The following is a 49877-nucleotide window of genomic DNA, read 5'->3' as shown; positions in this document are numbered from 1 at the left end:
TAGTAAATTCCCAATCACGGCCAACGGCCTCGTGCAAACGGCGGCGGCGGCCGTCGGCCGAGGCTGGCGTTTGCACATTGTTGCCCGAAGTTATTTTTTCTCTACTTGTACTGAAATCCCATCTATGATTTTGTCCAGAACGTTTTTATCCTCTTCACTGGCATTTGTATAAAGTACTATGATGCCTAAAAAGTCCTCCTCCCGCCAGAAAAGATTTGATTTTCTAACTTTTCCTCTTCTCTTTTTCCCATTAATGGAGGTAACAATGTATTGTTTTCCAGTGAGTGCGGGAATCACATGAAGGCCACCGCAAATAATTCTAAGTTCTGCACCATTTTCAAGAGTGTAACTTTGAATAAACCCCTCTCCATACCAAAATACATTCTCTTTTTTGGATCCTTTTGGGAGATTGAATCGGAGAGTATCCTTAATATAAAGGCAGGGCAGTTCTATTTTATCGCTTCTTCCTTCCTTAATGGCTTGCGCATATGATAATGTTGGCAATAACATAAGTACCAGTATGAATGTGAGAAGAGCTTTTTTCATGTTTATAATTACGGGCAACGGCTTGTATAAACGGCGGCGAGGCCGTCGGCCGTGGTTGACGTTTATACGTTGTTGTGTGTAGATATTATTAAATCTTTAGTAATCCACCGTCCACAACATAGGAACTTCCAGTAACATAACTCGATTCATCCGATAGCAAAAATGCAGCAACAGCACCAGCTTCATCAGGTTCCCCAATTCGTTTTAGCGGTATGGTTTTAGCTAATTCATCTTCAAACTGCTGTCTTAATTCATCAGGTAATCCTGAACGAAGATTACTTTTTATAGGTCCAGGAATAAGTGAGTTCACTCTTATATTTCTTGGTGCAAGTTCAGTCGCCCAACACCGTGCCGCTGCTAAAATAGCTGCTTTAGTTGCTGAATATAATGACACAGATGACTGTCCTTCATATACTGCACTTGAAGAAGTTACTAAAACAGCTCCTTTGTTTTTAATATAAGGAGATAACGCTCCCATTTGTAGCATAGGGGTTGTCACATTCACTTTAAACATTCGGTCAATCATTTCTCTATCCATAGAACTAATATCTCCTCCTACAGCATAGGCAGCGTTTAACCAAAGACCATCTATTTTACCATATTCTTTTACTATTGAAACAAGCCGTTCTGGAGAGTCATTATCTTCTGCATTATCATTGACAACTATTACATCTTTTCCTAGTTTTTCCGCTGCTGATTTCAAATGTGATTCGGTTCGTCCTGTAATTATAACCTTTGCACCTTCTTTTATCAATATTTCAGCCCCTGCTAAACCTATTCCACTAGTTCCACCTGTTATCAGAATTGTTTTGTTTTCAAATCTTTTCACTTGTTGAATTGTTTTTTTATTTGCACACAACTATTGGATATGCGTAAACCTACGCTTATCTGCACTATGTACGTAGTTGCTGGAATGTGCTTTTGCACTTGTTTGCTGGATCCTGTATAATTGAATGATACGTACATGTTTGTATATATTTAAGCTAATATAGGTGTTAGCTAGAGATTATCCAACGGGCTGACAATTTTATCCAGAGCATGGGTAGTGATGTGGGTGTAGACCTCGGTGGTCTTGCTGCTTCGGTGGCCCAGCAGCACCTGAATGTAGCGCAGATCCGTTCCCTGCTCCAGCAAGTGGGTAGCAAAGGAATGGCGGAGCGTATGGGGTGTAGCGGGTGCTTTCACGCCAGCTTTCTCTTTGCTGGCCCTGAACACGCTGCGAATGCTTTCCACTGTGTACTGCCCGCCTGTCTGCCCTTCAAAGAGCCATACCTTCGGTTTATAGACTTTGTAGTAGGCTCGCAAACTTCCCAGCAGCTTTTGCGATAGCAGGGTGGTGCGGTCTTTCTTGCCTTTTCCGCCACGGATCAGCAATAGGTTGCGCTCCGACTGTACATCCGTAAGCTTCAGGTTAATCACTTCGCCAATCCTCAGGCCACCGGCATACAACAGCTGAAGCATGCAGCGGTGTTTTAAGTTCTCGGTCACAGACAGGATTCTGAGCACATCCTGCTTGCTCAGCACCTGGGGCAGGCGCTCGGGCTTCTCGGGCCGCTCCACCTGGTTCAGCTGCACCTCGTGGCGCAACAGCACCCGCTGGAAGTAGAACTTCACGGCGTTGATGGATTGATTGATAAAGGACACGGAATAAGTACCCGCCTGCACCATGCTTCTATGGTAGTGGTTGATCTGTTCTTCTGAGAAAGCATTTATCACATCCAGTCCCTTGTCCCTGTGCGCATTCAGAAAGCGAAGCAGCAGGCTGTGGTAGGTGCGAATGGTGCTAAGCGAGTAGTTGAGCAGAAACAGCTTTTCCAGGTAGGCAAGCGGGCAAGGGATATAGCCCTGGCCTTTCTGGTAGCTTTGTTTGGACTTGCTACATTTGACTGGAGGCTTTTAATAGGCAGATTTATTTAAAGTTCTAAATTTGACTATTATGGAAAGACGAGTATTCGACGCCTCATTCAAGCGGATGGCCATCAANNNGCCCTGGCCTTTCTGGTAGCTTTGTTCCCAAAGCCTGGCCTGCAGGGCCATGTCCTTGACTTGCATCGTTTGCGCCAGCCACAACTGTGCTACAGGCTCCAGTTCTGAGAGCAGCAAGTGCATAGACTTGCTTTCAGTGTTGATCACAAAGCACTGCATGTCTGAAAGCCAACGGGCCACCTGGCTTTGCTTCAGGCAAGAGTAGATCTCCTTACTGTATTGGTAGCTTAGTTGCACATAGGCCTTGCCTTGGTGCTCCAGGGGCTGCAGGCGTACCACAGGCCGTGCAGGCACCTTTTCCAGTGGTTCGGTTAACGCAGCACTTTCTTGCTGCAAAATGACCGTTCCTTGTGCTGGGCGCAGGCGCCTGGGTTTATATAAATAGCGGGTATCCACTTTGGCCAGCCCCTGGAAGTGCTGGTGCATCATCTCGATAGGCTGATTGCTATGGTGCATCACAAAGCACCTGTAGGTCTTGCTGTACTTGATCCAAGTAGCTTCTTTCAAGCGCCTGGAGATAAAGGGGTTCGGCTTGTGCCAGATGCGGATAAACGCTTTGCCCTCGTGCTCCAGCGGATTTAAGAACAAAACAGGTAGTTGATGAAGATAAGCCATGGCAAATAAGGAAGATACTGCCTGTAAAAGTAAAATCTTTCAAAGCCTTAGCCGCGTTTATACGCGAGTATACACGGATATACGCGCTTATAAACGCAGCTAAGGTATGAGCCACTCCAGAACATGCATCCAGTGCGGAACAGCCATTGTGGGCAGAAGCGATAAGCGCTACTGTTCTGATTCCTGCCGCCACCTGGCCAACAACGCGGTCAAGCAGCAAAACCAGCACGAGCGCAGGATTCTCCACATCAACGCCGCGCTCCGAAAGAACCGCAGCATCTTAAGGCAGCTCAGCCCGCAGGGCAAGACTACCATCCCCCGACAGTACCTGGAGCTGGCAGGCTTCGACTTCCGCTACCTGACCCAGGTCTACCGCACCCAGAAAGGAAACACTTACCACCTGTGCTATGATTATGGCTACCTGCTCCTGCCCGAGGAGAAGGTGTTGATCGTCAACTGGCAGCCCTACATGGACGGGCCTGGCAAAGGGTAGCTGTTCTGAAAATACATTCTTGCTTTTCTACAGAATAATGGCCTCTAAAATAGAGAGATCCCTGTGAAAAATCGAACCCCTGTATCTCCTCCTGCTACTAAGCAGAAAGCACTTTTAGCAAGCCCCCTTAAATCATGCCATAGGTAAGTAAGTACAGCACCTCCCTTCTTTATGTCATTGCATATTATACATTTCTATTAATGAGGAAGATGTCTACTGAAGATTACAAATTAGCCGATCATGAGAGATAAAGTAGGATTTGTAAAAACAACAGGTTGGTTTTCTCTGGTTGGCTTGTTTATACCTAGATTCATGGCAATTGAAATAATAGGATTACAATCACTGATTAGCTTGTTTGGGGTTGAGTGTGTGAATTCATTGAGTTTGCTCTGGAGTATTACAATTGCTGGAAGTGTAATATTGCCTGGGGTATTTTTCCGCTTTATTCAGAGGACATCTTTAGAAAGTGAGGCGCTAAGGAAGTGGCTAATTTTCTTCAACATAGTAGAGCCTTGCCTCACTCTTTACAAATGGTCAGGCACTATGAGAATGGATTGGAGTTTGTATTTACAGCTTGGTTTGCTATACCTATTTTGCTTTTTAAGCATTATCTATCAACAGGTACACAAAGCGAAGCTGGAAAAAGTGGATTCTGAACAAGAATAAGCGAGTAAGAGGAGGCGGAAGCGAACCTTAAACAAGCAAAGCTATAAAAATCATAGAGAACTTTTGCCAAGTACACGATTTCTGGAAAGGGTTCAAGCTGAATGGGAGAAGGATTTGCTCTTTGCTAAGCGAGGTAACGGCCCCATTGTGATCCTGTTCCACTTCACGTGTTACCGCAACTTAAGGAACTATTATCAGCAGCAGTTGTCGTGTATTACCGCTCCTACTTTCAGCACCTGCTCTCCTGAAAAAAGAGCCCGAAAACATCGTTCCCGAGCTTTTAGAAAAAAAGGTTAAAGAAGTTATTCTGCTCTTGTAAACTTATAGGTAGAAACACCTTTGTAAGTACCACGGGTAGATTCTCCCATTTTTTCGATCACCCACTCCATTTCTTCAGTGGTTAACTTTGTGATCTCGAAGGTGCCTTTGTCTTTGCCTTCTTCAGTAATAACGATGTAATCTTTACCATCAACTTCTGTTAGAACGTAGTCGGCAGTAGTTTCTCCCGGTGACATGAGCTTTCCGTTTGCCATGGTAACAGGGGCATTAGGGGTTTCATGTTCTCCATTGCCTGTATCTAGCTGGCCATCGTAATACTCCTCATAAATCAAGTCGGTGAGTATCCAATTACCTTCTACAAAATTAGCGGTAACAAGCTCAGAGAGCTCATCATCTTCCATGTCGCAACTTGTAAAGGAGGTGAGCAGACATAGGCATAAAAAGTAGGCTAGAATCCTTCTCATGTTCATGAAAGGAATTTTGAATTAGGGTTGAAAGAGGGTTGTTATAAATAAAATTCAATTACAAAAGTAATAGATGTTTTGCTGATGTGATTGAACTAAATTTGGATTATATAAAGTATTTGATTTGTTAATTAAGGCTTTTTAACGGGAGTTGGGTATAAGCAGCAAAAACAAGACTTTGCGAGCAAGAAAAGGCGGAAGCCAACCTTAAACAGGCAAAGAGCAAGTGCTAGAGATTGCCGCTCCTTTTCCCCGCACTGGTCTCCTGCAACAGGTTTGTGGAGCTGATATAAAATAGAGTGCTAACGAGTACTGTTTTGATCTTTAACTCTTGCAACGGAGGTTGTACAAACGGAACTGGACTATGGCATATACGACCTAATCCTGTCAAGAGAAAACAGCCTGCAGATAATTCCCGCACTCCGCGAAGTACCAAGAGTGTCCCCCTTCAGTTGCATTTAACCTCAGTAGCTTCGTTTACCAACCTATATTAAACTTTTGTTGAGCCTTACAACAAAGTAAACTTTATGTGGGTTTTGAGAACCTTTCTCATTTTCCCTATACAGCTAAAGAACGTAACTTGGGAATATAAATAGTTTAGAACAATATTGCATGAGCAGTGGGTGTCATATCTAACCTATATCAAGACCTGAGATGGCTTTACCTGACTACAGGACTTGGCGAACGGAAAAGTGGTGGGTTAGCGCATAGGCGGAGTTGAGTAGTGTAGCCGCTAGGTGAGTGCCTGTTGTTGTTACATTTTTTCCGTGGCGTGCCTGGTGGAGTTCAGAGAGCAACTGAAAAGTTTACCTGTACTACAAAGCATGGCAGGAAAGGTAAATTAGGCCATATTAGTTTACTTGGGGGGCGTTTACAGGAGAGAATATATTCAGCGCTAGGTACCTGTGCCAGTATGAGGAAAGACTTCCTCCAACAAAGCTCATCTGTCTAAGAAAAGTCCTACAGTAAATTGTTGCAATTCCAGTTTAAGCAGTTAAGAAGCTTGGAGTCAAAATGGACCTGTTAGCTTCCTGCTGTTAAGATAAACTGCAGTATCTGATTTGGTAGTAGCTGTAATTAGAAAGCCTCCTGCTTAAGAAGCAGATTTATCTGCACTTCTTACAGGAGGCTTTACTTCTATGTTATCCCTATATTGAGAGATACGTTATGCTATCAGTTAATCCCGCATCGATTATTTTCCGTTAGCTTCAAGCCACTTTCTTGCATTTACGAAAGCTTCCATCCAAGGAGATACTTCATCCTGGCGGCCTTTTGGATAATGTGCCCACTGCCATTGTAATAATGAGCGCTCGATGTGCGGCATCATTACCAGGTGGCGACCAGTTTCATCGCAGATCATGGCCGTGTTATAGTCAGATCCGTTCGGACATGCTGGATAAGTATCGTAAGCATATTTTGAAACGATCTGGTATTGATCCTCCGTGTGTGGCAAGCTAAAGCGCCCTTCACCGTGCGACACCCAAACACCAAGTGTACATCCGGCCAGGCTGGAAAGCATAACTGATTTGTTCTCATGGATTTTTAAAGAAGTAAAGATGCTTTCATGCTTTTGGCTCGCATTATGAAGCATTTCCGCCTTTTTATTATGCCCCATCGTGATGAAGCCTAACTCCACAAACAACTGACAACCGTTACAGATGCCTACCGATAAAGTGTCTTCACGGTTAAAGAAGTTTTCAATGGCTGTTTTGGCTTTCTCGTTAAACATAAAGGCTCCAGCCCATCCTTTGGCAGATCCCAAAACGTCTGAGTTAGAAAAGCCACCCACCGCGCCAATAAACTGAATATCTTCCAGGGTTTCCCTTCCGGAGATCAGGTCCGTCATGTGTACGTCTTTCACGTCGAAGCCTGCCATGTACATAGCGTTTGCCATTTCGCGCTCGGAGTTACTTCCTTTCTCACGAATAATGGCGGCTTTGATTCTTGGCTTAGAGTTATCAATCGCTGGCTTTTTGCCATCAAATCCTTCCGGGAATTTGTAGATCAGATCCTGCTTTTTATAGTTATCAAAACGCTCTTTTGCACTTTTCGGCCCGCTTTGTTTGATATCCAGCAGATAAGATGTTTTAAACCAGGTATCACGTAGTTGGGCAATGTCAAAGCTATATGCATCTGCACCGTTTTTTAACTCAAGAGTAGCCGAAGAAGTGCTTGTACCAATTCTGCGGAAAGGAACATTGTTCGTCTCTAAAACAGCTTCCACGTCTGCAGAAGCTTGAAACACCACTCCTATGTTTTCAGCAAAAAGCACTTTAATACTGTCTTCTTCGCCCAGAGAACTTAAGTCAATAGAAGCACCCAGGTTATTATCGGCAAAGCACATCTCCAGCAGGGTAGTAATCAAACCGCCACTGCCAATATCATGTCCTGCCTCAATTTTACCTTCTTTGATCAAGCCTTGCAATGTGTTGAAGGTGTTCTTGAACAGTTCAGCGTTTGTAACATCCGGAGTTTCGTTTCCGATTTTGTTTACTACCTGCGCAAAAGACGAACCGCCTAACTTAAAGGCATCATTGGAAAGATTAATATAGTAGATGTTACCACCGTCGCGCTGCAACACTGGCTCCACTACCGCACGTACATTGCTGCAATTGCCACCAGCTGAGATAATGACAGTACCAGGAGCAATAACTTCCTCGTCTTTATACTTCTGCTTCATCGAAAGCGAGTCTTTGCCAGTCGGGATGTTGATGCCCAAGGCAATGGCGAAATCTGAACAGGCTTCCACCGCTTTGTATAAACGAGCGTCTTCTCCTTCGTTTTTAGAAGCCCACATCCAGTTGGCAGAAAGCGAAACGCTTTGTAATCCATCTTTCAAAGGAGCCCAAATAATGTTCGATAAAGACTCACCAATAGCGTTGCGGCTACCAGCTGCGGGGTCAATCAGTGCTGAAATTGGAGCATGACCAACGGAAGTAGCAACACCCTCTTTGCCCTGGAAGTCTAAGGCCATTACACCACAATTGTTCAGCGGCAATTGCAACGGACCGGCGCATTGCTGTTTTGCCACGCGACCACCCACGCAACGGTCTACTTTATTCGTAAGCCAATCTTTACAGGCTACGGCTTCTAACTGTAAAACCTGCTCCAGGTAAGTATAAAGCTGGTTCTTATCATAAGTTACTGGCTGATATGATCTGTTGACTGTCTTGTCGTTCATCACCACTTTTGGCGAGCTACCAAACATGTCGCTCAACTCCAGGTCCATCGGTTTCTGGCCAGTAGTAGCTGATTCAAAAGTGAAGCGATGATCTCCGGTAACATCACCCACGGTATACATCGGAGAACGTTCACGATCCGCTATTTTTTGCAGGGTAGCGATGTCTTTTTCTCCTATCACCAATCCCATACGCTCCTGCGACTCGTTTCCGATTATCTCTTTGGCAGAAAGGGTAGGGTCACCTACAGGCAACTTATCAAGATCAATTTTACCGCCAGTTTCTTCCACTAATTCAGAAAGGCAGTTAAGGTGGCCACCGGCACCATGGTCGTGAATGGAGACAATGGCATTATGCTCGCTCTCTACCATGCCGCGAATAGCATTTGCCGCACGCTTCTGCATCTCAGGGTTGGAGCGCTGGATAGCATTCAACTCAATACCTGAACTGTGTTGGCCTGTGTCAGCAGAAGATACTGCTGCACCGCCCATACCAATGCGGTAATTCTCACCGCCAAGTATAACAATCTTATCGCCGGTTTTCGGGTGCTGTTTCTGCGCCTGACTTGCTTTGCCGTAGCCAACGCCACCGGCCAGCATAATCACTTTGTCGTAGCCCAGTTTTCTTGGGGCCTCCACCGCGTCAGCTTTTTCGTCGTGCTCGAAGGTTAAAACAGATCCAGTAATCAGAGGCTGTCCGAACTTGTTGCCAAAATCAGTTGCGCCGTTTGAGGCCTTGATCAGGATATCTATTGGCGTTTGGTACAGCCAGTTTCTTTCCTGCGTTACCTTCTCCCAAGGGCGGTCTTTTTCCAGGCGCGAAAAAGCGGTCATGTAAACAGCTGTTCCTGCAAGCGGAAGCGCTCCCTGGCCACCAGCCAGTCGGTCTCTGATTTCTCCACCAGAACCGGTAGCTGCACCGTTAAATGGTTCTACTGTAGTCGGGAAGTTATGTGTTTCTGCTTTGATGGATATGACTGATTCAAAATCGCTTGTCTGGTAGAAGTCAGGCACATCGGCACGTTTAGGGGCAAACTGCTGCACCACTGGCCCTTTAATAAAGGCAACGTTATCTTTATAAGCCGAAACAATGTCGTTCGGGTTTGCTTCAGATGTTTTACGGATAAGTTTGAACAGCGAACTTGGTTTTTCTTCGCCATCAATCACAAACTTGCCATTGAAGATCTTATGGCGGCAATGCTCCGAATTTACCTGCGAGAATCCAAATACTTCGGAATCAGTCAGCGGTCTGCCTAGTCTCTCGGAAAGCTGGTTTAAGTACTCAACCTCTTCCTCGCTAAGCGAGAGCCCTTCCTGCTTATTGTATGCTGCAATATCCGTAATTGGCAGCACAGGCTCCGGCTGAATATTGATCGTGTAAAGCTCCTGGTTCAGGCCATCATATTTTTGAGAAAGCATGGGGTCGTAACCCGTAAAATCTTCTGCAACTACTTTAAACTCTTCGATGCGGATAATCCCCTGGATGTCCATGTTCTGCGTAATCTCCACGGCATTGGTACTCCAGGGCGTGATCATGGCAGCGCGAGGACCAACAAAGAATCCACTTAGCGTAGTTTCCTGCTTTAGTTTGGCATCGCCGAAGAGCCATTCAAGTTTAGAAATATCGGTTGAACTTAGTTCCTGCTCGGTTTGTAGAGCGTAAACTGTATCAGGCTGGCTAAAAAAGAAGTGAAGCATGCTTAGTTTTTTTCAGGCCACAAAGTTACTGTTTAAATTTTAAAAATTGGCTATATGTGCTTTACGCATCAAGACATTTCTACTTGCCTCGTCCTGAAAAATACTGACAAAAATGTCTCACAAAATGGGGCACAAAGCATTGGGAGTCTTGTAAAGGAGTGAAAACAACTTTTTACCAACATGAACAGGTCATGCTACTACTGCGGCAATGCGAATATAGTCAAAAATGGAAAAAACTACAACGGCAGAGCAAGTGCAAAGATTGCTCCCGGCAGTTTGCCTTTGAGCGGCAGAACCGAAGCCTGAGCCCAAAGCAGAAAAGCCCCCCTAGCTGCTCCTGCAGGAGGGGAGCTGCAGGCTCATGAAAACTGCTGCCTACCACCTCCCCCGCTACGATGATATGAGTGTGAGAGTGATGAGTTGTGGAGCTAATAAGCAGGTGATATCTGCTTCTAGGCAATACTGGCTGAGAGGCACAGAGCCTCAGGCAAGAAGAAAGACACCAATCATACCGAAAGGTTCTTCTGCACACTCAGGCAGGGATAATCAAGACTAGTGAAAAAGGTACTGTCTTTCTTAAAAAAGCTCGACAGGCACCTAATGACTATCAAATTCTTTGTTCCTAAGTACAACTTTTCATTACTTTTATAGGAGGAGTACCAAAAGTCATTTAAATCAAAAACACATAATACAATAGAAATATAATATAATTCTTATATTGGCTTTAATTTACTTTTTCCCATTTTAATTAATCAAGGATGAGGCTACGTTTACTGCTATTATTCCTATTCCTGATTTCATGTGCCCGTGTCAGCGCATCACATTTAGCGGGAGGTGACTTTGAGTTACAGCATCAGCAAGGCTACAATTACAGACTGATCCTTAACCTATATTTTGATGAAATAAATGGAAATCCAAATGCAAGAGACCCCAGCATAACTGTTAAAATATTTGAGAAGGGCACTAACAAAGTGGTAAGAACCGCTTTTCTGCCGCTGCGGTCCCTCACAAGCCTAAACTATGCTAATATAGCATGTACTACCGGTGAGTTAAAAACATCCAAGTTGATTTATTATCAGGACATCATGCTTGAACCCGAGACATTCAATCACCCTGACGGGTACTATGTCGTATGGGAGCGCTGCTGCCGTAATGGCTCTATAAGTAACATCGCATCACCAAGCACTGCCGGGCAGACATTTTACATGGAGTTTCCGGCAGTGGCCCAAAATGGGAAGTTCTTCCAAAACTCCTCCCCTGTTCTTTCTGCTCCTATAAGCGACTATGCCTGCGTGGGAGAGGAATTTTCATACAACTTTGCCTCCACGGACCCAGATGGCGATGAGGTGGTATATGATTTAGTGACACCACTCAATGGTAATTCCTCATCCAGTAATCCTTTAATTGACCCACTCCCGGGGCCTTACCCTGAGGTACCCTGGCTTCCTGGGTACAGCACCAACAATCAGATCATAGGTACGCCTCCCCTAGCTATCGACCGCAGTACCGGTAGGCTCACTGTGACACCTAGTTTTAAAGGCTTGTTTATTTTCGGTATACGTTACCAGGAGTTCCGTGACGGGGTGAAAATCGGGGAGGTAAGAAGAGACTTTCAGCTGCTGGTGAAAGACTGTCCGAAGAACAACTTACCAATCATTTCTGCTCAAGGAATCGGGGGCACCGGCATGTATAAGGAGGGGGAGGTACTGCACGTAAAGCCTGAAGGCCCTCGATGCTTTCAGCTTTTTCTCACGGATCCTGATAAAAACGAGAATCTTTCCCTGAAGGTCGAGCCTGTTAATTTTACGCAGCAAGGGTACAGCCTCTCGGGCCAGACCAGCGGAACTATCAACACAGGAGTTCTACAGGACACTTTGACTGCTTCCATCTGTTTCGATGAATGTTTCGATTCAGATGGTAAAACCTATTTGATGAATATGATTGTGAGCGACTTTGGCGACAACGGGTGCGGACTACCAAAAAGGGATACAGTCAGCATTGGGTTTATAGTGGAGCCTGCCCCTGACCAACCGCCGGCACTCTCTTTTTCAAACCAGCAAAGGGTCTTTGAGCTATATGATGGAGATGATCTAACCTTTGACGTGACTGGAACAGACCCTGACAATGATCAAGTTACTATTTCGCTCCAAGGTGATGGCTTTGATATGAACACCCAGAACGTTCAATTTCAGCAGGCAAGCGACAAGGGACGGGTAACAGCTCCATTCAACTGGCCAATAGACTGCAGGGCAAATCAGGCGCCGACATACCGACTTAAGTTTACAGCCACCTCTGTAGTCTGTGGGAAAACCGTTAGCCGCTCTGAAACTATCGAAGTCAGGATAAAAAAAAGAACTTTGGCTAACAACATTATTTCATCTGAGCAGGTTATTTGCTATGGTAAGGTACCCGCCACACTGGTTGGAAGCCTGCCTGCAGGCGGAAACGGCTCATATAAGTATGTGTGGGAAGTAAGCACGACCAACAGCCAGACAGGATTTAACGCTGCCCCTGGCGACAATACCAGCCAGTCATTCTCGCCTCCTGCTCTTATGCAGACCTCCTGGTTCAGGCGGGTTAGCATTTCTGGCTCCTGTGATGAACTGGAGCATACAAGCACCCCGGTTAAAATCACCGTTAACCCACTGCCCGACTTACCCATGTTAAAGGGGGCATCCATATGCCCAGATGCAACAGCTTCCCTACAGGCTACCTCATCCGCAACAGGTGTAGCTTTTGAATGGTATGACCATCCGGCCGGAGGAAATCTGTTGCATAGAGGTCCTACTTTCCAAACGCCACCACTAGTTGCTAACACCTTATATTATGTCCAGACAATTAACAGCAGTGGTTGTGTAAGTGGCTCCAGAGCAGAAGTAACAGTGGAGGTTCAACCATCTACGGCTGATGCGGGTAAGGACTCCACTATTATACAAGGTAAGCATGTGGTGCTTAGGGCTAAAGGCGGTATTACCTACCAGTGGTCCCCCACAACAGGCTTATCCGATCCTTCCATTCCCAATCCCATTGCTACCCCTCAGAAGACCACTACATATAGGCTAACGGTCTCCTCAGCCACCGGCTGTGTCTATACAGATGAGGTAACCATTACGGTGCTGCCCCGCATACGTCCAGCCGATGCCATTACCTTTAACGGCGATGGCATAAATGATACCTGGTACATCAAGAATATTGAGTACTACCCCCAATGCACTATTCAGGTCTTTACCCGCTGGGGAGCCAAGGTGTTTGAGTCAGTGGGATACGGCATACCGTGGGACGGCACCGACCATGGCAAAGAACTGCCTATGGCTGCCTACTACTACATCATTAAACTGGATAGCAGGGAAAAGCCGGTTGCTGGTAGCATTACTTTAATCAAATAAGGTATGAAAGCACTCCTACTGCTACCGTTCCTCTTCTTTCTGTGCTGTAAGGTGTCTGCCCAGCAGCATCCTCAGCTCACACAGTACATGCAGAACAATTATCTTGCTAACCCGGCTGTGGCGGGTGTAGAAGATTACGGGGACGTGCGAGCGGGGTTCCGTAGCCAATGGGTGGGCCTGGAGCGGGCACCAACTACCTTTTACATGAGCATACATGCTGCCCTCAATAAAAATGACAGAAATGTAACGCCGTTGAGGTTACAGCATAGGCGTGTTCACTCGAATAGCACTGTAAACAGGAATAACCGTTTTTACAGAAAGCCGCACCACGGGGCAGGGGCCATCGCGCAGGTGGACATGGCAGGTATGATCCGTGCTTCAACCCTCAACCTAAGCTATGCCTATCATCTGCCCCTTACCCAGAGAGCAACGCTGTCTGGCGGGGTATCTGCAGGCTTTACCCAACTGGCGGTTAACCATAGCTTTTTTTTACAGACACCAAACGACCCTTTACTTTTTGGGGATACAGGAAACCTGCTGCGAACAAACCTTGGTCTGGGCCTGTGGCTATACGGGCAGGACTACTATATAGGCATTTCCGGTACTCAATTACTGGGCGGCGGCATCAAGAAACCTGATGCCGCTCAGCAGGGGCCACGAGCCTTGCTACAGCCACATTATTATTTCACGGGAGGCTACCGTTTGCAGGTTTCCCCCGGTTTAACTCTGACACCGTCTGTCATGGCCAAAGCCGCGGCAAACGGGCAAACAGCGGTTGATTTAAACTTGAAAGCACTGTATGCCCAGCGCTTTTGGGCCGGAATATCTTATCGCCATAAAGATGCCATGGCAGGGATGGTGGGAGTTTACCTAAATCACCTGCTGGACGTAAGCTATTCCTATGACTTTGCTATCTCTGAAATGAGCAGCATAAATAGCTCTAGTCACGAAGTAGTGGTAGGTCTCAAGTTCAACAACCCTAGTAAGATAGTGTGCCCTAAGTACATGTGGTAAAACTCCATATGCCTTGTCATATCTACTTCAGGAGGGTTTAAACTACAAACTCTTGCGGATATTTATAAAGCAGATTTGCCCGAAAAACTACCTGAAAACATTTAGTGGACAACAAAAATCAAATTCTTTTTTAAAATCTATAAATAATAAGTTAACATTAAGAAACTTATCAGGAGAATTCGGCTACCATGTTGTGGAAACACAGGATCTCGGTATCAAAACACTTACCGCAGCACCTCCTTTATCTGTCATATTATTTCATACATGAAAATCACTCATTGGCGGCTTTATCTGCCTGCTGCTGTCTTAAGAGTATTACCCTTTAGTTTTCTGACAGTGCTATTCATACTAGCTGCTACCTTAGAGACTTATGCGCAGCAAAAGTTCACTATAAGTGGCACAATTGAAGATGCAGCAAGTGGAGAAGAGCTTATAGGCGCCTCCGTATCCATAAAAGAGTTAGCAACTGGCGGAGTCACGAATGAGTATGGGTTCTATTCACTCACAGTTCCGCAAGGCTCCTATACGCTGGTGGTAAGCTATGTAGGCTATCAATCACAAAGCAGAGTAATTCTGTTAGAGAATGACACTTCCCTCCTGTTTCCTTTGGAACGCGCATCTGCAACCCTGAAAGAGGTGGTAATAAGCTCGGCACAGAAAGACCAAAATGTGCAGTCCACTCAAATGAGTGTGAACAGGCTTGAGATGCGGGAAATAGAAACCATCCCGGTAGTTTTCGGTGAAAGGGACGTCGTGAAAACCATACAACTTCTTCCAGGAATCAAATCAAGCGAGGGAGGCGGTGGCTTTTTTGTGCGGGGAGGCAGTGCAGACCAGAACCTTATTTTGTTAGATGAGGCTCCCGTATACAACGCCTCCCATTTGCTAGGTTTTTTTTCGGTTTTTAATTCCGATGCTATCAAAGACTTACAAATTTATAAAGGATATATACCTTCCGAGTATGGCGGACGGGCATCTTCGGTTTTGGATATCAGGATGAACGACGGCAACAACAAGAAGTTTAACCTAGGAGGCGGCATCGGCCTAATTTCTTCCCGCCTGACGGCTGAGGCTCCTATTGTAAAAGATAAAGGTTCTGTAATCATCTCCGGACGCAGAACCTATCTGGACCTGTTTTTGAAACTTTCAAGTGATGAGGACCTGAACAAGTCGATCTTATATTTTTATGACCTGAATGCCAAGGCTAACTACCGCTTTGGGGAAAAAGACCGTTTGTTTGTATCTGCTTATCTCGGACGCGATAAGTTTGGCTTTGGCGATGACTTTGGCTTTGATTGGGGAAATACCACCTCCACCCTTCGCTGGAACCACCTATTCAGTAGCCGTCTATTCTCAAATTCAACCTTTTTATTCAGCGACTACAATTATGATGTGGAAATTGGTGGAGATGAAAATAAATCAGATGGTTTAACTATATCGTCGGCCATACAGGATATCAGCCTGAAGCAAGACTTTGAGTACTATTTAAGTACGGCAAACACATTAAAGTTTGGTGTAAGTGGCATTTATCATACTTTTCTTCCCGGTCAAATCAACCCGGAGGAAAACTCCAACATCAACGCCATAGAGCTACAGGAGAAGTATGCCTGGGAAGCTGCGGCTTATGGTTCCAGTGACATGACGCTGACAGATAAACTAAAGCTAAACTTAGGCCTGCGCTACTCCTGGTTTGCACAGGTAGGCCCTGGCACTATTTATACTTACGATTCGGAAGGTGATGTTTCCGGAACAGACACTTACGATGCGGGAGAAATTGTTGAAACCTACGGTGGGCTTGAACCCCGGACAGGACTGACTTACCTGTTAAACGAAGTAAGCTCCTTGAAAGCGTCTTATGGTCGCAACAGGCAATACCTGCACTTAGTGTCTAATTCGACTTCAGGAACTCCTATTGATCTTTGGATTCCCAGCAGCAATAATGTGAAGCCGCAAATAGCAGACCAGTACGCACTAGGCTATTTCCGCAATTTCAATGACAACGCATATGAGGGATCTGTGGAGATTTACTATAAAGATATGCAAAATCAGGTCGACTACAGAACTGGTGCTGATCTGATATTCAATGAAAATGTGGAGTCCCAACTACTGTTTGGGAAAGGATGGTCTTACGGAGCAGAGTTTTACCTAAAGAAGAACATCGGTAATTTTAGTGGATGGATAAGCTATACGTGGTCCAAAACAGAACGCAGGTTTGACGATATTGACTATGGGAATGCCTATCCTGCCAACTGGGACAGAACCCACGACCTTTCTATAGTGGGTGTATACAAAATGAACCCCAAATGGACTCTTTCCAGCACTTTTGTCTATCGGACCGGAGATGCTACAACCTATCCCATAGGAAAGTATCATGTAGACGGTGAAGTAATAAGCAGGTACGGCCAGCGCAATGAAAACAGACTACCCGATTACCACAGACTTGACCTCGGTGCAACCCTTCAACTCCGAAACGATAATAAGTTTGAGTCCAGCCTGAACTTCTCTGTATACAATGTTTATGGTCGCAAGAATGCTTTTGCCATAAATTTTCAAGAGGCTAAGGATGACCCTTCAAGAACAGAGGCAGTCAAAATATCCTTATTTAGTATTCTTCCTTCGGTTACGTACAACTTTAAGTTTAAATAAATGAAACCGTTTATTCTTTTACTATACTTTTTAACCATACTTCTAGTGTTCTGTTCCTGCGAGGAAGTAATAGAGCTTGATCTTAAGGAGGTAGAACCAGAGGTTGTTATCGAAGGAGTTATAACTGACCAACCAGGGCCTTATACTGTTGAAATAAGCAAGTCAGCAGGTTTTTATGAACCTAACACCTTTCCAGCTATCAGCGGCGCAAGTGTCGTGATTTCAGATGGCTTGGGAAACGAGGAACTACTTACTGAAGTAAGCCCTGGCATATACCAACCCTCCACTCTGCAAGGCCAGCGAGGTGTTACGTATACCCTTAAAGTTGAAATTGAAGGCAAAGCTTATACAGCACAGAGCAAAATTCCTGATCAACAGATTCCGCTCGACTCACTCACCTTCAGCTACGAAGAAAAGTCTTTGTTTCTGGATGAAGGGTATTATGCCACCGCCTATTTTCATGACCCTGCCGGTGCTGAGAACTTTTACAGACTGAAGGTGCTTGTTAATGATGAAGTGTATGTGTTTGAAGATGATGATGAAACCACAGAGGACACCAATCTCTGGCTCACCAGGGATAAGTTCACGAATGGGAATGTTGTGGAATATGATTTTCCCCATACCCTCAAGCCCGGCGATACAGTGTACGTAGAATTGCACCACCTTAACCAGGATACTTATGATTATTACCGCACCTTTGCAGATGTGATCGATGGAAGTGCGGTTGCTCCATCCAACCCTATCTCTAATTTTGGTGATCAAGCGTTGGGGCACTTTGCCGCGTTTTCTGTTTCATATAAAACAGCAATTGTCAAGTAGATGGTTTAAAAACCACCGTAGGCCTTATGTATTTCCCATGATTGCAGCTGCCAAATACTCCTCTATAATTTTCTCTTCGATACCTTAACCCAGGAGGAAGAAGATGCCTGGCTTCGTTAGAGTAATCTTGGCAAGCCTGCGTAATATGTTAAAAGTTGTGCTTGAGCTCATGCGCTGAGAGCGAGAATAGAAACTCCTTTTCATTTTCAAAAGCCCTTCTTACCTGCATCAGCAGCCTGGAGACCTTCAACCTGTTGTGTAACCACCTCTATTATATAAAAAAGTACAGTTGAACCAATGATAGATAACCTTAATCAATTAAAAAGTTAGCTTTAAGGTTATCTATCATACCTCTCTTGACATATGCCCACGAGGATCAGGTACTGGTTTTATCAGGTATAAACTAATAAGCATTTGATTCTGATATTGTCAATCAGGCACTTGTTTGTGTTATATCTTAGGTAGATAAATAAAGAACTCAGTGCCTTGCCCAACCTGGCTTTTCACTTCTATTCGACCTCCCATAGCCTCTAAGTGGGTTTTAACCAGGAACAAGCCGATGCCTTTGCCTTTTCTGTCTGTATGGAAGCGCTTGTAGAGTTTGAAAACATTGTCTTTTGCCTTTTCCAAATCAAAGCCTGATCCGTTGTCAGAGAAGGATACCAGCACTTCATCCTCACTATTATCCAAAACCTTTATATGCACCTCAAGAGTCCTTTCCTGTGCTCTGTACTTGATGGCATTGGAAAGCAGGTTATAGAATATGCTGTACAGGTACGCCTTGCTGGCCTTTACTTTAAAACCATTGGGAATAATACTATATACAACGCCATCGCATTGTTGTAAGGGTTCTTTTAACGACGACTGGGCCTGTTGTATAGCATCGTTTATTTCTACCCGTTCCAACTCTAAAGTACCTTTACTATCCCTGATACTCAGAATCCTGTTCATATCCTTTAGTACCGTGTCCAGCTGAAGTATACTTTCTTTCAGATACTTCAATGATGTATCATACATTTCAGACTCACTATTGATGCTAGGCAGTAAATCTGCTATACCCAAGGCATTGGCAACAGGAGACCTTAAATTGTGAGAGACAATGTAGGTGAACTGCTGCAGATCATTGTTCTGTCTATAAAGATCTTTAGTTAACTTAGATAATTCGATTTCAGACCTTTTTAGTGCAGTAATGTCCGTTTGAACTCCAACGAACCTTTCAGGTTCTCCATGCTCATCTAAAATAGGGCTTATATCTACCGAGAGCCACACTTCTTGTCTATTTTTTGTATAGTTAAGTATTTCAAAAGAAATAGGATGCCCCTGATTAAGTTTTCCCTCTAACAACCTGAAGGTGGTTTCGTCGGTGTTCTGGTTGTGCAGCAATTCAGATGGTTTCTTCCCGATAGCTTCCTCCATACTGTATCCGAATAGCCTGATAAAGCTCTCATTTACCCATTCTATTCTGAAGTCTCGGTCGACTATAAGTACGCTATTATTTGTTTTGCTCGCCACCAACGAAAGCTTCTCCAGTTCCTTTCTGGAATTTACCCTCTCCGTTACATCTGCTTGCAGGTTAACATACTTTGTCACATTCCCACCTTCATCATAAATAGGGTTTACCTGCACCCTAACCCACACATCTTGGCCATCTTTTTTACTGTAAAGGATCTCCACATCAACAGGCTTCCCTTGCATCATCTTGCTTCTCAGCAACTGGTAACTCTTAGTGTCTGCTTTCGAATTGCACAGCAACTCAAAAGGAACTCTACCCAGAGCTTCCTCAAACTCGTATCCTGTCAGTTTGGTGAAGCCCTCGTTCACCCATTCAATCTTTAGCGCTTTGTCAATAATAAGCACGCCACTATTTACCTTACTGGCCACCAGGGAAAGCTTTTCAAGTTCCCGTTGTGCCTGAATTCTTCCCGTGATGTCTGTATGGATGGCAATACGCCTGACCATGTCACTTGCTTCATTAAAAACAGGCGTTACTTCTACTTCAAACCACCGCTTCTCCCCTGACTTTCTGTAGACCAACAATTCCTCTTTGAATGGCTCGGCATTCTTTATTTTCTCTAAGACCCGCTCAACGGTAGCCTGGTCGGTTTCCTCTCCTAGTAACAGAGTGTATGGTGCTTTGCCTACTGCCTCAGAGGGTGTGTAACCTGTGAGCCTTGTAAAGCTCTCATTTACCCACTCAATCTGACCGTCCTTATCCGTGATTACGACTGAGTTGATTGTCTTGCTTGCCACCAGGGAAAGCTTTTCAAGTTCCTCTCTTGACCTGACCTGTTCAGAGACATCGTCAAAGTAAATGGATAAACCTTCTGCTGAGGGAAATGCCTTCACCTGTAGCCATTTATCCACCTCATGAAGGTAGCCTGTGAAATGAACAGCTTTTCCTGTTTCCAAAGCATAGAGATACTGCGTCTGAAATTTCCCTCCCACCTGTTCCGGAAAAATTCTCCAGATGTTTTTCCCGATATGATACCTCTTGTCTAAATGTACTAACCTTTCAGCCTCACTGTTGATGTAGGTGATATTCGAACTGTTATCTAAAGTGATGAAAGCATCAGTGATGCTCTCAAAAATGGTATTGAGCTTCTTTTTCTGTTGCTGTATTGTTTCAAACGAATGTATGATCGGTGTGATATCCTTTGCAATCGTCTGCACGCCAACGACCGCTCCATTAACCATGACAGGAAACTTGATAGTATCAAATACCCTATGCTCTGTGTTAGCTGTCATTAGTTCCAGGTCAAATCGTAACGTATTTCCCAACAGTGCTTCCTTAAAATACATTTCCGATACAGCAACCATTTCAGCAGGAAGAAAAGAGGAAGCAGGAAGTCCGACTACTTCTTCAGAGGAAAGCCCTAAGGTATTGCAGAAGCTATAGTTTACTTCCGTTACCAGCCCCTCTTTACTTTCAACGAAGAGGATGTCCGGGTTATACTCAAATAGGCCCTTATAGCGCTGCTCACTCTCCTCCAGCTTTGACCGGCTGATCTTTCGTTCCGTAATATCACGTCCCACGCAAAAAACAGACTGCTCTTCTTCTGACCACACAGCAGACCAGAGCATAGGAACGCTGCTGCCGTTCTTATGGATAAAGCAGTTCTCAAAGTTGTTTGCCTTAGAACCGGTCAATATATCCTCAAAAGCTTTCTGGGTAGCGGAAAGGTAATCAGTATTCAGGAATTCTGTATAGTGACGCCCTTTCAGTTCTTCTTCATGGTAGCCTAATATGTTGCTGCTCGCACTACTGGCATAGGTAAACTTTCCGTTCCGGTTAAAGGTGCAGAACAGATCCGGGGAAGCCTGTACCATCTTCTCCCACACATTTGGACTCAGTCTGCTTTCCATTAATCTAGAATTATTATCAGATAAATAATGAGGTCTTGTTAAAGATACAAAAATAGGGGTATAATATATTGCATTGCTTATAAACGTCGTCTTACTATATGTGTTACAGCCTGCAAAACAGGAATAATAGGTTTTGCTGCGCCTGCCCTGTAGGGTATTCAGAACTTTAAACTATTGGGCACTGAAAAAGTTTTAAATTATTACTTATGTGCCCACCACAGTACTATGGCTAATGTTACAAGAGGAAATTTTTCCTCAGTCAAAGCACGAAGCAGGAACACTGAAGGTTACAACTGATCTGAATGTTGCAGCCACTCCACGGCCTTTGGTTTACTGGTAAAGTTTTGCAGCTGAAATGGCAGTGACAGCGTGGTCTGTATATGCTGGATGTTTCCCTGTGCCCTTGTCTCTACGGTGAAGTTTAGGGAATGTAACCTGGCCACTTTCTCCACCCGTGAGGTCTGAAGCCCGGTAGCCAGATATATAGAGATTTCCCTGCCCTCTTCCTCCCTTACAGAAATAACGGTTCTGCTAGAGTCCAGTAATAGCCTCTTTACATCATAATGTTTCACGTTATCCACTAAGATATCGATGTTGTGCTTTATTTCAGAAAGCATAAAATCATGCAGATCAGGGTAGGCCACATCTAAGATGTCAGAGGCAGGATCATAGTCTAATGTCAGAATGCTGTTCTCAAACAGAATCATCTAAAGTGAAGTTGATGGTATCAGTAAAGATAATAAAAACTAATTCATCTAGAGTAAAAAAAGCTTTGGTCATTCAATGCAATCCTGAATATAAAGACTTTTTGATTCTCATCTTTGCTGAATAATGAATTAAGGTAGTGGGTACTGTTATAACAGAAACTTCAGAGCTTGTTACTTATCTTGTTCTCTTCCAAAGAGGAAATAAAATTCATACCATCTACAAAACTCTGGAGAAAAATGGAGCCGTGGGTTTCATCCAGATATTGCTTATATGCAATGGTTACATGGTCTTGTTTTGAAAGATAAGCTACCAGCTCTTTTACTTTTCCCACGTTGTATGCCGGCCGTGACTGGTAGGAAACATATACATTGATTCCTGCGCTTTTCCTTAGGGCTTCCGCATTAGATTTTAAGTGTTCCAAGGCTTCTCCCCTGTTATACCATATACTCGGATCAATAAGCAGATAGGTGGTAAAGGTTTGCTGCAGCGGAAGTATGTAACTGGCGAAATATCCCGAGAAAGAGTGGCCAACCAGTACATTCTGATTGCTCGTCGGATAAAGGGAATTTATATGAGGGACAAGTTCTTCGTTAATAAAATGAGAGAAATCCATGCCGCCCCCCGTGTTTGTAGAGTCGAAGCGCAGTACATCTAATGGCTTCCCGTGATAATCGTATAAGGAGGTGCTAAAAGTGAGGTCGTTGCTTCGTTTATCTGGTGTACCCATATTCGGAACGCCTACGATAATATATGGAACAGCCTTTTTATACCGTGCCCTGTCGTGCGCAACTACCCTTGCCACATCAAAGCGGCTTTCCGCGTCCAGCACATACATAACAGGGTACTTTTTTGTGGCATCATAACCAGCAGGCAACGAGACCCAAAATGTGCGCTGCTCATGTAAATAATTAGAATACAGTTGATGCGTTTCAGCCGAATTGCTGTTCTGCGAACTGGCGGTGAACGTCTGAAACAGCAACATAAACGTTGATACATAAACAGGATAAGAGACCTTGAATTTAATTAAGCACTTCATCTTCATAAGGTTATAATAAATACTAAGAACTGTTAGAACTAAAAACAGCCCTGAAATGCAGAGCCGTCTTAGAGTATATTTTATAAACTGTAACTCCTGTTAGTATGATAATTTCCCTATTCCACTTATTCCTTCTGCAATAACTTCTATTCCTTGTGTCATGGTTGCCGTGGCAGGGTCTATAATGTACAGGTGAGGGTATGTATCGGTAGTAGTAATGCCAAAAACAATCTCGTTATTATCCTGGTCCACGTACGGTGTGCTGACTTCGGTTATTCCTGAAGGAACATTTGTTACCCAATTGAAAGTTTTAGCGGCGACATCAACTATGGCAAAGCTGTTTGTTGTAGAGCCCGTAATATCCAAGCCAGCAGTTTCGTACATCTGCAGGCAGAAAGTAGTGCCTCCAATATAATAAACGCGGTACAGCTTGTTTCCTCCAGAGGCCTCGCTGATGTTGAAGAAATAATCATCGTCAAACTCCAGTTCACCGCTGTTGATTTTCAATACTCCTGAAGGAGCCGAGGTAGAGTTCATAGCGGAAGAGAACACGTATAGGTCTCCGTTTTCTACCTGCTCAATTCCTGTTTCTCCCTGAGAACGGGATTGCCCGGCTACCTGACCTGTTCTGCCACCATCGCGGATAATTTTTTGCAGGTTAAAGTTCTCGTCATACACGGCAACAAAGGTGCTGTCGGCATATTTGGTACCAAAGGTGCCTAAAGCTGCATCTGCACCACCTGAAATGGTCCTGACGCCAAGCAGGATGTAATCACCGTATTCTGCTATATCTGTAAAATAAGCCATTTCACCGTTGCCTGTAAAGTTCTCGGTGCTTACACTTATTTCTGGAGAGATTTCTTCTGTAACTGCGTTGATTTTATAAAATGTCGCGACAGGATCGGCATAAGAGCGGGAGGAGTATTCAACGATCAGGTTGTCTTTATAAGTCCCGCGGCTTTGCATAGAAACCTCCAGGCCAAGTTCTTGCCTTTGCGTCAACATCCCTTCCTCATCCAGCACAAACGAAGAAGTAACTCCCGGAAGATTCTGGGCATAAATGAAGCTGTAGGCAGCCAGGTCTTCGTAAAAAAACCAGCTTCTGTCGCCGAGTACTTGTATCGCGTTACCTCCCTGGGCACTGACAGACCCCGATTCGATACTATTGGTTTGCAAGAGATAAGAATTTTCGCCAGAACTGGCGGCAATAACATACTGATGAGCTTCTGTAACCTCTGTAACTGGTGTAGCTGCTTCGTCGTCCTCGCAGGAAGCCAAAGACAGAAGCGAAAAACCTAGAAGTATAGCTAGCGGAAAGCGTCTGTTTAATTTCATAATTTGTTTTTAGAAAGGTTTGGTTAAAATTTATTTACTGATAAAGTATCTGACTTTTGCCGAAAAACTTCTACCTGGCCGCTGTAAGCTGTAGTTGTCGTAGAGGTCCTCGTTCAGGATGTTTTTGCATTCCAGCGATAAATTGTAGCGCCCCTGTTTCAGGCCATAGGTAAAGTACAGATCGTGTGAAAGCTGTGTAGGAATGGTTATACCGCCATAGCTTGGCCAATCGTAATAGAACTGGTGCACATACAGGAGGTTATAGCTAAGGCTAAGTGTGTTTCCTTTCCTGAAGGCATCATTCAGGAAAAAGGTAAAGTCTCCGTTACCGTACAGATAAGGCACGTTAGGCACACGGTCGTTATAAGTAGTGCTGACAACAGTGCGGTTGTTCTGGTACTTGAGCTTATTTCGTATATCCTGGAAAGCAACGGTGCCTCCTATCGTAAAGAGCTTTCCGTAGGAGTAGCGCACCTCTGCATCAACACCCATGTTACGAACAAGCCCTTCATTTATCGATTGAGCCGTTCCCCTAGTTTGGCTTATCTCTCGCCTGATATAGTCTTTTATATTGCGATAAATAAAGCTGCCGTCCACCGTAAAGGCATGCTTATCGTTTATTATAAAGCTATAGTTAAGACCCAAGTTAAAATTATCGCTGTTTTCTGGGCTCAGGCTTACGTTCCCTACTTCTACTCCGTCTCCTGACCCGAATAACTCACGGCCCGTGGGTAAGCGGTATGTTTTTTCGTAAGAAGCCTTTAGCTGAAGGTTCTCTCTGAGAAAGTAAGTACTTGCCACGCCGTATCCGTCATTTTCGGTAGTGAGCTTGAAGTTCTGATAGTCGCTTCCTCCGTCTGGATCTGCGTAAGTATTAACCGTATTCTTATAGTGTTTCAGGAAAAAAGAAGTGCTCCACTTCTCACTATAGTCGAATTTGTATCCAACTCCCAGCACATTTTTGATCGTTTCCCGCGGATAATCATCTATCGGGGATGGTTCTGCCTCGTTGTGGCCTGTCCTTGAAAAGGTGGAAAGAACGTTATTAAGGGTAAAGGCGTGCTTGCCTAAGAAAGTATAAGTTAAATTCGCGTTTGCTGCCCCATTGCGGTTATGGTATTTATAAAGCGAGTAAGCCAGTTCCCCCCTGTTTTTGCGCTCTATGTGTTCTCCCAGCCAATTGTACCTCACCCTGGCCGTATCCACATTCATGGCACCTCCAAAATTATAGTTGGCACTTAAGGAAACATTCAGGTTTTTGGCAAAGAGGTTACTTTTGGTGTAGAGCAAGGAAGGCATAAGCGTTTCCGCAGTTTTGAACCGCTCTCCGTAGGCAAAACTCATATCTGCAGGATGCTGGATCTCATCATACTCATTCCCCCAGGTAAAGCCAAGCAATAATCGGTCTGCGAAAGGCTTATTAACCACACCAAATTTGGCTATTACAGTTTCGTTGTGGTATTTATCATGAAAGCGCCTTACCCGTTGCTTTTCCGGTAAGAAGAGGTTACCCTCCAGGTCCAATATTTTAGCACTCACCCAATAGTTGTTATCAGAGTAGTTCTGGAAAGCGTTAATGTTGGCCGTAAAGCCAGACTTGGAAGTATAGCCTGCGTTAACATATGACTTATGCGTGTTGAATGATCCGAAAGAGTAGGAAGCATCCAAGAAGCTGTTGGTACGGTCGTTGGTAACAATATTGATCGCTCCGCCCAGTGCATCAGAGCCAAAGCTAATGGGCACCACTCCTTTATAAACTTCAATACGCTCGGCCATGTTAACGGGCAGGTTGTTAATCTGGAAAGCAGACCCGAAACCCTCCATCGGAACTCCGTCTATAAAAAACTTGACATGGCGCCCGCTGAACCCGTTCAAAGAAAGGTTTACCTCTGATCCTACCCCGCCTGTTTGCCTCACCCTTACGCCTGAAACCCTCTCAAGAGCCTGCGAAACATCCATGGTAGTGTTATGCAGCGCCTTTGCATCAACAGCCACTACATTGTAAGCCGATTCCTTCACATCCTGAAGAGCTGATTTTCCAACAATCTCTACCTCTTCAAAGACCATGTCAGGCTCCAAAGCCAGCGTAAAATCATACTCTAACTTTTGTCCTGGTTTCAAAGTAACAGGAACTATTTTCTTTTCATATCCCAGGCCAGAGCATATGATATAGTATTCACCAGCGGGAACAGACAGTTTATAGCTGCCATCCACAGCTGTTTCGGTAAAATAAGAAGAGTTTTGCAGGTAAACATAAAGCTGGTGCAGTGCCTTTCCCTCCTGAGACCTGACAATGCCTGAAATGGAACAGTCATTCTTCTGGGCTTTTAGCCCTAAAGGAAGAAGAAATAAAATGAAGCTATAGAGTATATGTCTTTTCAAGGTTAATCAGATATATCTTTTCAAATTCAAGGCTGAAAAACAGCTGTTGAGCCTCTCAGCTAGGGTTAAATCGCTTTTGCCAGATTAGAATTTTGCACTTAATTTTTCATGAATCTCATAATTATTTATAATTATTCTAAACAGCAGCAAAGGTAGAAGCTGATGCTACGGCTGTCAATCGCTGCTGCTAGCCAATCTTGCATAGCTATTAGTAGGGACTGCGACTACTTAATAGTAGGGGTTGAAGTAGCGAATAGTAGTGAATTCAGGGTCTGATTCCGCTCCACCTGAATTAGAAAGGAAGTTCAACTGCAACTTTCCAGCAGGAGGTAAAAAAGCCATGTCATCTCCGTGTTACACCTTATTAATACTGGCTCCCGACATAAGGTGACTATATGTTAAAGTTGTACTGCACAGGTGGAGTCCTGCCTAGGAATGTACTCGTAGCTGTAGTTATTGCTCTTCTTAAAAAATCTCACATCAGGCCTTTGATTAGTTCAGGGCCATGAACAGGTAAGAAACCCAATGCCCAATAAATATGTGAACCATGTTTATTGGGCATTGTAGCTACTTATCTCTTTATTAAACTATATTTTACACATACCAGAACATCTTTTATAAAAAAATAATAAAAGTGTTTTGAATTAAAGAAAATATTAAGTTTCTTTAAACATACTAAAGATTGAAACGATGAGTTCGCTGCTAGCGCTGGAAGAAACGTATTTAGAGAATCTTAATAACGTAGAGCGAAAAAAGCATCTGCAGAAGATTAAGATTATCAAGCACCTCTATGTAAAGGGCTCCAAAACCAACGCTGATATATGCAGTCGCTTTAGTATCAGTTCCCCTACCTCTATGTCTCTGCTAAACGAGCTTGTTTCTGAAGGTCTTGTAGAAAAACAAGGAAGAGGAAAATCTATAGGCGGAAGAAAGCCGGATTTATATGGCCTTCGCAACAACTCACTGTTTGTCCTGAGCATCCACATGGAACGGTTTAAGACCAGGATGGCCATTTTTGATAACAACAATAATAACATAACAGAGGTACAGACTTACTCACTTGAAATCACTAAAGATTTAAGTGCAGTAGATCACCTCTATACCTGTGCTCATCAATTAATATTGTCTTCAGGAATAGACCCGAAAAAATTAATGGGTATAGGCATTAGTATGCCAGGTCTGGTAGCTTCAAAAGAAGGTAATAACTACACATACCTACTTACTTCCCAAGAATCTGAAACCCTGCAACACCTACTAGAGAGAAAGTTTAACAAGCCTGTCTATATACAAAACGATGTTAAAAGTGCAACATTAGCAGAGTACCGTTTTGGTCTGGCGAATGGCAGAAGAGATGTACTGGTGCTTTCCATGGATTGGGGTATAGGTATGGGTGTCATCATGGATGGGAAGCTCCGTAGCGGCACATCCGGGTTTGCAGGAGAATTCGGACATATCCCCCTTGTAGATGAAGGAGCTCTCTGCCATTGCGGAAAGCGGGGTTGCCTGGAAACAGTAGCTTCTGGAATTGCACTTGCAAAAAAAGCAAAAGAAGGAATAAAGTCAGGTCAGAATTCACTGTTAAACAAGTTGTCAGACCAGGAAATAGATCAAATTGAACCACAACTTGTGATTGATGCAGCAAATAACGGAGATCAGTACGCCATTAATATTCTATCAGAGATAGGCATTAGTTTAGGAAAAGGCATTGCTATTCTTATTCAGTTATTTAATCCAGAACTAATTATACTTGGTGGTAAAATTGCCGAGGCAAAGCAGTATATAACTACTCCCATACAGCATTCCATTAATACTTATTGCATGACACAGCTAAGAGAGAAAACAACCATAGCCGTATCAGAACTAGGTAAGGATGCAGGTATAATGGGATCTGTAGCTACTGTTATGGAGAATATATTTGAAAGTCACATGGAGTTATCAAGGTGGTAAAGTGACTACCTATTCATTAATAAATTGCATAAACATATTACAGTTTTTTGGCTGCAGCTTTAAAAGCTGCACAACCTAAAGTCAATACATTAGATAACAACTTGTTATAGGATAATAGTCTAAGCAATGGCTTTGTTTGACAATCAATTGCCATCATACGCATAACACACTACCAATTATTTATACTGAATAATTACATCAACTTTTTATGGCACGATTAAACTTACTGGAAGAGACGCGTTTTGAGAAGCTGCCCGTTACGGTGTACCCGGACCAGCAGATTGCCTCAGTTCGGGTTGCCGAACGCATCGCCCGGTTGATCAGAGAAAAACAGCAAAACAAGGAGCAGGTGGTGCTGGGGCTTGCCACCGGCGCCACCCCAGTGGGCGTGTACGACGAGCTGGTACGCCTGCACCGGGAGGAAGGCCTGAGCTTTCGCAATGTAATCACCTTCAACCTGGATGAGTATTACCCCATGCAGCCTACCGCTGCCCAGAGCTATGTCACCTTCATGAACGAGAACCTCTTTAATCATATCGACATAGACAGGGAGAATATCCACATCCCCGACGGCACTCTTCCGAAAGAGCAGGTACACAGCTTTTGCTTGGACTATGAACGAAAGATTGAGGCACTGGGAGGACTGGACCTGCAGATTTTAGGCATCGGACGCACCGGCCACATCGGCTTTAACGAGCCTGGCTCTGCCCCTAACTCCGGCACCCGCCTGGTAACCCTCGACGAACTGACCCGCAGCGATGCCTCCCGTGACTTCGGGGGCAAAGAGAATGTGCCGACCAAAGCCATCACTATGGGCATCGGCACCATCTTTAAGGCCCGAGAGATTATCCTGATGGCCTGGAGCGGAAAGAAAGCCCCTATCATACGTAAAGCTGTGGAGGGAGAAATGTCTGGGGAGGTGCCGGCAACATACCTGCAACTATCCGATAATGTGGAGTTTGTACTTGATGAGGCGGCAGCCTCCGAACTTACCCGCTTCGATACGCCCTGGCTGGTTAAGGACTGCGCCTGGGATGAGAAACTAACCAAAAAGGCTGTCATATGGCTATCATGTAAACTTGAGAAACCTATCCTTAAGCTCACCGAAGAAGACTACAATAACAACGGCATGGCCCAACTGGTTACCGAACGGGGACCAGCCTATAACATCAATATCAATATTTTCAATCAGCTTCAGCACACCATCACCGGCTGGCCAGGAGGCAAACCGGGAGCAGACGACTCCCAACGCCCTGAACGGGCTGAGCCAGCGCAGAAGCGGGTACTTATCTTCTCTCCTCACCCAGACGACGATGTGATCTCCATGGGGGGTACTTTTATTCGTTTAGTTGACCAGGGGCACCAAGTACATGTAGCTTATCAGACTTCGGGCAACACAGCTGTATGGGACGATGATGTGCTACGCTATATGGAATTTGCCATCGACTTCAACAGGAGCATAGGCCAGGACGGCTCTAAGCTGCAGTCTGTTTACGAACAGACACGCCAGTTCCTGGAACAAAAGGAACCTAACCAGCTGGACACGCAGGAAGTACGACAGGTAAAAGCTTTTATTCGTAAGAGTGAAGCTATCGCCGGTGCCCGATATGCCGGCTTGCCTGATGAGCACATTCATTTTATGGCCCTACCCTTCTACGAATCTGGAAAAACGAAGAAGAACCCTGTCACTAACAAAGACATTGAGCAGACAATGGCACTGTTGCAACAAGTAAAACCTCACCAGGTATTTGCTGCAGGTGATTTTGCTGACCCTCATGGCACCCATGTTGTCTGCTTCAGAATTATCATAGAGGCAATGAACCGCCTGCGCCAAACTGAGGAGTGGGCCCAAAACTGCTGGCTGTGGATGTATAGAGGAGCCTGGCATGAATTTGAGACCCACGAGATTGAGATGGCCGTGCCACTCTCTCCACAGGAGGTAGTGCGTAAGCGCAATGCCATCTTTAAGCATCAGTCACAGAAAGACACACCAGTATTTCCGGGCGATGATGCGAGGGAATTCTGGGTCAGGGCGGAGGAACGTAACCGAGAGACAGCAAGTCGCTATGACCAATTAGGATTGGCTGATTATGAGGCCATGGAGGCTTTTGTCAGATGGAGGTTTGAATAAACATTCTTTCAACGACAGCCCGGTATCGTACCGTTTGCCGGTTTTCTTTACCGGCAAACGGTAAACCATCAACAGCAAACCGGCTGAGATCATTGTCACCATTTTAATAGAGAAATGCAGCAAAGTCAAAAAATCGTAGGCATTGACATCGGTGCCACAAAAACACACATCGGCATCGTTCAGGAGGGTGATGTTATTAGTGAAATCAAACTTACAACTTCTGCTTATGCTCCCAAAGAACAGATTGTAGGCGAAATAATCAGTGGTATCGAGCAACTGTTCGATACAGATACTTTAGGGATAGGCATAGGTGTACCAGGGTTGGTTGATGAAAAGAATGGAGTTGTATGCGGTGTACAGAATATCCCCTCCTGGAAAGAAGTGCACCTCAAAAAGTACCTGGAGGAGCATTTCCAAAAGCCTGTCTACATCACCAACGATGCCAACTCTTTTGTGTTAGGAGAAAAAATATATGGCAAAGCCAAAGATCTGAAAAATATTGTTGGTATAACATTAGGTACCGGCTTTGGAACAGGTATCATTATCAACAATAGCCTGTACTCAGGCACCCTTTCCTGTGCAGGTGAGTTTGGAGGTGTACCCTACTTAGACCAGACCATTGAGGATTACTGCAGCGGTAAGTTCTTTTTGAATAAGTGTGGTATGCCAGGGAAGAAAGTGCAGTTATTAGCAAAAGATGGCAATCAGCAAGCTTTAGAAGTACTTCATCAGTTTGGCTATCATTTAGGAAACGCCATAAAGGTTATTTTATATGCCCTGTCTCCGGAGGCTATATTCTTAGGTGGATCTGTCAGTAAGTGTTATCCTTTCTTTGAAAAGACTATGCGAGAAAGTATAGCGACTTTCCCTTTTAAACTTGTCACAGATCAGCTTATAGTAGAGCCCTCAGGGATAGATAAGGCAGCAATTTTGGGTGCCGCTGCTCTTTTCAAAATGAAAAGTGAAAATAACAGTAAACTTCAAAAGACATTGTTATGAGTATAAAAGGCAAAATAGCGGCACTAGCTACTTTAGTATGCACCTGGGGAGCAGTAGTGGCACCAATACCTTCCGTATATGCACAGACAGAAACGGCTGCGCTACAAACAATAGCTATTATACCACAGCCGCTGAAGTTAACCCTGAAAAGCGGTAGTTTTTCTCTTAACGCAGGTACTACTATATATGTCGACCCTGAAAATGATGAGCTAAAGAACATCGGACAGGCTTTAGCGCAATACATACAGCAGATTTCAGGAAACCAGTTAAAAGTCACTCAAGCTGTACCTAATAAAGATAGTGAACATGCTATTTACCTTACACTTGCACAACCTATAGATTCTCTTGGAGCTGAAGGCTATAAACTACAGGTTACTTCTTCTCAGGTGACGTTAGCCGCTAACAAGCCGCAGGGGCTATTTTTAGGCACTCAGACAATACGGCAGTTACTGCCATCAACCACCACTACAGCTCCGGTAAGCATTCCGGCGTTAGAGGTAGTAGACAAACCCCGCTACGCCTGGCGTGGCATGCACCTTGATGTGGCACGCCATTTTTTCTCGGTGGAGTTTGTAAAAAAGTACATCGACTACCTGGCGATGCATAAAATGAACACTTTCCACTGGCACCTCACCGAAGATCAGGGCTGGCGCATAGAAATAAAGAAATATCCTAAGTTAACAGAAGTAGGTGCCTGGCGCGACGGCACCTTAATTGGTCATTACAGCGACCAACCCCATCAGTTTGATGACAAACGTTACGGTGGCTACTATACTCAGGAACAAATTAAAGAAGTAGTTAAATATGCACAGGACCGCTACATTACAGTAATACCAGAAATCGAGATGCCGGGGCACTCTATAGCAGCACTGACAGCTTATCCTGAGCTATCTTGTACAGGAGGCCCTTTTAAAGTTGAACAGCTTTGGGGGGTTTTTGATGATGTGTATTGTGCCGGTAACGAACAGACTTTTGAGTTTCTGGAGGATGTTCTGACAGAAGTAATGGATTTATTCCCTAGCAAAATCATCCATATTGGAGGAGACGAATCACCAAAGAGCCGTTGGGAAAAGTGCCCCAAGTGCCAGGCCCGAATAGCCGCGGAAAACCTGAAGAATGAACATGAACTGCAAAGCTACTTCATACAGCGGATGGAAAAGTTTGTGAACTCAAAAGGCAGAACAATAATTGGATGGGATGAGATACTGGAAGGAGGCCTTGCTCCTAATGCGTATGTCATGTCGTGGCGTGGTACTGAGGGAGGCATTGCCGCAGCAAAGCAGCACCATTATGTGGTTATGACACCGGGCTCTCATGTGTATTTTGACCATTACCAGGGCGAACCAAATCTGGAGCCTGTTGCCATAGGCGGGTATACAACACTTGAGAAAGTATACTCCTTTGAACCTACACCAGCTGAACTTTCTGAAGATGAAAAGAAATACATTTTAGGCGCACAGGCAAACGTGTGGACGGAATATATTCCTACATCAGAGCAAGTAGAATACATGGTGCTGCCACGTATGTCAGCCTTATCGGAAGTACTCTGGACTCCAGCCAAACAAAAAGATTGGGAAAACTTTAAAGCCCGCATGCAACAGCAGTACCAGCGGTTCGATGCCCTTGGTGCGAACTATGCCAGAAGCACATTTAACGTAAGGCAACAGATAGCAATAGATACAACGCAAAGAGTGGCTACGGTAAATTTCTTGATGGATGCCGCAGGTCCGCAGGTTTTTTACACGCTGAATGGTTCTGAACCTACTCCTTCCGCACTTGCTTATACAAGTCCTTTTCCGGTATCTAATTCTGCCACAATAAAAGCTGCCTCTTTTTCTGGCGGCAAAATGATGGGTAAAGTAACTTCTAAGGATATTAAAGTGCATAAAGCCTTTGCACATCCTATTCAGCTAACCACCCCGGCACACCCTAGTTATACCGCTTCAGGAGCTGTAACTCTGGTAAATGGCCTCGGAGGAACTACTAACCACACCGACGGACAATGGCTTGGCTTTTTCGGAAGCGACATGGAAGCTCTTATAGACCTGGATGAGATAACCAAAGTATCCACTATCAGCAGCTCTTTCCTTCAGAATACAGGAGCTGAAATACTGTTGCCGACACAAATAGAAATTGCAGTTTCTAAGAATGGCAAGAAGTTTAAAACAGTAAAGGTCATTTCTGACATACCGGAAGGTAGACAGCAAGGAACTTTCAAAAAAGAACTACTAACATATCTGCCAAAAACCAAAGCTCGATTTATTAAGGTAACAGCCAGAAATGCACAGGCAAACCTTAACACAAATGGCACTGCCGGTAAAAAGACATGGGTATTTGTTGATGAAATTGTAGTGAAATAAAATTGTCCTGAAAGAGTTCTGCTTCTTCTCTCGGAACATTAAAATACACTGGTTCCTTTTAGAGTGCAGTTAAAAGCATACCAGCAAACTAACTAAAGCCAATAGATTACTCCATATCATCCATATCAACCTTTTAAAAATGACAAGAGTAGCACCAACCGTACAGACCAAGGCTCTACAGGCAACTGGCCCGAATCAACAGATAAAGTCGATTATTATTATCGGCGCTCTATTTTTCATATTTGGCTTTGTTACATGGCTGAATTCAGTTCTGATTCCTTATTTAAGAATAGCCTGCGAACTGAATAACTTTGAATCATATCTGGTTGCTTTTGCCTTTTACATCTCTTACTTGGTAATGGCCATTCCATCTGCCTGGGTACTTAAAGCTACAGGTTTCAAACATGGTATGTCTGCAGGGTTAGTTGTGATGGCCATTGGAGCACTTATTTTTGTTCCTGCAGCAATTACCCGTACCTATAGCTTGTTTCTACTGGGTCTGTTTATACAAGGTACTGGTTTAGCAGTGTTACAGACAGCAGCTAACCCTTACATTACTATTCTGGGTCCACGCGAAAGTGCAGCAAAAAGAATCAGCGTAATGGGTATCTGCAACAAAATTGCCGGAGCACTTGCCCCTATTATTTTAGGCGCCATTGCTTTAAGCGATGCTGATGCGCTTGTTGACAGGCTAGCTACAATGGATCCGGCACAGAAGGCAGTAGAGCTGGATGCCCTGGCTTCCCGAGTGATCACTCCTTACCTGATCATAGTTGGGGTGTTGTTGTTGTTAGCAGTACTGATTTACTTTTCATCTCTGCCAGAAATTGATACCGACCACGAAGACGAAACAGTTGCAGCGGCTAATACAAATAAAACGAGCGTCTTCCAATTCCCGCAGCTACTGTTAGGCACCTTGGCTATGTTCTTATATGTAGGTGTCGAAGTAATAGCCGGAGATACTATTATAAGTTATGGCGCATCGCAGGGCATTGCCTTAACTACCGCTAAATTCTTTACCTCGTTCACACTTGGTGCTATGATAGTGGGTTATTTTGTTGGTATAGTTGCGATCCCGAAATATATTAGCCAGGAAAAAGCACTGCAGGTATCAGCTATACTAGGTGCGTTATTCGCCCTAACTGCAATTTTTACTGATGGGTATACTTCTGTTCTTTTCATCTCGCTACTTGGTTTAGCTAACTCATTGGTGTTTCCGGCTATCTGGCCTCTGGCTATTGCGGGTTTAGGTCGTTTCACCAAAATTGGCTCCTCTTTTCTGATCATGGCTATTGCCGGCGGAGCAGTGTTGCCACTCCTATATGGGGCGCTGGCAGATATGCTTAATCCGCAACAGGCTTATTGGCTTGTTATACCTTGTTACCTGTTTTTATGGTTTTATGGCACCTCAGGGCATAAGGCCAGAAGATAATAGTTGCCACTACCTCTCTTAAAGTAGTTAACAGCAACTACAGTGAGCTTTGGTAAGCATTGGTTACTGCCAAAGCTCAACATTGAGTTTTCTACATTTGTTGGAATATGGGCAGAAGCAGGTATTGCCTGCCATGCCCCCTTTTCTCCTTTTACTTTTCTACTAAACTACTCTAAGTCTACGCCAAACCCTTACCACCATGATGCCTAAAGTTCTTGTTCTTCTATTTTTGATTCTTTCCCCTGTTTACTCTCTTTTTGCTCTGGACAAATATGAGCTAAACTCCGGTTGGAAGTGCATACCCATAACCAAAGTCGATAAGAACGGGCAAGCTATCTCTCAACCAACTTATAGCCTATCTGGCTGGGCACCAGCTGTTGTTCCGGGCACCGTGCTGACGACTCAGCTAGAAAACAAACAAATTCCGGATCCTTTTTATGGAATGAACAACAAGAAAATCCCGGATATATATCATACAGGCAGCGACTACTATACTTATTGGTTTGCAAAAGATTTTAAAGAAACCTTACCTCAGGAGGATGAACAAGTGTGGCTGCATTTAAGAGGGGTTAACTATAGTTGTGAGGTTTTTCTGAATGGTCAGAAGCTCAATAAAGAAACACACTATGGCATGTTTCTTCGCCAAACCTATAACATTACTCCTTACTTGGCTAAAGATGGTGATAACCGCTTAGCTGTTATAGTTTATCCGCCTGACCCGGTAGGCAACCCCAACGGCGGCCAAGCCGGAGACGGTACCATTGCAAAAAATGTGTCGCACCAGTATGTAGCTGGCTGGGACTGGATACAACCAATCCGGGATAGGAACACCGGCATCTGGGACAAAGTAATCATTGAAAAGACCAAGCAGGTTAACCTGAAGAATCCGCATGTAGTTACCCTCGTACCTGGGGTGCGCAAGCCGGAAGGTCCACAACAGCCAGCCATCATCAAAGTATCAGCAGAGCTGGAAAACCCTACTTCTAAAAAAGTAAATGGTGTACTCCGATACACGCTGGATGGTCACGCAGTATCGCAAAAAGTTAGCATTCCAGCTCATTCCACACAGCAGATCAGCTTAAAAAATTTAACACTGCAAAACCCAAAGCTATGGTGGCCAAACGGTTATGGGCCTCAGCATCTTTACCAGCTAAAGCTACAGTTCCTGGTAAATGGCAACGCTGTATCTGACGAAGAAAATGTGCAGGTTGGCATTCGGGAAATACAAACTGAATGGAATGAAAGGACGCAAAGCAAACAAGTAAACGTTAACGGGCAGAAGATATTCATCAAAGGTGGCAACTGGATTATATCTGATGCCATGCTTCGGTTTACGGATGCACGTTACGATGCCGAAGTACGTTTCCACCGCGACATGAACCTGAACCTGATCAGAGTATGGGGTGGTGCTTTAGTAGAGCGCCCGGAATTCTATCAGGCTTGCGACAAATATGGTTTACTGGTTATACAGGACTTCTGGATGTCTGGAGACGCCAATGGACGCTGGGTAGACCCAATGAAACTGGAAGACCAATGGACCCGCCGAAAGTACCCGGATGATCATCAGCTATTCATTAAATCAGCCGCAGACCAGGTAAAAATGATTCGTAATTATGCTTCGCTGGCCATGTGGTGCGGAGGCAACGAAATCACTCCTCCTAAAGACATTATAACTGCCCTTCAAGATTCTATTCTGCCTGAGCTGGATGGCACCCGTTGGTTCATCCCCTACTCCAATGCCGATAGTATGTCTTATAACACGATAGGCGGTAACGGCGATGGGCCTTACACCATACAGCCTTTCAGTAAATTCTGGTCATTCAAAACCTATCCGTTCAATTCTGAAGTAGGTTCAGTAGGTGTTGGTGATTATGAATCGCTGGAACGTTTTATACCGGAAGAAAATATGGTTGCACCGCAATATATGGGATCAGAAAGCAACCCCTCAGAAAAGGTAGATTCCGTTTGGACCTATCATACTTACACAGGCGTAGGTTACGAACAGCACATACTCCCCTACGGAGCTCCAACCGATGTAAAAGATTTTGCGACAAAAGCGCAGCTTGTAAATTACAACCAATATAGAGCCTTGATAGAAGGGTTTAGCTCTCACATGTGGGACTGGTACACCGGAACTATTATCTGGAAAACCCAGAACCCCTGGACTGCTATGCGTGGCCAGATGTACGATTACTACCTTGACCCAAATGCCAGCCTCTATGGTTTGCGCACCGGAAGCAAGCCTCTACACATTATGTATAACCCGGTAGACAGCATGGTGATGATGACGAATAATACCTTTGATGTAAAGCGCGACATGATGATGGTAGTAGATGCGTATGACATGTCGGGCAAGAAAACAGCATTAGGTCAGGTAATAGTAGAAATCAACCCTTCTATGTCTAAGAAATATCTGCCGATTAACGCTTCTGTACAAGAGCTTGCTAAAGATAAAGGCGCATTCCTCTCTCTCAGGTTACTCGACCTTAATAAACAAGTTATTGATGACAACTTCTATTGGTTGCCAAATGCCCAGGGAGAATACAATGGATTAAAAGAACTGGCCAAGGTAAGCCCGAAAGTAGAAGCACAGCAGGTAGCCAAAGGGAAAATTGAAGTAACTGTGACTAACCCGGCAACTAATACTGTCGCTTTCTTTAACAGGCTTTCTTTGGTTAATTCTCAAACACAGGAACGTTTGCTGCCCGTGTTTTACAGCGACAATTATGTATCTGTACTTCCGGGAGAGCATAAAACCATTACGATGGAATATACTCCGGGTTCTGATGACAGTTTGCCAGCAGTTACGATAGAAGGATGGAATGTTGAGAAACAAACTATGACCATTAAATAACTAACTGCTACTAAAACTATCAAATGGAATATCATCGCCTATACTATTCGCACTTAATCTATCAAATACAGTCAAGCCTATGGTAAAAATCTTTTCAGGAAATCGTGAAACTCAATTATTGCGACCACAATTTTTCCTGAAAAAACTAAATCTATTCTCTTCACTTCTAATCTAATCTTAACACTTATCATGAAAAAGAAATTACTGTTGCTCACCTTTTTCCTGCTGCACTTTATAGCAGGTTACTCACAGGAGCTGAAACCAATATTGGGAACTGTTAAAGACGGATCCGGCTCTCCTCTTATTGGCGTTAGTGTAACGGAGGCAGGCACTCAAAAGGGTGCCATTACTGACGTAAACGGGAGCTTCCAATTAAATAATGTTGCTCCACAAAGCAAGCTAATTTTTACATATATCGGCTATCTTACAAAAGAAGTAACAGTTGGTGACCAGGCAACTTTTAACATTACACTGGAAGAGGATGCAAAAGCCCTGGAAGAAGTAGTGGTTGTAGGATACGGCACTCAAAAGAAAGTAAATGTAACAGGAGCTGTATCTGCTGTTAAAGGAGATGACCTAAACTGGAAACCAGTTGGACAGACATCTGCCGCACTACAAGGTGTAGCCTCCGGTGTTACAGTCACTCAAAGCACAGGGCAGCCAGGATCTGACCAGGGTAATATAAACATAAGAGGTATCGGTACACTTAATAACAACGATCCACTGGTATTGGTTGATGGTGTTCAATACAATATTAACGATATTGATCCGAATGACATAGAATCTATTTCAGTACTTAAAGATGCCGCTGCTGCTTCTATCTATGGTGTTAGAGCAGCTAATGGAGTTATTCTGATTACGACAAAACGTGGCGGAAGCGGAAAGCCCAGAGTTACCTACAATAACTATTTCGGCTGGCAGGAACCTACACGCCTTTCAAAGTTTGTCGGAGCGCAGAGCTTTATGGAGTTAGCCAATTTAATGTACCAGAATTCTGGTTCAGGAGCCATTTATAGCGATGAACAAATTGCTGCTTATAATGACCCTAACAGAGATGTAAACCAATATCCTGACAACTACTGGCTGGACAAAATATTAACAGGCAGCGGTTTCCAGCAAAGCCATAGCCTTTCTGTTGGTGGTGGTACAGACAACGCCAAGTATCGCTTTTCAACAAATTATTTCGACCAGAAAGGGCTTATCAAGAACATGGACTTTGAGCGTTTAACAGTGCGATTGAACACAGATGTCAACATAAATGAGAAGCTAAGTTTCAGCTCTGATATATCAGCCAAAATATCCGACAGAAGGGAGCCACAAGGTATAGAAGGCTCTACCTGGTACCAGTTTGGGCAAGCAGCCATTATAAACCCCTTAACTCCGGACAGATATGCCGATGGCTCATGGGCAATAGTTAGAGGTGGCCAAAACCCATTAAGGTTTCAGGAAGAAGGAGGTATTTACAGTTATAAAGACAACTTGTTTACAGGAAACTTCCGCGCCGATTATACCCTCCTAAAGGGGCTGAAATTAACTGGAATGGCTTCTGTTAATTACCAATCAGGCTACACGAGCCAACATAATAAAGCCTTTGATTATGTAACAGAAGAAAGTGTAGTAACACTTGGGCGTAACGATGTTACAAAACAATCAACTGATAACTGGTTTAAAAACTTTCAAGGCTTTGTTGAGTATCAAAAAGATATAGCGAACCATTCTTTCAGATTCTTTGGAGGCGCCTCAAGATTAAGCAGAACAACTGATGAGCTGACAGGCTATCGTCAAAACTTACCAAACGGAAATTTAGAGCAAATTGATGCTGGTGCTGCCGATGGCCAAACGACCAACGGGACTGCTGACGAATATGCATTGGAATCTTATTTCGGCAGGATAAATTATTCCTTTAATGAAAAGTACCTGTTAGAAGCCAACATCAGACGTGATGGTTCTTCTCGTTTTGCAACCGGCCAGAAATGGGGCACCTTCCCTTCTTTTTCAGCAGGCTGGCGCATCTCTGGTGAAGAGTTTATGCAAAGTGTGGGCTTCTTACAAGAGCTTAAATTAAGAGGCTCATGGGGTAAGTTAGGCAATGATAACATTGGAAACTATCCTTATCAGACGACTGTAGGGTTTAACAGCTATCCTTTTGGAGGAGTTCTGAACACGACAGGGGGGCTTACTGCTTACCCGAACTCCTCTCTAAGCTGGGAGGTTACCCAAATGACAGATATTGGGCTTGATGTAGCCATTCTATCAGGCAAAGTAGATGCGGCTTTTGACTATTTCATAAAAAACACAGACGATATTCTGCTACAGTTACCTATACCCTCCACGGTTGGTTTGAGTGCTCCTTATCAGAATGCCGGTAGTGTGCGAAACACAGGTTGGGAACTGGCACTGAACTACCACGGCAATATTGGGCAGGATTTTAAATATGATGTCGGGGCCAATTTATCAGATGTGAAAAATGAAATAAGAGATTTAAAAGATGCTGATTATATAACAACTGATAACAATGGCATTACCACAGCTTATCAGGTAGGCGATCCTATCGGTGCATTTTATGGTTATGAAGTAGAGGGCATATTCCAAACAGCTGATGAGGTATCTCAGCACGCCACCCAACCTGGCACAGCAGCTCCTGGCGACCTGATCTACAAAGACCAGAACAATGATGAGGTTATTAACGCAGAAGACAGAGTTTACCTAGGCAGTAATATTCCTCGCTATACCTATGGGCTTAACTTGAATTCATCCTATAAAGGATTTGGCCTGACAGCATTTTTCCAAGGGGTAGCAAAAGTGGATATCAATACATTAGTGTTAAAAAGAGCACCTTATAGCACCGACGGAAACTTTAAAGAAATCCACCAGGACAGCTGGACTCCAGAAAACACAGATGCTGCATTCCCAAGACTAACCACATCTACACAAAATTACCAGTCTTCATCTTACTGGATAGAGAGTGGCGCCTATCTTCGACTTAAAAGTCTTCAGGTAAGCTACAATTTACCTTCTGAATGGGTATCTAAAGTTGGTTTAGCAAGATGCAGAATATATGCCAGCGGACAGAACCTCTTAACATGGTCAAAATTAGATGATGATATTGATCCGGAAGCTCCTAATGACAGCAGATACTATCCGCAGGTAAAGACATACACTTTTGGCCTGAATCTAGAATTTTAAAAGTTGTAAACACATGAAAAGATATAAATTACTAGCATTGCTTTCCTGTTTATTGGCAACATCTTGCGATGACGATTTCTTGGATAAACAACCCTTAGATGTAGTATCTAACGAAACTTTCTGGCAAACAGAGCAAGATGCTATAAGCGCTGTAAACAATTGTTACCGCTATTTAGGAGACTCTTGGTACCGTGTTTTCTTATCAGCCGCCACAGACGACAGTTATTCCTGGAGTAACTGGCCCGCCGATGTGCAGTATGCAGGTAACGGAAGTGCAACAGCCAGCACAAGTTATTTTAGCCATTTCTGGTCACAGCATTACAATACTATTGCTGCAGCAAATAATGTTTTAGATAACATTGATAAAGTTACTGATATGTCGGGTGAGTTACGGGCCAGGCTGAAGGCAGAAACCACCTTTATTAGAGCCTACGCTTACCAGCAACTTGTAGGAATGTATGGAGATGTTCCGCTGATAACACACATTCAGTCTACAGATGAATTCAATATAGAGAGAACACCTAAAGCCGAGGTAGTAGCCTTTATAGTAAATGATTTAACTACAGCGGCAGAGTCGCTGCCACTATCGTATGACGCTGCAGACCAAGGTAGAATAACCAAAGGAGCTGCACTGGCTCTTAAAGCTCGTACTTTATTATATCAGGAGGAATGGGCAGAAGCTGCTACTGCAGCAAAAGCGGTGATGGACCTTGGCCAGTATACGATAGATGATGATTATCTAAGCTTGTTTGATGGCACCAACAAGAACAGCCATGAAATTATACTGGCGGCACAATATCTTAAGAGCACATATCCTACTGCTGCGGCAACCTGGGTGGGCACACCTTCACTAGGCGGCTGGGGGCAGGTAGTGCCCTTACAAAGTTTGGTAAATGCATATGAAGCTATAGATGGCAAGCCTATTGACCAGTCTCCCCTATATGACCCTAATAACCCTTTTGAAAACAGGGATCCGAGGCTAAAATTAACAGTAGTTGTTCCCGGCGTCGAAGTAAACGGAGTGACAATTGATATTACTAATCCCAACTCGGTAGATGCATTGGGTAAAAGTAATGCTTCGTTCTCAGGATATTACTATAAAAAATATATACCTGCAGACATTGAGGGCAACTGGGACAGCAACTCATACAATGATGAAGTATTGATTCGTTATGCTGAAGTACTGTTAACTTACGCAGAAGCAAAAATAGAAGCCAATGAGATTGATCAATCTGTATACGATGCTATCAACCTGGTAAGAGGCCGGCAAGGAATAAACATGCCTGCTGTTACGCCTGCTACAGCTCCATCTCAGGAGGCGTTAAGGCAAATAGTAAGAAGAGAAAGGCATGTGGAATTTGCACTTGAAGAACACAGGCTCTTTGATATTAGAAGATGGGGAATTGCCGAAGATGTCATGTCTGGAAATGCTTATGGAATACTCAACAACTTTAACAGTTCCAGATCAGATTACGGACAGCATATTTTAGTTGAGAGAAGGCAGTTTGATTCCTCCAGAGACTATTTATGGGCTATTCCTCAAAATGAAGTAGACATAAACCCTAATTTAGAACAAAACCCAGGTTGGTAACTTCACTGTAATTTTTGAAGCAGCCTGGTAATAGCTTTAGACAAGCGTTGTACTATTATGGGGCTGCTTCATTCTTACATTTAATGAGCATAAAGTCTCGCTCTGGTTCTAAAATGGATTAGAGAAAACTACTTTATAAAGAAAGTATCCTGCATATAAGCTATAAGCGGCTACTCTTTTCAAGAACCAGATAAGTCTATTTCAACTTAAAAACAGTAAACAATGCATAACAGCATCACCCAAAAGAATGTAAAGAAATGCTTACTATCAGTTGTTATCTCAGCTTTTGGTTCTTTTATGGCTTTTAGCAGTTTTGCTCAAATATATACTGACAAAAACTATGTGCAAATACAGCCTGGGGATTCAGAAGCTGACATTATCCGCAAAGCAGCCAATGTAGTACCATCTGACAGGCAGCTAAGATGGCAACAACTAGAGGTAACAGGTTTTATTCACTTTGGGATAAATACATTTACAAACAAAGAATGGGGCGATGGAAACGAAAGTCCACAACTGTTTAACCCCACAGCACTGGATGCAAGGCAATGGGTCCGGAATTGTAAAGAAAACGGCATCAAACAAGTTATCATTACGGCTAAGCATCATGATGGCTTCTGCCTCTGGCCGAGCCAGTACACAGAACACTCTGTAAAGAATAGTCCCTGGAAAAACGGAAAAGGCGATGTAGTGAAAGAAGTAGCAGAAGCTTGCAGCGAGTATAACATGGGGTTCGGCGTTTATCTTTCACCCTGGGACAGACACTCCCCATTGTTTGGAGACTCTGCTAAGTACAACGATTATTTTGTAAACCAGCTAACTGAACTGCTTTCTAACTATGGACAAGTAGACGAAGTTTGGTTTGATGGTGCCAATGGAGAAGGCCCCAACGGGAAGAAGCAAGTGTATGATTTTGATCGCTGGTATAGCCTCATCCGCAAACTACAACCCAACGCTACCATTGCTGTTATGGGCCCGGATGTACGTTGGGTCGGAACAGAATCAGGCTACGGCAGAAAAACAGAATGGAGCGTAGTGCCAGCAGATGCACAATTACAGGAGAATGTGGCTGCCAATTCTCAAAAAGATGTTTCTTTTGCCCCAACCAATATGATGGAAGATGATTTAGGAAGCAGAGGTAAAATTACTAATGTCAAGAGCTTGGTGTGGTATCCTGCAGAAATAGACGTTTCTATACGCCCAGGTTGGTTTTATCATCCTGAAGAAGACAACAAAGTAAAGTCCGCTGCAGACTTGCTTGACATATACTATAGCTCTGTCGGAAGAAACGGTGTGTTGCTACTTAACATTCCTCCTGATAAAAGAGGTCTTATTCATGAAAATGACATTAAAAGTCTACAGGAATGGAAAGAAGTACGGGAGAAGACATTCGCTCAAAACCTGCTGAAAAGTGTAAAGGTATCTGGCAAATCAGGGAAACAAACCAAAGTAATGCTGGATGAAGATTATACCACCTACTGGACTACCGAAGGGAATGACTCAACTGCTACTATGGAGTTAAAACTTAATACTGCGACAACATTCGATGTCTTGCTCCTACAGGAAAACATAACGGTAGGCCAGCGCATTGAAAAGTTTGTGCTGGAGTACAAGGATGGCAAAGAATGGAAAAAAGCTGCCGAAGGCACAACTGTTGGTTATAAAAGATTGTTGAAGTTCGAACCTGTGCAGGCAAGTACCGTGCGTTTGAGAATTGAGTCATCCAGGTTAAATCCTACGATCGCAGAAATAGGCTTATATAAGCAGGCAGAGTAAAAGCACTCTGTAAAATGTTAAAGACTTTCTGGGTAATTAGAAGATAAGATATACCAACTTCCATTATTCATATAATTCTCTGCTCTTCTGGTTCTGTTCCTGATTTTGATACTTAGTATAACCACATCATATTGAATAAAAACTGCAATAATGCATAAACAACTTTGCTTCATTACTTTGTTTCTACTGCTGTTAAGTTTCAACAACATTGCAGCAGCACAGCCATCACCAGCTAAATATGCCCTAATCCCCTATCCTACTTCTCTCACACCCGGGTATGGCAGCTTCACGGTTACGGCTGACACAAAGTTAGCCTTACCTAAAGAATCCAGAATATTTGAAAAAGAAGCGGCACAGCTACAAGAACTGCTACAAATCGGTTTAGAGAAACCCTTAACCCAAATAAAGAAAGCAACAGCTAACAGCATTCTGCTGCAATACGACAACACTATAACAGCAGCAGAAGGCTATAGTTTAATTGTTGCCCCACAACAGGTTACACTTACAGCAAAAGAACCTGCAGGTATGTTCAGAGCCATTCAAACGTTAAGGCAGTTACTGCCTGTAAGCATTGAGAGCAAGCAGCAGGTTCCAGCGCAACTTACTTTGCCAGCCGTACAAATTGAAGATCAGCCTGCCTACTCCTGGCGAGGAATGCACCTGGATGTGTCGCGGCACTTTTTCTCTACAGATTACCTGAGAAAGTTCATCGACCTGTTAGCACTCTATAAATTTAACAAGCTGCACCTTCACCTTACCGACGACCAAGGTTGGCGAATAGAAATAAAGAAATATCCTAAACTAACGGAAGCTGGCGCCTGGCGCACCTTTAACAACCAGGACTCCATTTGTATAGAAAAGTCCAAAGAAAACCCTGACTTCGCGTTGGAAGAGAAGCATATCGTGCAAAAGAATGGCAAAACGATGTATGGTGGCTTCTACACACAAGAAGACATGAAAGAGGTAATTAAATATGCTGCCGCTAGACATATTGAAGTTATACCTGAGATAGATATGCCGGGCCATATGATGGCTGCCATAAAAGCCTATCCTTTTCTTACCTGCGACGGTAACACCGGCTGGGGCAAAGATTTTTCTACGCCTATATGCCCTTGCAATGAAAGTACATTTGAGTTTGCCGAAAATGTACTTAGTGAGATTGCTGCCTTATTCCCGAGCCAATACATACATATAGGTGCCGATGAAGTAGAGAAAACTTCTTGGGCACAGTCAGCAGCCTGTAAAGAATTAATGCAGCAAGAAGGCCTGAAGAATGTAAATGAACTGCAAAGCTATTTTGTACACCGCATAGAGAAATTTCTGGAGTCTAAAGGGAAAAAGCTTATTGGTTGGGATGAGATGCTGGAAGGAGGAATAAGCCCTACAGCAACAGTCATGTACTGGCGCAGCTGGGTAGCAGATGCCCCACTTAAAGCTGCCAGAAACGGGAATCAGGTTATTATGACTCCCGTTAATACATTGTATTTTGATGCCCTGCCCGACAAAAACTCCCTATACAATGTATACCACTTTAATGTTGTGCCAGCTGACCTGAATGCCAACGAAGCAAAATCTATCTTAGGGGCACAAGCAAATATCTGGACTGAATATATTCCTTCTGAAAACAGAGCAGATTACATGTACATGCCCCGCATGACAGCATTGGCAGAAGTAATATGGACAAATAAAAAGAGTTACGGCACTTACCAGGAAAGACTAAAAGAGCATTACAAAAGGTTAGCTGCACTGGATGTACATTACCGTGTACCTGACTTAGCCGGATTTGCCGAAGAAAGTGTGTTTACAGATAAGGCAACTTTAAGTATCCAGAAGCCATTAGACAACCTTGTTATTCGTTACACAACTGATGGAAGCGCACCTAAAAGCAGTTCTGTGACACTTGATAAACCGCTGGAGATTACACAGCCATCTACTATAAAGCTTGCTGCGTTCACTCCGGAAGGGCTAAAAGGAGACACCTACAAAATCAACTATAAAAAGCAGGAATATGCCACACCTGTGCAAGCTAAAGCAACAAGAAAAGGATTGCGAAGCTCCTATTTTATAGGGTACTTTAAGACTGCCAGCGAAATGAATAAAGCTACCGCCAATGATACTTATACAGTTAATAATGTGCAGGTACCTGAACAGGCTAGTGCTGATAAATTCGGAGTACAATTTCGTGGATACCTGGAGATTCCGGAAACGGGCATTTATACATTTTACCTGACATGCGATGACGGAGGAGTATTGCGTATAGCTAACAGAATGGTAGTAGATAATGACGGGCTACACTCAGCAATTGAAAAAAGCGGGCAGGTAGCACTAAGCAAAGGGCTTCAAACATTTGAACTAGATTTTGTAGAAGGAGGAGGAGGCTATACCCTTAAACTTAAATACAGCAAAGACGGCAGCGAGCCTCTGAATGTTCCGGAAAGCTGGCTAAGGCATTAGCTATTATACTACCTTACTCCTTTGTATGGTTAAGACACCTTTCTAATTATTGAAGAAAATGTAATAGTCACTTTGAAAGTCTTTGCTTCATTACATCAGGCATTTAATCCACTCTACAAAAACCCTTATCTACTCATGAAGAAAAAAGTCACTCCACTATTAAAACCTATTGCTGCATTTGCGCTTTGTGTAAGTGTTTTTGCAGCTTGCAAAAGCATAAAAGAAGAGCAACTCAGCGGTGATTTAACCGCCAGCCTTACAAAATATGTTGATCCTTATATTGGTTCTGGTTTTCATGGGCACGTTTTTGTGGGAGCCAATGTACCCTTTGGTGCGGTACAACTAGGGCCAACTAACATAACAGAAGGTTGGGATTGGTGCTCCGGCTACCATTACTCCGATTCTACTATAGTTGGTTTTGCCCACACACACCTCAGTGGTACTGGTATTGGCGACTTAGGTGACATTGCCGTAATGCCTACAACCGGACCGGTAAGGCTAATGAAAGGTACCTTAGAAGATATGGAAAGCGGTTATATGTCGCTGTACTCACACGAAGAGGAGAAAGCACAGCCAGGCTATTATGCAGTAAAATTACAGCGTTATAACATACAGGCAGAACTTACGGCTACAGAGCGTGTTGGCTTTCATCAATACACGTTTCCAAAAGCTGAAGAATCCCATATTCTGTTCGATCTGAATGAAGGCATAGGCTGGGACCAGGCTATAGATACTTTTATAGAACAAATAAACGATAGCACCCTGGCTGGCTACCGTTACTCTAAAGGCTGGGCACCTGATCAACGCATATATTTTACAGCTGTTTTCTCTAAGCCTTTCCAGAACTTTTCCAGTTTCCAGATAACCGATTCTACAGGTACAACTATACCCGCTTCTAAAGGAAACCATATTAAAGGAGTAGCTAACTTTTCGACGCAGGCTGGTGAAAAGATAAAACTAAAAGTAGGAGTATCTCCCGTAAGCTCTGAAAATGCTTTAGCTAATATAAAAGAAGAAATTCCACATTGGGACTTTGAGAAAGTGGTAAGTAATGCAGACCAGGCCTGGAACAGAGAGCTACAGAAAGTACAGATACAGGCTGATGACACAGCCCAGCTAAGAACATTTTATACTGCTCTCTATCATACCATGATTGCTCCTTCCATCTTTAATGATCACAACGGTGATTATTTGGGTACTGATAAAAAAATATATAAAGATGCATCCTTTACCAACTTAACTACTTTTTCGCTTTGGGATACTTACAGAGCAGCGCATCCCCTTTTTACGATGCTGCAACATGACCGTGTAAACGATATGGTAAATTCTATGCTGGCTGTTTACCAGCAGCAGGGTAAATTGCCAATGTGGCACCTGATGGGCAACGAAACCAATACTATGGTGGGCTATAGCGCTGTGCCTGTTATAGCAGATGCACTACTGAAAGGCTTTAATGGTTTTGATAAAGACCTCGCTTATGAGGCCATGAAAACCACTGCCATGCAAGACGACAAAGGACTGAAGTCAGTAAAAGCGCTTGGCTACATACCGGCCAACACCACTGTTGAGTCTGTTGCCATGGGCCTGGAATACGCCATTGATGACTGGTGTCTGGCACAGGTAGCTAAAAAGATGAGTAAAGACGAAGATTACCAATATTTTAGCAAGAGAGCGAAGAACTACGAAAACTACTTTGATAAGCAGACACGGTTTATGCGCGGCAGGATATCCGAAAATGAATGGCGCGCACCTTTTAGCCCCTTTGTTTCCCGCCACCGCAATGATGATTTCTGCGAAGGTAATTCATGGCAATATACATGGCTTGTGCCTCAGGATGTGGAAGGGTTAATTCAGCTATTAGGTGGAGAAGAGCCTTTCTCACAAAAGTTAGATTCACTGTTTATAGCTGAGGGTGACATGGGAGAAGAAGCTTCAAACGATATTTCTGGCCTAATCGGGCAATATGCACATGGCAATGAACCTAGTCACCATATTACCTACCTTTATCCTTATGTAGGCCAGCCATGGAAAACAGCTGAAAAGGTACGGTTCATAACAGAAAATTTCTATACCGATAAACCTGATGGCATTATTGGAAACGAAGATGTCGGACAAATGTCTGCCTGGTATGTTTTCTCTACACTTGGTTTTTATCCGCTGAACCCTGCTAACGGTGCTTACGTGTTTGGCAGCCCAACTATCAAGCAAGCAACTCTTAAGCTGGCAGAAGGAAAAGAACTCACTGTTGAAGCAAAGAATAACAGTACTGAGAATAAGTATATTCAAAGTATTACCCTCAACGGCAAGCCTTATACAAAGTCTTACATCTTACACAGAGACCTGATGCAAGGTGGCCATTTGGTTATTAAGATGGGTAACAAACCAAGTAATACCTGGGGCGTCGCTAAAGAAGACAGGCCAAGATCAGTGCTGCAATAATATTCGCTCCAGTAATCATAAAAAAGCTCCCCGGTTATTTTAACCGGGGAGCTTTTTTATGATTACTGCATATGTCGGCTCCCCAATTTTAGAACTA

The 49877-nt window shown here is 43.8% G+C and carries 30 protein-coding genes; 20 read left to right on the top strand and 10 right to left on the bottom strand.

The genetic code is table 11. The features are described 5' to 3' along the window. Window positions 1-90 precede the first annotated feature (90 nt). The 3 genes from LN995_RS18545 to LN995_RS18535 form a co-directional block, all read right to left on the bottom strand. Complete coding sequence (locus LN995_RS18545) at window positions 91-546, bottom strand: hypothetical protein (protein WP_229962583.1); 456 nt, start codon at window positions 544-546, stop codon at window positions 91-93. 88 nt (window positions 547-634) lie between these two features. Continuing rightward, entirely contained in the window at window positions 635-1375 is a 741-nt protein-coding gene (locus tag LN995_RS18540) for an SDR family NAD(P)-dependent oxidoreductase (RefSeq protein WP_229962582.1), read from the bottom strand. Window positions 1376-1545: 170 nt separating this feature from the next. Beyond that, window positions 1546-2304, bottom strand: coding sequence for a tyrosine-type recombinase/integrase (locus tag LN995_RS18535; RefSeq protein WP_394801837.1), 759 nt, complete (start codon window positions 2302-2304; stop codon window positions 1546-1548). On the opposite strand from LN995_RS18535, the gene LN995_RS18530 reads away from it, so the two are divergent. The 3 genes from LN995_RS18530 (at window position 2281) to LN995_RS18520 (ending at window position 4306) form a co-directional block, all read left to right on the top strand. Further along, window positions 2281-2463 (top strand): hypothetical protein, encoded by a 183-nt coding sequence (locus tag LN995_RS18530; RefSeq protein WP_229962581.1) that lies wholly within the window; start codon window positions 2281-2283, stop codon window positions 2461-2463. The genes LN995_RS18535 and LN995_RS18530 overlap by 24 nt on opposite strands. Before the next feature lie 790 nt (window positions 2464-3253). Continuing rightward, on the top strand, window positions 3254-3640 hold the full coding sequence (locus tag LN995_RS18525) for a hypothetical protein (protein ID WP_229962580.1): 387 nt from the start codon (window positions 3254-3256) through the stop codon (window positions 3638-3640). 240 nt (window positions 3641-3880) lie between these two features. Next, the gene (locus LN995_RS18520) at window positions 3881-4306 is read left to right on the top strand and encodes a hypothetical protein (protein WP_229962579.1); all 426 of its coding nucleotides are present in this window, start codon (window positions 3881-3883) and stop codon (window positions 4304-4306) included. 302 nt (window positions 4307-4608) lie between these two features. Here LN995_RS18520 and LN995_RS18515 read toward each other — a convergent pair whose 3' ends face one another. Beyond that, the gene (locus LN995_RS18515) at window positions 4609-5049 is read right to left on the bottom strand and encodes a hypothetical protein (RefSeq protein WP_229962578.1); all 441 of its coding nucleotides are present in this window, start codon (window positions 5047-5049) and stop codon (window positions 4609-4611) included. Window positions 5050-6241: 1192 nt separating this feature from the next. Beyond that, on the bottom strand, window positions 6242-9925 hold the full coding sequence (gene purL, locus LN995_RS18510) for a phosphoribosylformylglycinamidine synthase (RefSeq protein ID WP_229962577.1): 3684 nt from the start codon (window positions 9923-9925) through the stop codon (window positions 6242-6244). A 361-nt stretch (window positions 9926-10286) separates the two neighbouring features. Here purL and LN995_RS18505 point away from each other — a divergent pair, with 361 nt between their 5' ends. The 5 genes from LN995_RS18505 to LN995_RS18485 all read left to right on the top strand — a co-directional run bounded on the left by LN995_RS18505 (window position 10287) and on the right by LN995_RS18485 (window position 17790). Continuing rightward, window positions 10287-10481 carry a hypothetical protein gene (locus LN995_RS18505; RefSeq protein ID WP_229962576.1) on the top strand — a complete coding sequence of 65 codons (195 nt, stop codon included), beginning with the start codon at window positions 10287-10289 and terminating at the stop codon, window positions 10479-10481. Window positions 10482-10683: 202 nt separating this feature from the next. Then, window positions 10684-13311, top strand: a complete 2628-nt coding sequence (locus LN995_RS18500) for a gliding motility-associated C-terminal domain-containing protein (RefSeq protein ID WP_229962575.1) — start codon at window positions 10684-10686, stop codon at window positions 13309-13311. Window positions 13312-13314: 3 nt separating this feature from the next. Then, window positions 13315-14325, top strand: a complete 1011-nt coding sequence (locus LN995_RS18495) for a PorP/SprF family type IX secretion system membrane protein (protein ID WP_229962574.1) — start codon at window positions 13315-13317, stop codon at window positions 14323-14325. 264 nt (window positions 14326-14589) lie between these two features. Continuing rightward, window positions 14590-16971 (top strand): TonB-dependent receptor, encoded by a 2382-nt coding sequence (locus tag LN995_RS18490; RefSeq protein WP_229962573.1) that lies wholly within the window; start codon window positions 14590-14592, stop codon window positions 16969-16971. Beyond that, complete coding sequence (locus LN995_RS18485; protein ID WP_229962572.1) at window positions 16972-17790, top strand: DUF4249 domain-containing protein; 819 nt, start codon at window positions 16972-16974, stop codon at window positions 17788-17790. It begins immediately after the preceding gene. 450 nt (window positions 17791-18240) lie between these two features. Here the strand turns inward: LN995_RS18485 and LN995_RS18480 are convergent, their stop codons facing one another. The 5 genes from LN995_RS18480 to LN995_RS18460 form a co-directional block, all read right to left on the bottom strand. Beyond that, the gene (locus tag LN995_RS18480) at window positions 18241-21153 is read right to left on the bottom strand and encodes a PAS domain-containing sensor histidine kinase (RefSeq protein ID WP_229962571.1); all 2913 of its coding nucleotides are present in this window, start codon (window positions 21151-21153) and stop codon (window positions 18241-18243) included. A 287-nt stretch (window positions 21154-21440) separates the two neighbouring features. Next, window positions 21441-21860 carry a hypothetical protein gene (locus tag LN995_RS18475; protein ID WP_229962570.1) on the bottom strand — a complete coding sequence of 140 codons (420 nt, stop codon included), beginning with the start codon at window positions 21858-21860 and terminating at the stop codon, window positions 21441-21443. 161 nt (window positions 21861-22021) lie between these two features. Further along, the gene (locus LN995_RS18470) at window positions 22022-22903 is read right to left on the bottom strand and encodes an alpha/beta hydrolase (RefSeq protein WP_229962569.1); all 882 of its coding nucleotides are present in this window, start codon (window positions 22901-22903) and stop codon (window positions 22022-22024) included. A 93-nt stretch (window positions 22904-22996) separates the two neighbouring features. Further along, window positions 22997-24232, bottom strand: coding sequence for a DUF4374 domain-containing protein (locus LN995_RS18465; protein WP_229962568.1), 1236 nt, complete (start codon window positions 24230-24232; stop codon window positions 22997-22999). A 30-nt stretch (window positions 24233-24262) separates the two neighbouring features. Then, the gene (locus LN995_RS18460; RefSeq protein WP_229962567.1) at window positions 24263-26614 is read right to left on the bottom strand and encodes a TonB-dependent receptor; all 2352 of its coding nucleotides are present in this window, start codon (window positions 26612-26614) and stop codon (window positions 24263-24265) included. A 690-nt stretch (window positions 26615-27304) separates the two neighbouring features. Here LN995_RS18460 and LN995_RS18455 point away from each other — a divergent pair. From LN995_RS18455 to LN995_RS18400, 12 genes are all read left to right on the top strand, one after another. After that, window positions 27305-28561 (top strand): ROK family transcriptional regulator, encoded by a 1257-nt coding sequence (locus LN995_RS18455; RefSeq protein ID WP_229962566.1) that lies wholly within the window; start codon window positions 27305-27307, stop codon window positions 28559-28561. 208 nt (window positions 28562-28769) lie between these two features. Continuing rightward, window positions 28770-30692 carry a glucosamine-6-phosphate deaminase gene (gene nagB, locus LN995_RS18450; RefSeq protein ID WP_229962565.1) on the top strand — a complete coding sequence of 641 codons (1923 nt, stop codon included), beginning with the start codon at window positions 28770-28772 and terminating at the stop codon, window positions 30690-30692. A 114-nt stretch (window positions 30693-30806) separates the two neighbouring features. Continuing rightward, on the top strand, window positions 30807-31691 hold the full coding sequence (locus LN995_RS18445) for an ROK family protein (RefSeq protein WP_229962564.1): 885 nt from the start codon (window positions 30807-30809) through the stop codon (window positions 31689-31691). After that, the gene (locus LN995_RS18440) at window positions 31688-34051 is read left to right on the top strand and encodes a beta-N-acetylhexosaminidase (protein ID WP_229962563.1); all 2364 of its coding nucleotides are present in this window, start codon (window positions 31688-31690) and stop codon (window positions 34049-34051) included. Before LN995_RS18445 ends, LN995_RS18440 begins: the two co-directional genes overlap by 4 nt. A gap of 139 nt (window positions 34052-34190) precedes the next feature. Continuing rightward, window positions 34191-35483 carry a sugar MFS transporter gene (locus LN995_RS18435; RefSeq protein ID WP_229962562.1) on the top strand — a complete coding sequence of 431 codons (1293 nt, stop codon included), beginning with the start codon at window positions 34191-34193 and terminating at the stop codon, window positions 35481-35483. Window positions 35484-35525: 42 nt separating this feature from the next. Continuing rightward, the gene (locus LN995_RS18430; RefSeq protein WP_229962561.1) at window positions 35526-35693 is read left to right on the top strand and encodes a hypothetical protein; all 168 of its coding nucleotides are present in this window, start codon (window positions 35526-35528) and stop codon (window positions 35691-35693) included. Beyond that, the gene (locus LN995_RS18425) at window positions 35683-38337 is read left to right on the top strand and encodes a glycoside hydrolase family 2 protein (protein WP_229962560.1); all 2655 of its coding nucleotides are present in this window, start codon (window positions 35683-35685) and stop codon (window positions 38335-38337) included. Before LN995_RS18430 ends, LN995_RS18425 begins: the two co-directional genes overlap by 11 nt. Window positions 38338-38526: 189 nt before the next feature. Then, a complete protein-coding gene (locus LN995_RS18420; RefSeq protein ID WP_229962559.1) occupies window positions 38527-41523 on the top strand; it encodes a SusC/RagA family TonB-linked outer membrane protein in 2997 nt (998 codons plus the stop codon). A 13-nt stretch (window positions 41524-41536) separates the two neighbouring features. Next, on the top strand, window positions 41537-43114 hold the full coding sequence (locus LN995_RS18415) for a RagB/SusD family nutrient uptake outer membrane protein (RefSeq protein WP_229962558.1): 1578 nt from the start codon (window positions 41537-41539) through the stop codon (window positions 43112-43114). A 222-nt stretch (window positions 43115-43336) separates the two neighbouring features. Further along, window positions 43337-44887 carry an alpha-L-fucosidase gene (locus LN995_RS18410; protein ID WP_229962557.1) on the top strand — a complete coding sequence of 517 codons (1551 nt, stop codon included), beginning with the start codon at window positions 43337-43339 and terminating at the stop codon, window positions 44885-44887. 150 nt (window positions 44888-45037) lie between these two features. Continuing rightward, window positions 45038-47341 carry a family 20 glycosylhydrolase gene (locus LN995_RS18405; RefSeq protein WP_229962556.1) on the top strand — a complete coding sequence of 768 codons (2304 nt, stop codon included), beginning with the start codon at window positions 45038-45040 and terminating at the stop codon, window positions 47339-47341. Between the two features lie 135 nt (window positions 47342-47476). Then, on the top strand, window positions 47477-49780 hold the full coding sequence (locus LN995_RS18400) for a GH92 family glycosyl hydrolase (RefSeq protein WP_229962555.1): 2304 nt from the start codon (window positions 47477-47479) through the stop codon (window positions 49778-49780). The last annotated feature ends 97 nt before the right edge of the window (window positions 49781-49877 follow it).

The sequence above is a fragment of the Pontibacter silvestris genome, from assembly GCF_020907275.1.
Taxonomy (GTDB): Bacteria; Bacteroidota; Bacteroidia; order Cytophagales; family Hymenobacteraceae; genus Pontibacter; species Pontibacter silvestris.
This window is presented reverse-complemented; position numbering and strand designations above follow the sequence as displayed.

What these genes read in the sequence shown, in the direction of transcription:
- LN995_RS18545 (WP_229962583.1), bottom strand. Translation starts at nt 546, where the DNA reads ATGAAAAAAGCTCTTCTCACATTCATACTGGTACTTATGTTATTGCCA.
- LN995_RS18525 (WP_229962580.1), top strand. Translation starts at nt 3,254, where the DNA reads ATGAGCCACTCCAGAACATGCATCCAGTGCGGAACAGCCATTGTGGGC.
- LN995_RS18520 (WP_229962579.1), top strand. Translation starts at nt 3,881, where the DNA reads ATGAGAGATAAAGTAGGATTTGTAAAAACAACAGGTTGGTTTTCTCTG.
- LN995_RS18515 (WP_229962578.1), bottom strand. Translation starts at nt 5,049, where the DNA reads ATGAGAAGGATTCTAGCCTACTTTTTATGCCTATGTCTGCTCACCTCC.
- purL (WP_229962577.1), bottom strand. Translation starts at nt 9,925, where the DNA reads ATGCTTCACTTCTTTTTTAGCCAGCCTGATACAGTTTACGCTCTACAA.
- LN995_RS18505 (WP_229962576.1), top strand. Translation starts at nt 10,287, where the DNA reads ATGAAAACTGCTGCCTACCACCTCCCCCGCTACGATGATATGAGTGTG.
- LN995_RS18500 (WP_229962575.1), top strand. Translation starts at nt 10,684, where the DNA reads ATGAGGCTACGTTTACTGCTATTATTCCTATTCCTGATTTCATGTGCC.
- LN995_RS18495 (WP_229962574.1), top strand. Translation starts at nt 13,315, where the DNA reads ATGAAAGCACTCCTACTGCTACCGTTCCTCTTCTTTCTGTGCTGTAAG.
- LN995_RS18490 (WP_229962573.1), top strand. Translation starts at nt 14,590, where the DNA reads ATGAAAATCACTCATTGGCGGCTTTATCTGCCTGCTGCTGTCTTAAGA.
- LN995_RS18485 (WP_229962572.1), top strand. Translation starts at nt 16,972, where the DNA reads ATGAAACCGTTTATTCTTTTACTATACTTTTTAACCATACTTCTAGTG.
- LN995_RS18480 (WP_229962571.1), bottom strand. Translation starts at nt 21,153, where the DNA reads ATGGAAAGCAGACTGAGTCCAAATGTGTGGGAGAAGATGGTACAGGCT.
- LN995_RS18475 (WP_229962570.1), bottom strand. Translation starts at nt 21,860, where the DNA reads ATGATTCTGTTTGAGAACAGCATTCTGACATTAGACTATGATCCTGCC.
- LN995_RS18470 (WP_229962569.1), bottom strand. Translation starts at nt 22,903, where the DNA reads ATGAAGATGAAGTGCTTAATTAAATTCAAGGTCTCTTATCCTGTTTAT.
- LN995_RS18465 (WP_229962568.1), bottom strand. Translation starts at nt 24,232, where the DNA reads ATGAAATTAAACAGACGCTTTCCGCTAGCTATACTTCTAGGTTTTTCG.
- LN995_RS18455 (WP_229962566.1), top strand. Translation starts at nt 27,305, where the DNA reads ATGAGTTCGCTGCTAGCGCTGGAAGAAACGTATTTAGAGAATCTTAAT.
- nagB (WP_229962565.1), top strand. Translation starts at nt 28,770, where the DNA reads ATGGCACGATTAAACTTACTGGAAGAGACGCGTTTTGAGAAGCTGCCC.
- LN995_RS18445 (WP_229962564.1), top strand. Translation starts at nt 30,807, where the DNA reads ATGCAGCAAAGTCAAAAAATCGTAGGCATTGACATCGGTGCCACAAAA.
- LN995_RS18440 (WP_229962563.1), top strand. Translation starts at nt 31,688, where the DNA reads ATGAGTATAAAAGGCAAAATAGCGGCACTAGCTACTTTAGTATGCACC.
- LN995_RS18435 (WP_229962562.1), top strand. Translation starts at nt 34,191, where the DNA reads ATGACAAGAGTAGCACCAACCGTACAGACCAAGGCTCTACAGGCAACT.
- LN995_RS18425 (WP_229962560.1), top strand. Translation starts at nt 35,683, where the DNA reads ATGATGCCTAAAGTTCTTGTTCTTCTATTTTTGATTCTTTCCCCTGTT.
- LN995_RS18420 (WP_229962559.1), top strand. Translation starts at nt 38,527, where the DNA reads ATGAAAAAGAAATTACTGTTGCTCACCTTTTTCCTGCTGCACTTTATA.
- LN995_RS18415 (WP_229962558.1), top strand. Translation starts at nt 41,537, where the DNA reads ATGAAAAGATATAAATTACTAGCATTGCTTTCCTGTTTATTGGCAACA.
- LN995_RS18410 (WP_229962557.1), top strand. Translation starts at nt 43,337, where the DNA reads ATGCATAACAGCATCACCCAAAAGAATGTAAAGAAATGCTTACTATCA.
- LN995_RS18405 (WP_229962556.1), top strand. Translation starts at nt 45,038, where the DNA reads ATGCATAAACAACTTTGCTTCATTACTTTGTTTCTACTGCTGTTAAGT.
- LN995_RS18400 (WP_229962555.1), top strand. Translation starts at nt 47,477, where the DNA reads ATGAAGAAAAAAGTCACTCCACTATTAAAACCTATTGCTGCATTTGCG.